We start from the raw sequence: 57,671 nt of genomic DNA, 5'->3' as shown, positions 1-57,671 counted from the left end.
TGATTTCCATATTGCTTATTCTTTTACTTCGTTTAAAATCATTGAATCGTCGCTCAGCAGGTGTTGTACCATCTCGTACGGAAGGGTGATTTGTACCGGTCCCATTACGTATGGTGCAATGTCGTATACATTATAATAAAAGGTGATGCCTTCTTTGCTGAGGTAGAAGTTCTCGGTCGGTGCCAGCTCGCCGGTGGTGGCGTAGCCCATATCTTCCAGTTCCTGGCGGGTGGCTACTTTATTGTCTGCCATCAGTTGGTTCCATAGCAAGTCGGTCAGGGGTTCTTCGTAGTCGCTGACGAACAAATCGTCCAGGCGGAGGGGAGCTAACGTGCGCAAGTCCATGTTGAGGAAGGTGGTCATGTAGATGCCGTGGGCACCACCGGTGAACTCTTCGTAGCGGTAGCGGTACACTAACAGATGCTTGGTATAGAGTTGCACATGGCTCCGGATGTATTTGTAGTACGAGTACCAGGCTCCTATGCTGCTTTCATTTTCCTTGTCCTGCTCATCTTTCTTGTACATCGGTTCGAGGTCGCCCCGATAATCGCTGATATATTTCTCGGTATATTTCTTTACAGCTTCTTCGGGTGTCATCGTCATGTATTTATCGCCGAAGCAAAGGGAGAGGAAGTAGGTATTCAGGCTATCTTTCAATCTGACGTCGGACGACTTGCTGGCGTACGTAAAGTCGATAACGATGTTGCAGGCTGGCTTGGCGGTATCTCCAAAGAGGTGTACCGTTTCATTTATCTGTATGCTGTCGAACTCCAGCGCTCCTGCGTTTTTGTTCACGGTGTTACCGCAAGAAAAGAAAAAGCCGCTTGCCGCAAGCAGAAGGACAAGTAGGCTGACAGTTTGCTTTTTCATATTGAATTTCGTTTATAAATCAACATTTCAATCAAGAATCTTTATCGACAAATATAGAACTTATTAACGAACTGCATGCATAAAAAAGAAAAATTAATTCCGGCAAGCGGTTAAAACTTTCTATCCATTTCCATATATTGAACAAACTGCTCATTCCGGTTGTTGCATAGTTACAAGAACAACTGTTTAAATAAGAATTGAATGAGCAATAATTATCATCACTTCAAGATGCGCGTTGTCGGTACATGGGTACTGACCGCCATCTTGTTGCTGTTTTCTACTGTCTTTACAGATTTTCCTTATTCCAACGAGATACAGATGGTACTGGCACTTCCCGTACTGCTGTTTTTCTGCGCTCCTTTTTATACCGGTGCCTGGAAGCGTACACGGTTGGGACGTAAAAACATAGATGGACTGGTAGCTCTCACTACCTCCGTCGCTTTCCTTTTCAGTGTATTCAATACCTTCTATCCCGATTACATGTACAGTCGCGGCATGGAACCGTATGTCTATTATCCGGTTACCGTTCTCATCATAGCCTTTGTCCTGACCGGGGAACTGATAGAAGGATATCCCAGAGCATCCCGCGTCTTTCCGGAGAAACAACGCATTGACGACCGTGTGGCCGAACTCTTTATCCCCGTTGTCCTTGTGGTGTCTGTCCTTACCTTCTTTATATGGATCTTCTTCGGTGGAGTGGATGTCTTGTCTCATGCCATGCTGTCGGCTGTTTCCGTGTTGATAATAGCTTGCCCGTGTACACTTGGCCTGGCTACTCCCATTGCTTTGATGTCCGGTGTAAACAAGGCTGCCCACAACCATATCCTGATAAAAGATACCTTGGCTTTGGAACAGATGCGCAATGTAGACGTCGTAGTTTTCGACAAGACGGGGACACTGACCGAGGGGCATCCCACCGTTACCGGCTGGCTCTGGGCGCAGGGACAGGAAGAATATTTCAAGAATATATTGCTGGCTGCCGAAAAAGAATCCGACCACCCTTTGGCAGAGGCTATTGTCGCTGCTTTGGAGGAGGAGCACGTGGTTCCCGTTGCTTTGGATGGCTTTGAGAACATCATCGGAAAAGGTATCAGAGTATCTTATCAAGGTGCTGAATACTGGGTGGGCAGTCATAAACTGTTGAAGGACTACCAGGCCTATTTGTCGGATGTACTGGGCGATATGCTGGTGCAATACGAGTCGGAAGGCAACAGCATTGTATACTTTGGACGCGAAAGCAGGTTGCTTGCCGTTATTGCCATCAAGGATCAGTTGAAAGCAACCGCCTCTTGGGCCATCAAGGAACTGCACAAACTGGACGTTGAAATCTGTATGCTCACCGGCGACGGTGAACGCACGGCTTCTTCCGTAGCCTCCAGCCTGGGCATCATGCGGTTTATAGCCGATGCCATGCCCGACGATAAGGAAGACTTTATCCGTGAATTGCAGCTTCAAGGTAGAACGGTTGCTATGGTTGGCGACGGTGTCAATGATTCGCAGGCCTTGGCTTGCGCCGACATCAGTATTGCGATGGGTAAAGGTACTGATATGGATGTGGCTATGGTCACCTTGAAGACTTCGGACTTGCTGTTGCTGCCCCGTGCTTTCCGGTTGTCCGGCCGTACAGTCCGCCTGATGCATCAGAATCTGTTCTGGGCATTCATCTTTAATCTGATAGGTATACCTGTTGCCGCCGGAGTGCTCTATCCCGTTTACGGTATTCTGCTCACTCCCATGTTGGCAGGCGCTGTGATGATACTTTCATACGTATCTGTTGCGCTCAACAGCCTGAAGTAAAGTTAGCTGTTTCTATATTCCAGCGGGCTCATACCCATGTGCCTCTTGAAGTATTTGCCGAAGAACGAGGCGCTGGGGAAGTTCAGTGAGTAAGCAATCTCCTGGATCGTCATATTCGTAGACTTCAGCTTGGCCTTCACATCGACGATGACAACATGGGCGATGATATCCAGCACATTCTTTCCCGTCACAACTTTTACCGTAGTGCTGAGGTGCTGCAAGGAGATACCCAATTTGTCCGCGTAGAACTGTGCGCGGCGTTCGTGGGTATAATTCTCTATGACGAGCTGCACCAGTTCGCGGCATATCTCTTCTTTCCGGTTCTTGGTGTTTTTCAGTGTGTACGGGCGATTGCTGTACATTCGGTCTATGCCTTGAAGAAGCATGCTCAGCGTATTCTGTGCCGTTCTGGTATCAGGAGGATAGGGACCGGTGGTGATACGGGCCAGTAATGCGAAATAATCTTTGAAGTAAGAAGCGACGGTAGGTTCGACAGTCAGCACCGGATACTCTAATATCGTTGAAAAGGAGCGCAGGGTAGATTGGATGAGGTTAACCCCGTTGAGGCAATGGGATGAAAAACCTACGAATCCCAGGCGTACTTTCTCTTTTTGTTCGTAAAACTGGATAATGGTTCCGGGGAGCAGGGTGATGAAGTCACCTTGTTTGATTTCCGAGTCCATCAGGTTGATGGATACTTTGATTGAACCTTCTAAGCAGAGTGCAAATATGCAAGCTTTCAGCCGGCATGACTGCTTATATATATTTAAAACGTCTTCCGTTACTTCTGTCCATGCAATCGTGTCGACGGGCAAGTCTACTTGAGGAAATTCCATACGCTTTGTCGTTTTTAACTGCGTACAAAGGTAATTCTTTTTTCATAAGAAGTAACGGAAAACGTCTGTTTTTTTAGAATGTTACATCCATTTTAACAACGAATGTGCGAGGTGCACCTACTGCCATAGGGCGGTAACTGTATTCCTTGTTCAGCAGATTGTTTATCATGAATTGGAAAGCAACCTCTTTGGTTGCCTTTACACCCAGGCGCATATCCACTGTGGTATAAGCCGTATTATGCTTTTTCCAGTAGGTGGTCAGGGTTTCTCCGTCGGAGTAACCGAAGAGAATGCCACGTACATAGTCCAGCAGGTCGCGTTGGGCTTTGGCACGTTCGTCCAGCATGATGTAGTCCACGGCAAGCATCTTGCTCTTCCAGTTTATGTTGGCGCCTACGTTGATGCGTTTCCATTGGAAGTCCATGGTGGCCTTGAAGCTGTGTTTCGGGCGATACTTCAGGTATTTGCCGTCGTTGCTCTTCTCTTTCATCTGGAGCGGGTCGGTGTAGGTGTCTTCCAGGGCATTGCGTTTCTTGTAGTCGGCATCGCGTGGTTCGGTATATACATATCCCAGATTGTAGAGCAACTTGGTGTTCTTGTTGAAGGTGTACATACCGCTGGTGCTGATTTCCATACCATAAATCTGTGCTTTGGAGACGTTGTGGAACTGTGCCCCGATGCCGAAGCCTTTGCCGTCTTTCAGCATCTGGATGGCATCGTCTATACTGTTAATCATGCTCAGGTCGGAGTTGTTGAACAAGCCGAACTGAAATTCCACCATATCCTTGTATTGCGTATAGAAAGCGGCAAGGTCTGCAAAACCTTGCAGGTTGCCGATCTTGTATCCCTGCTTGAAACCGAGTTCGGCGTTAAAACCTTTTTCGGGCTGTACGTTGTAGTTGGGATATACGCCTACACCTCCGATGTCCTTACGCAGATACTTTTCGGTGATGGACGGGTTGCGGTAACCTTGCCCGAAGCTGGCGCGCAGGAAGCTGTAGTCGGCAAGCTGATAATTCAGTCCGGCGCGGAATACGGGACGGAAAGGGATGTTGGTGCCGAATACCTTTGTGTCGGCTTCCCGGTAGTGCTTGTCTATCCGATAGTATTCGCCGCGTACACCGGCCGATACACTGAGGCGGTCCCAGAAGCGCTGGTCGTATTGGAAGAAGGCGGCTACGTTATCGCTTTGATGCACTTCTTCCGTATCGCCTGAGAAAGTACGGATATGCTCATAAGTAAGTCCGGTGGTGATCTGTGCGCCGCCGTCCCATTTCTTGTTGAACTGGTAGTCGAGGTAGTAATCGTAGTTCTTGTCCGTTCTGGTTGCGGGCTGGTTGCGTTCCGGGTTCAATACATTAGAGAGCCAGGGAATCAGGTCGCTGGGGAGTTTGCCATCCATCAACCCGCCTAAGTCGGAGGGCAGGCCGTTGTTCATCACCCAGGAGATGAGGTCGCAATAATCGGCGGTGGTTGCGGTAGGGAAGATATTGCCGAGGGAGCCGAAAGCGCCGTCGATCAAATCATTCAGATTATTGCTCACCGCCCATTTGAGTGCTCCCGAAATCAAGGGTTGGAGGGCAGTGTAGTCTCCGTTGGCTATGTTCTGTATGACTTGTGCATCGGTACCCATATTGCCCAGGATGTCGGTGATGGAGGCCGATTGTGTAGGACGTGCCAGATTGTCCGCACTGTAATAGAAGCGTCCCTTTACCTTGTGAGAAATTCCTTTTTCCGGATTGGTGAAGTTGAAGAACGGGTCTATGCGGAACGTATTGGATTCGCGTCCCATGTTGGCGAAAGGAGAGGGGCGGTAAGCTTCACTTGGCGAACGCCATATAAAGAAATCCCCATACCTGTTGGACAGGAAATCTACGTTGAAACCGTAATTCATCAGGTTCATTCCCATATCCGGCTGATAATAGGTCAGGTTGCCGTTTATGTGGAAACGCTTGTTATAGCCTTGCTGGCGGTAGCCTTCGTCCGTGAAGAGATTCAGTCCGCCGCTGACGTCGAAGTTGCCGATGCGGCGGGAGTGGGTGAGGTCGAAGCCTTCGTACAGAGGATTGCGCACACCGCTGAAAAGGCTGTTGCGCAACAAAGGCTTCACCGGATATTTGTCTTCTTTCCAGAGGGACTTGTCGCTCCATTGGTAATCACTGTTGGCAGGGTCGCCGTAGATACCTACATAAGCGCTGACGCGGGTCTGCGGGGTCAGTCCCGGCCGGGCGGTACGTATATTGATGATACCGTTCAGTGCAGACGAGCCGTAGAGTACGCTGGATGCTCCCTTTATAACTTCTACTTGCTGCACGTTTTCCAGTGGCACGGCATTCCAGTTGATGACTCCGTTCTGGGGGCTGAGCACGCTCATGCCATCTACCAGCACCAGGCTGCGGGCGCCTACGCTGTATGTCCATCCTCCACCTCCGCGGATGCTGGGTTGTTTGTCTACGATGTCTACCCCCGGAATGGTTTGCAGGGTGGAGGTGATGTCGGTGGGAGCCTGGCGGGCAATGTCACTGGCTTTGATCAAATCCATGGAGACAGTTACATCACTCAGCTTCTGCTCAAAGCGTCCGGCCGAAACCACGACGTCCTCTAGCAGGTTGGTGCTTTCCTTCATGTAGACATCTTTCTGCAGGATGTCTCCCTTGTTGATGACGATGGGCATCTGTACATCATCATATCCTACGTAACTGAAGACCAAGTCTACGCCGCCTACCGGCAGACTTATCTCGTATGCACCGTTTATATCGGTAACCACACCTTGCGTATCCTTCAGCTTGTAAATGACCGATGCGCCTACCAGCGGTTCACTGGTAGCGGCATCATAAACATGCCCTTTCAGCGTTTGGGCAGAAATAGAAAAGCTGAATAGTAACATTGCGAATAGCGTTATCAGAATTCTTTTTTCCATAAGTCTGTATATTTTAGTGAATAGCTATATCAGAATGTTTGCAAAGTACGTGAGATAACACCGGATTATCAAGGTGTATTTTTCGTTTTTAGTATCACAAATTTAATATTTTAATTGGATATATACTTAAAAGCGCTCTTTTTTTGGACTATAATTCATTTTTTTTGCAATGCGCTGATACATTTCCGTTTCTGATTTGTTATTACTGAGAAGTGTTAACCTTGCAAATAAACAGAACCATGAAACTATGTCACAAATTTATCGTCTCGGGATGTTTCATCTCCCTATGGACGGGATTTTGCGCACAGGCACAGGAGGTGCCCGCTGTTGTTCCTGATTCACTGATTACTATCGGATATACCGTGGGACGTGAGAAGAATGTTTCTTCCCTTGTCGAGAAATTCACGGGTAAACAACTGAAAATAGAGCAGATTACCAATCCTTTGGAGGCTATTTATGGTAAAGTGCCCGGTTTAACAATACACCGGGCGGCCAATGGAACGGCAGCACTCGATGCCGTACGTCTTCGCGGAACTACTTCGCTGACCAGTGGAAATGATCCGTTGATTATCGTCGACGGTGTGTTTGGTGATATCTCGATGCTTACCTCTATCTATCCCACGGATATAGAAAGCTTTACCATCTTGAAGGATGCTTCCGAAACGGCGCAATACGGTTCTCGCGGTGCGTCCGGTGTCATTGAGATAACGACCAAAAAAGGAATCAGAGGAAAAACGAGGGTGAGCTATAATGGTAACTTCGGCATTGCCCTTGCCTATAAGAAACTTGAAATGCTGTCGGCAAACGAGTATCGCAATGTGGCACACCAGCAGGGAATATCTATTATCGACTTGGGAAACAATACCGATTTCCAGAAAGAAATACAACAGACCGGATTGCAGCAAGACCATCATGTAGCCTTCTATGGAGGAAGGGATGAATCGAGTTATCGTGTGTCTCTGGGATTTATGAGCAGGGAAGGGGTGATAGTGCATGAGAAACTGACCAATTTTACTTCGAATATGAATATGACTCAGAAGATGTTCGACGGATTTATACAGTGCGATGTCGGCATGTTCGGATCGGTGCAGAATAACCGCAACCTGGTGGATGAACAAAAAACATTCTATTCGGCAGCTGCCTTCAACCCTACCTTCCCTAATCATAAGAATGCCGACGGCGGTTGGGACGGAGTGACCAATGCCAGCCAGATAACCAATCCCCTGGCATGGATGGAGGTGAAGGATAAGGAATCTTCTTCGCATATCAGCACCTATGCCAAACTGAAACTGAACTTCACGCGGGACTTGAAGTTGCAGCTTTTCGGTTCTTATTCCTATAATATGGTAGAGAATTCCCAATACCTGCCTACCAGTGTATGGGCACACGGGCAGGCCTACCGCGGTGTGCGGAAGTCGGAATCGCTGGTAGGAAATGCGATGCTGACCTATCAGAAGCATGTAGGACGCCATTTCATAGATATGTTGGCTTTGGCGGAAGCGCAGCAAGAGAACTTTACCGGCTTTTATACGACGGTGACCAATTTCAGTTCCGACTTATTCGGATATGATAATTTGCAGGCTGGCGCCTTGCGGCCGTGGGAAGGCACGAACTCCTATTACGAACGTACCCGGCTTGCCTCTTTCATGGGACGTATCAATTACACCTATGCCGACCGCTATATCCTGACGGTGAATGCCCGTGGGGATGCTTCTTCCAAGTTCGGAAGCAATCATAAATGGGGATTCTTCCCTTCTGTTTCGGCAGCCTGGAATGTGACGCAGGAAGAGTTTATGAAGCAGTTTCCACAAGTGAATAATCTCAAAATCCGTGTCGGATATGGTTTGGCGGGAAACCAGAGCGGGATCGATTCTTATACCACCCTTCGGCTGGCAAAACCCAACGGAGTGGTGCCGGTGGGGAGTTCGCAAGTGGTTTCTTTGAGTGAGTTGCGCAATACCAATCCCGATCTGAAGTGGGAAGTGAAACACAATCTCAATGCCGGTTTTGACTTGGCGCTGTTCGGCAACCGCCTGCTGTTTTCTGCCAACTATTATCTTTCCAAAACTACCGATATGCTTTATACCTATAACGTAAGCGTACCGCCGTTTACTTATAACACGCTGGTAGCAAATATCGGCTCCATGCGCAACACCGGTGTGGAGATAGCCGTGGGCGTGACGCCTCTGAAAACGGAAGATATGGAACTGAATATCAATGCCAACGTGTCGTTCCAGCAGAATAAGTTGCTTTCCTTGAGCGGATCGTATGACGGTGAGTATATCAGCGCAGCACAATACAAAAGTATTTCCAGCCTGGATGGAGCCGGTTTTCATGGAGGCTACAACCATATCGTCTATCAGATTGTGGGGCAGCCGCTCGGTGTGTTTTATCTGCCGCGTAGCAACGGGATGGTTTCGGATGGAAACGGGGGCTATAAATATGAAGTGGCCGATTTGAATGGCGGCGGCGTAAGCCTGGAAGACGGCGAAGATCGTTACATTGCCGGGCAGGCGATGCCGAAGGCGCTTGTCGGTTCCAATATCAGTTTCCGCTATAAGGACTTTGACCTCTCGGTACAGATAAACGGAGCCTTCGGACATAAAATATACAATGGCACTTCACTGACCTATATGAATATGGGGAGTTTCCCCGATTATAATGTCATGAAAGGTGCTCCGCAGGCTAATATCAAAGACCAGACGGCTACGGACTATTGGCTGGAACGGGGAGATTACCTCAACTTTGACTACGTAACTGCAGGATGGAATGTCCCCTTGCACAGCCGTACAAAGAAGTATATCCAGAACCTGCGCCTGACTTTTACGGTGAACAACCTGGCTACCATCACCGGTTATTCCGGTGTCTCGCCTATGATAAACAGTTCTACGGTAAACAATACCTTGGGGCTGGATGATAAACGGAATTATCCGCTTGCCCGGACTTATACGTTAGGATTGAGTATTAATTTCTAAAGAAGAGCATTATGAAGAAGTTTCGGATGATATATTGGCTGATTGCCGCTTGCTGCTTTCCGTTGCTTGTAGCTTGCAATGGTTTCCTGAAAGAAGATCCTCGCGACGGGATCGACGAGAACGATGCCTATCGGACGCTTTCCGATTTGTATTTGAATGCCGTGGCGTCACTTTATAATTATGTAGGCGGATATGCCGACAGTCAGGGACTGCAAGGAACCGGCCGCGGCGTGTACGATTTGAATACGTTTACCACCGATGAGGCCATCATGCCCACCCGTGGCGGTGACTGGTACGACGGTGGCTTCTGGCAGGGATTGTACCTGCATGAGTGGGGCGTGAACAATGATGCTATTCAGGCTACCTGGGAGTATCTCTATAAAGTAGTGATGCTGAGTAATAAATCGGTAGAGCAGATTCAGAAGTTTCAAGCAACCCACGATTCTCCGGAGTTGCCGGGCTATTTGGCGGAAGTACGCGCCGTGCGTGCCATGTACTATTATTATCTGATGGATTTGTTCGGGCGCGTGCCGTTGGTGCTTTCTTCTTCCGTATCTATGGACGAAGTGGTGCAGAAGGAGAGAAAAGAAATCTTCGATTTTGTGGTGAAGGAATTGCAGGAAGCTGCTCCTCTGCTTGCAGAGAATCATAGCAATCAGTCGGGCGATTATTATGGCCGTCTCACCCGTCCGGTGGTTTACTTCCTGCTTGCCAAGCTGGCACTGAATGCGGAAGTCTATACAGACAATGACTGGACGGATGGAGTGCGTCCCGATGGAAAGAGCATCTACTTTACGGTAGACGGACAGCAGTTGAATGCCTGGCAAACAGTGATTGCCTATTGTGACCGGATTGCCGCTATGGGATATCGGTTGGAACCTCAATATGAAGCGAACTTTGCCGTTTACAATGAATCTTCGGCGGAGAATATCTTCACTATCCCTATGAATAAGACTCTCTATACCAATCAGATGCAATACTTGTTCCGTTCGCGTCATTACAATCATGCCAAGGCTTACGGACTGAGTGGCGAGAATGGTTCCAGTGCTACGATAGATGCATTGCGTGTGTTTGGATATGATACTGCTGAGGTAGATCCTCGTTTTGATAAATGCTACTTTGCCGGTGTGGTGTACGATTTGAAAGGGAATGCAATCAAGCTGGACGATGGAACTGTGTTGGAGTATCATCCGTGGGAGGTGGCGGTGGATATTTCGGATACCCCTTACGAAAAGACGGCGGGTGCCCGGATGAAAAAATATGCCATAGATGTGAATGCAACCAAAGATGGCAAGTTGATGGAGAATGATATTGTACTGTTCCGCTATGCCGATGTGCTGTTGATGAAGAGTGAAGCAAAAGTTCGCAATGGAGAAGACGGGGATGGGGAATTGGCGCAGGTTTGTAGTCGTGTAGGGGCTGCTGCGCGTCCGGCAACTTTGGAGAACTTGCTGGATGAGCGGTTGATGGAATTTGCCTGGGAAGGATGGCGCCGCCAGGATCTTGTCCGTTTCGGGATGTTTACGCGCGAGTACAGCAATCGCCAGCAATTGCCGGGGGAAGAAAACGGATATACTACCGTGTTTCCTATTCCGGGGAATGTGCTGAGGATGAATAAACGCTTGGAGCAGAATAAAGGATATTAAAATGGTGATGAATGATCGCTAAAAAATCATTATCTTTGCTTGCATGAAATTAGAAGTATCAGATTGGGAAGTAATACCCTATGCCGGAGCATGGAACCGGCAGACAGAATGGTTTGATGCACTTGTGCATGCCAAACAGGCGGGAGAGGAGTATGTAAATCATATTGTGCTCTGCGAGCATCCGCATGTATATACGTTGGGGCGCAGTGGTAAGGAAGGCAATATGCTTTTGAGTGAGGAACAACTTCAAAAGATAGGTGCCACGCTCTATCACATAGACCGTGGCGGGGATATCACTTATCATGGTCCGGGGCAATTGGTTTGTTATCCTATCCTGAACCTCGAAGAGTTTTCTTTGGGGTTGAAAGAGTATGTTCATTTGCTGGAAGAGGCTGTAATCCGTGTTTGTGCCTCGTATGGCATCACCGCCGGGCGTTTGGAAAAAGCAACCGGAGTATGGCTGGATGGCAATACGCCCCGTGCCCGTAAAATATGTGCTATCGGTGTACGTAGCAGCCATTATGTCACGATGCACGGACTGGCTCTGAATGTGAATACCGATTTGCGTTATTTCAGCTATATCAATCCTTGCGGATTTATAGATAAAGGAGTCACTTCTCTGCAGAAAGAGTTAGGGCGTGAAGTGCCGATGAAAGAAGTGAAAGAACGCCTTTGCGAAGAACTTAAAAAGTTGCTTCAACGCTGATCGATTCGGTGGGTAAGGAGTTAATTAATAATATAGGGCTTCGTGTGTCTAAAGGATACACGAAGCCCTATATTATTATATTCAGAATGTAAAAATCGCAAAGGTAGTGTAAGGCCATGTGATTAGAGACTAATCTTTTGATAAGGAGTTTTCGATAGCGCTATATTTCTGCTTAATTAAATGATATTCAAATGAATAGTATGTAGTTTTAGAAGTGTCTTTTAAACGTTCGTTTAATGGACGCAAAGATAATGCTGTTTTTTTTATCCGCAAAATGTTTAATAAAAATCTTTTAGATTATATCTCTATTTGTTGCGTAATCTGCTGGTGTCTAGTACAATGGGATTCATTCTCTATAATTTAAAATTCCGTTCTCTTTTATTAAACTCTACTCCTCCTGTTTTTCTAAATCTTGACGTCCAAAAAACGAACGTCTATTGAACGCTTTTTGCTTGTAATCCGTTCGTTTATAGCTTTTTACCTGCAAGGTAATGAACAACTACAGAAAATCTGTTGGCAAGAAGAGTACAAAGCTTGTCGTAATTCATATAAAGTGCTCGCAAGTGATTGAATTTCAAGTGTATGCAAGAAGTTCAAAGCCCCGAAAGAACACCCTTTTCTGAAATAATCATAGGATGGAAACAGAGAAAGAGAGCGAAATATGGTATGCCATGCGTGCCACCTACCGCAGAGAGCCCGATGCCATGCGGTTGCTCGAAAAGGAAAACTTAGGTTGTTTCGTCCCCATGCAATACAAAATTAGCATGAAAAAAGGGAAGAAAGTCCGCGCTTTGGTTCCTGTCGTTCACAATCTGCTCTTTGTCCATGCCCGTCCTTCTGAATTGAAGCGTGTCAAGTCGCAGGTCACTTACCTGCAATATATCACCGATACCCGTAGCGGACAGAAGATCATCGTCCCCGACAAGGATATGCAGCGTTTCATCGCCGTATCCGGTACCTACAACGATCATCTCCTATACTTTCAGCCCGATGAGCTGAACTTGTCGAAAGGCACTAAAGTTCGTGTTATGGGTGGCGAATTCGAAGGTCAGGAAGGTGTTTTCCTAAAAGTGAAAGGTGCCCGCGACCGTCGTGTAGTCATCCAGATACAAGGCGTCATCGCTGTTGCCATGGCCACCATCCACCCGGATCTTATAGAAGTAATCAAATAACATCTGAAATCATAAATCATAAATAATCATGTCTCTTTCCGAAGAAACAATCACTCTTCAGCGTGCCGCGCACGACCTGATGTATTTGGGTATGGACGGGAGTCCCGTCTATAGCGATGACCTGTCCCGCCGCAACGGCGAAGTTTATCGTCTGACCACGGTTTTATATAATTCCGGTGTCAAAGGCTCTACCATTGAAGAGCAGGCTAATGTCTGTCTTGCTCTCCTGATGGGCTATAGCGCATCATTCATCGACCACGGCGAGAAGCAGAAACACGTCCAGGAAGTCTTGGACCGTTGTTGGGACATCCTTGATGCTTTTCCTGCTTCGTTGTTGAAGCTCCGTCTGCTTACCGCTTGCTATGGTGAAGTATTCGACGAGCCTTTGGCCGATGAAGCCCGCGCTATCATCGCCGCCTGGGACGCAGCATCGCTTACTCCCGAGCAGCAGGAAGCTATCGCTGAGTTTCAGAATGTGATTGACAATCCTTATCCTTGGGAATATATTGATGAATGAAAATTGCGAATTTATATTCATTCGTAATTAATAATCTATTATAATGCTTAATAACAAATCCGTATTGATTACCGGAGGAACAGGTTCTTTCGGTAAGAAGTTTGTGGAAACCATTCTCCGTGATTATCCGCAAGTAAAGAAAATTATTATTTATTCGCGTGATGAGCTGAAGCAGTTCGAACTGAAGCAGAAGTATCCTGAGCGGAAGTATCCGCAGATGCGTTATTTTATTGGTGATGTCCGTGACCTGGAACGCCTGACGCGTGCCTGTGAAGGAGTAGATGTGATTATTCATGCTGCCGCCATCAAGCAGGTTGATACTGCTGAATATAATCCTGAAGAGTGTATCAAAACCAATGTGCACGGTGCGCAAAACGTGATAAAAGCAGCGCTCTCTACCGGTGTTCATCATGTGGTGGCTCTCTCTACTGACAAAGCTTGTGCCCCCATCAACCTTTATGGAGCTACCAAACTTACTTCCGATAAACTCTTTACCGCAGCCAACAACATCAGCGGTTCCAAGGATATCAAGTTCTCTGTCGTTCGTTATGGCAATGTGATGGGTTCCCGCGGTTCAGTCATTCCTTTCTTTATCAATAAGCGTGATAATGGTGCTACCGAACTTCCTATAACCGATATGCGCATGACGCGTTTCAATATTTCCCTTGAAGCCGGTGTAGCTCTTGTGATGTATGCTATCGGTCATCACTTGGGTGGTGAAATCTTTATTCCGAAGATTCCTTCCTATCATATTAAGGATGTGGCTACGGCTATAGCTTCCAACTTACCGCAAGTAGAAGTCGGTATTCGTCCGGGAGAGAAGTTGCACGAAGAAATGATTACTGTGACAGATGCCCTTGATACCATTGACTTGGGCAGGTACTATGTCATTCTTCCCTCTGTATCTTTTAAGCACAAACGTGAAGAGTTTCTCAAGCATCATAATGCAGTGCCCGTCCCCAATGGTTTTCACTACAGCAGTGATAGCAATACGGAGTGGGAAACAGTAGAGTCCATGCGCGAGAATATCAAGAAATACGTTGACCCTAATTTCGAGGTGAAATGATAAACAAGCCTATTCCATACGGTCGCCAGCACATCACTGACGAGGATATTCAGGCAGTCATCGAGACTTTGAAAAGCGATTACCTGACGCAAGGTCCTAAGATCAAAGAATTTGAAACGAAGTTTGCCGAATATGTAGGTGCCCGATTTGCCGTAGCAGTGAATAACGCCACTTCCGGTTTGCACCTTGCTGCAACAGCGCTGAATGTGAAACCCGGTGATAAGGTTATTGTTACTCCCATGACTTTCGCAGCCAGTGCCAATTGCATTCGCTACTGTGGTGGTGAAGTCGTGTTCTGTGATATTGATAAGGATACTTATCTTATGGACATCCATAAGCTCGAGGCTATGTTGAAGGCTGCACCCAAAGGCACTTACAAGGGTATTGTCCCGGTTGACTTTGCCGGATATCCTGTTGATTTGGAAGCCTTCCGCAAACTTGCCGATGAATATGGTTTGTGGATCATCGAAGATGCTTGTCATGCTCCCGGTGGTTATTTTACCGACAGTAAAGGTGAGCAGCAATATTGTGGTAATGGGCGTTTTGCTGAATGTGCTGTATTCTCTTTCCATCCGGTGAAGCATATTGCTACGGGTGAGGGAGGAATGGTTACCACCAATAGTAAGGAAATCTACGATAGGCTTTGCCTTTATCGTACACATGGTATTACTAAAGATCCTTCTTTGCTTCATGAGCATCAAGGCGGTTGGTATTACGAGATGCAGGAACTGGGCTTTAACTATCGTCTGACTGATTTTCAGGCCGCTTTGGGGATATCCCAATTAAGTAGAGCAAAGGCCGGTCTTGACCGTCGCCACGAAATCGTGCAACGCTATAATGAGGCGTTTTCCAAAATAGATAGCATCAAGACTCCGTTCAATGCTGCTGATGCTTATCATGCCTACCATCTTTACATTATCCAGGTGGATGATCGCTTGGGGCTTTATAATTATTTGCACGAGAACAATATCTATGCTCAGGTGCATTATGCTCCTCTTCATCTTATGCCTTATTATCAACAGTTTGGTAATAAGAAAGGTGATCTTCCTATAGTGGAGGAGTACTATGATCATTGTTTGAGTTTGCCGATGTATCCCACGTTGACGGATGAGGAGCAGGAATATGTAATTAATAAGGTAATTGACTTTATTAAAAAATGAGGAACTTAGTAGAAAAAATCGTACTTGGTACAGTACAATTCGGATTGGATTATGGAGTAAATAATAGTGCAGGGCAAGTTGAACCATGCGAGATTTTGTCTATTCTTCAACTGGCAGGTGAAAATAATATTTCTATATTGGATACATCTTCAGCCTATGGTAATGCCGAAAAGGTTCTAGGAAAATTGTTACCTGAAATTGATTATAATTTTAAGCTTATTTCTAAATATCCGAAAAATGATTTGTCTGTTAGCTGCACACTTTACAATACATTAGAAAATCTTCGGGTTGATTCGTTATACGGCTATCTCTTACACCATTTCGAAATGTATAGGGAGTATCCTGGTATATGGGAAGAGTTTAAGGCTCTGAAAGAGTCTCAAAAAGTAGAAAAAATAGGATTCTCTATTTATACAAAAGAAGAATTGGAACTTATTTTGTCTAAAGGGGATGAATTTGATATTATTCAGTTTCCATATAATATACTAGATCGCCAGTTTGAACCATATTTGGAGGTGCTACATAGACGTAATGTTGAAATTTATGCAAGAAGTACCTTTCTGCAAGGGCTGTTTTTTATGGATAGAGAGAAATTACCTATCAAGTTACAGGCTTTAAAAAAATATTTGTGTATAATTGATGATTATGCTTCTCTTGAGAATATGTCTGTAACGGAAGTTGCAATTAATTATAATTTGCAAAATAAATACATTGATGGTGTTCTTATCGGTGTCGATAATGCAACACAGTTGGCAGACAATATAAGGTCTGTTCTAAATAAAAGGATAGATCTTTCTATAGATGTAGAAGAAACAGAATTGTTGAACCCTTCAAATTGGTACAAATGAGGAATGACTTACTAAAATTGGGTATCATTGGTCTTAGTGATGGCAATGGACACCCTTATTCTTGGTCTGCTATATTTAATGGCATGAATTATGAGTATATGAAAGATTGTCCTTTTCCGGTTATTCCTGAATATTTATCGAGGCAGAAATTTCCAGAGGACACTATTCCTAATTGTCAGGTAGACTGTATTTGGACTCAAAACCTTAGAATTTCAGAACATGTTGCTTTGGCTTCAAATATACCAAATGTTGTTGCTGATTATACGGATATGATAGGAAGAGTTGATGCGATATTACTTGCCCGAGATGATAGTAAGACCCATTATCAATATGCAAAGCCTTTTATAGAAGCCGGATTGCCTATTTATATAGATAAACCATTAGCAATATCTTTAGAAGAAGCATACAGAATATATGCTCTTGAGAAATTTGAAGGACAGGTTTTCTCTTGTTCTGCTATGTCTTTTGCTCCGGAGTTGATTTTAGCTCAAAATCTAGGTGAGATTAGATATGTTGAGGCTACAGTAGGAAAAGATTGGGAGAAATATTCTATACATATTATTGATCCGGTTCTCCGTCTTTTGAATTTCTCAAAGATAAATAATATAAAAGTGAGTGATGGTTTAAGTAATCGGACTGCGATCTTAAACTGGGACAATGGTATTATCACTTCTTTCAAGACATTGGGAGATTGTAATTCTCCTATAAAAATAGTGATATATGGGACAAAATCAACTCAAGAAATAATATTTCATGATACCTTCAGTGCTTTTAAGAGAGCTCTTTGTGAGTTTGTGAGCATTGTACGGAAGGAGAAAATAAATGATTCAAAAGTGAGGACGTTGAAGGCTGTAGAAATAATAGAGAAGTGTAATGGAAAATAAGACGATATTAATAACGGGAGGAACGGGGAAAGTTGGTACTGTTTTAGTGAATCATTATGCGGATAAAGGTTATAATGTAGTTTTTACTTCAAGAAATATACGAAATATAGAAAAGCTGAAAGCTGGACGCCCCAATGTTTGTGGAGTACAGGTAGATTTTTCTCAGCCGAATGCTGTAGATGAAATGATAAATAATTTGGTTGAAAGCAAATTAGACGTGAATTATCTGGTAAATAATGCAAGAAATATAGAAGCATTAAAAGTAGAAGATGATGGCTTTATTTCTCCTGACAATTGGATGATGGAGTATCAAATTGATGTGGTAACACCTTATTTACTTTCTATCGGATTGTCTCGAACTATGTCATTGGAGAAGATTGTGAATATATCTTCTATGTATGGAGTGAATGCTTATAATCCAATGCTGTATGAGGGAGTTCATCGATTTCCCCTTCAATATGCTTGTGCAAAAGCTTCATTAATCCATTTGACAAAATGCTTGGCTGTGTTCTTTGCAGATAGTGGAATTTCTGTAAATTGTATTTCATTAGGGGGAATTCTAGGCCGTGTTGATATGGCATTTCAAGAGCGTTATGCTAAATTGTGTCCTCAAAAGAGGATGATGGAAGATAAAGAAGTTGTTGGTAGTGTGGATTTTCTAATTTCTGACAAGTCTACCTATATGACTGGTGAAAATATTAAAGTAGATGGAGGATGGGGAATATGGTAAATGAGAATAAGTCAATAGCAATAATACCGGCACGTGGTGGTAGTCAACGGGTCAAGAATAAGAATATAATAGATTTCTTTGGCCGTCCGATGATTGCTTATACGATTGAGGCAGCCATTTCTTCTGGGAAATTCGATAGAGTGATTGTAAGTACGGACAGTAAAGATATAGCTGATATTTCTGTTCAATATGGAGCAGAAGTTCCTTTTCTTAGGGCAGAAGCGGCAGATTCTTACACTCCGGTGTCAACGGCTGTAATCTTTTCTTTGAAACAAGCCGAAGCGTATTTTAAAGAGACTTATGACACGGTTACTTTATTGATGGCGAATTGTCCTATAAGGGGGCGTGAAGATATCATAAAGTCTTTTGATCATTTTATAGATAATGAGACGGCAGCTCAGATTAGTTGTTTTAAGTTTGGGTTTATGAATCCTTGGTGGGCTTTTAAATTGGATGAAAAAGGAAAAGGAGAAGCTTTATTTCCTAAAGCTTTGAAGTCTCGTTCTCAAGATTTATGTGAGTTGTATTGTCCTTCTGGTGCAATATGGATTGCAAAAAGACAGCATCTTATGAAATGGAATAGTTTTTATGGGGAACATATCTATTTTGAAATAGATTGGAAAAGTGCTGTGGATATAGATAATTATGAGGATGTGGATATGGCTAAAGCTGTTTATAAATTATTGAATCCAAATAGTTGATTTGTCATATATACGGTGAATAGGCAAAAGATTTTTTTCCGTGCCGATGCAAGCGCTACTATCGGTTATGGTCACTTTATCCGTACTCTGGCTTTGGCCGATATGTTGAAGGAGGATTTTGATTGTACCTTTTTTACTTGCCATCCTACTGATTATCAGAAAGGTGAAATAGAGGAAGTGTGTCCGTATATTGCCTTGAACGAAGCAACTCATTTTGATGAATTCTTGGCGTGCCTTGCAGGAAACGAGATCGTAGTCCTCGATAACTATTTCTTTACTACCGACTACCAACGCGCCATCAAGAAGAAAGGTTGCCGCTTAGTTTGCATTGATGACATGCACAACAAGCACTATGTGGCTGATGCTGTGATTAACCACGGTCAAACGAACCCTGTACTTTTTGATGTGGAAATCTATACAAAACTGTGTTTGGGATTCGACTGGGCGTTGTTGCGTAAACCATTCTTGGAGGCAACGAAGAAAGAACATGTCTTTTCAGACAAAATAGAGAAAGTGACTATATGTTTTGGAGGAAGTGATATTCACGATATTACCGGCTATTTCGTAAATCAGGTGCTACAACTTAGTACAGTGAATAGGGTTACTGCGGTGGTGGGTGATGCTTATAAACCTCGTAATCCTTTAAAAGAAAATAAGCGTCTCGTTTATCGTTCTCGTCTTACAGCCCAAGAGATGGCTGATCTCTTTTGTGATTCTGATTTGGTGATTTGTTCTGCCAGTTCAGTATGCATGGAAGCTTTGGCATGTGGTGTTAAAGTGGCTGCAGGATGGTATGTGGATAATCAGGCTGATTTCTATAATTTGCTTTCTTTAAATGATTGGATCATAGGATTGGGGTACGTGGAACGACCGTCTATCAATTTACGCAGTGTGAATCTTCTGCAATCAACTAATACTAATATGGACAGTCATATTCAGGAACGATATATCTCATTGTTTCAAGAACTGGAGTGTAGGGATTATGGGTGTAAATAAGATAAATGAAGTTATTTAGTTTAGAATGGAAATAGACAAAAAAAAGGTTTATACTATAGGTGACTATACATTTACTAACTACATTTGCCTCTCTGATAATTTGATACGTCAGGTGCTCGAATGGCGGAATCATGAAGAAGTGAGGCGATGGATGTACAATTCAGACTTTATCCCCTACGAATCGCATATCAAATATATACAGTCGCTTTGCACGAGAGAGGATGCTTACTATTGGTTGGTGAGTTATCAAGGTGAGCCGGTGGGGGCAGTGTCTCTTACGTCAACTGATATTGTAGAAAGTACCGGTGAATTAGGCTACTATATGCGACCGGATTATATTAATACAGGAGACGGCTTGCCCTTTGTTTATCAAATGTTTGCATTTGCTATAGATTGTCTGCATATAAATTCTCTATATGGTGCCGTTAATGAAAATAATCGAATGGCTTATCTTATTGATTGCTTCATTGGCTGTGAAACTATTGGAATGAAAGAGAAGAACGGTTATCGTTATTACGAATTGAACTTAAGTCCGGATATGTTTCACGCAAACCGGGAAGATAAACAGAATGTAATAAAATTTGCTAAATTTATAAAAGCTAATAAATAATGGAATTTCAAGAATTTATTTCTAAGTTCGCAGAGCAGTTCGAAGAAACTGATGCATCTGCATTTGCAGCTGATACCGAGTTTAAACAATTGGATGAGTGGTCGTCCATGATGGCGCTTTCTATCATTGCTATGGTAGATGAAGAGTATGACATACGCATTAAAGGCGATGACCTGCGTGCTTCTGACACTATTGCCGACTTATTTGAAATTGTAAAATCTCGCAAGAATGTATAATCCCTTTTCTTTAGAAGGAAAAAAAATACTTATTACGGGGGCTTCATCAGGGATAGGTCGTTCTATTGCTGTAGAATGCTCGTATATGGGAGCAACTTTAATTATCACTGCTCGCAATAAAGAACGTTTGGACGAAACGCTTTCTTTGATGCGGCCGGGTAATCATATGGCAATTACTTGCAACTTGATGAATGAAGAGGATATTGTTAATTTGGTTGATTCTCTTCCACAATTAAAGGGAGTGGTGCACAATGCCGGCGTGAATAGTAGAACTCTTTGCAAAACTATCAAGAAGAGTGATTTAGAGACTGTGCTTAGCCCCAACTTCTATGGTCCGGTATTACTTCAGAAGCAATTGTTGAAGAAAAAGAAAATAGCAAAAGAGGCTTCTATCGTATTTATAGCGTCACGTGCTCCTTTTGCCCCTTCTGTAGGAAATGCAATTTATTCCGCTTCTAAAGGTGCCATCTTGGGATATGCCCAAGTTTTGGGGTTGGAATTGGCCCCGCAAAAGATACGGGTTAATTCTATTTGCCCTGCTATGGTATGGACTGAATTAGTTGTAAAAGATTCAGTTGATATGGGAGTAAATTACGAGGAGTTGCAAGCTAAATATCCATTAAAACGTTATGGTAAGCCTGAAGATGTGGCTTATCTTACTATTTATCTTTTGTCTGACGCTTCTTCCTGGATGACCGGTAGCAGTATCGATTTAACAGGAGGGGGCGAGGGAACTCTAGCATAATGATATGATGAAAGCATATATAAAATCTATTGGCTATTATTTGCCGGAAAGTGTTGTGACCAATGAGGATATTGTGCGCGATTTCCCGGAGTGGAGTGTTGAAAAGATAGCGTTGAAGGTCGGTGTGAACAAGCGCCATGTGGCTGCGGTCGGTGAAACAGCTACGGATTTGGCTATTGATGCGGCAGAAATCTTATTTGCCCGTGGTGAAGTAAATAGAGAAGATATTGACTTTGTACTACTTTGCACGCAAAGCCCTGATTATATATTGCCTACATCCGCCTGTATCGTACAGGATCGTTTAGGATTGCGTACTACAATCGGTGCTTTAGATTTTAATTTAGGATGCTCCGGGTATGTTTATGGATTGTCGTTGGCCAAAGGATTAATTTATGGAGGAATAGCCCATAATGTTCTGTTCTTGACAGCTGAAACGTATAACAAGCATCTACATCCACACGATAAAGGAAACCGCACTATTTTTGGAGATGCTGCTACGGCTACAGTGATAAGCACTGAAGGTATTGTCGAGATTGGAAACTTCAGTTTAGGTACTGATGGTAGTGGATGTGAAAATTTGATAATCAAATCCGGAGGTGCTCGTTTCCCTGAAAAACAAAACGATTTGGTATTCGATGAGAATGGTAATCCCCATTCATCGGATTATCTTTTTATGAATGGAAGCGAGATATTTACTTTTACGTTGGATAATGTTCCTCCTTTGGTCAAAGACACGTTGAGGCAAAATAGAATGGAAAAGGAAGATATTGATCTTTTTGTTTTTCATCAGGCTAACAAGTATATGCTTGATTTCCTCCGTAAGAAGATAAAAATTGCTCCGGAAAAATTCTATAACTGTTTGGCTAACTACGGAAATACAGTATCCAATACTATTCCCATTGCACTTCGCGAGGCTTTAGATGATGGAAGTATCCGGATCAATTCAAAAGTAATGATAGCAGGATTTGGTGTAGGATATTCATGGGGAGGGACGATTTTGCAGTTTTAATTAATTCCTGTCAATCATGAGTTTGGAGAGTGTTTTAATCGTTTCAGAAAAGACTTGGAATAAGAAATTACTTTGTTGTCTTCAATCAACAATGCCTCAATATTCTTTTTACTTAATATCCAAGAAAGAGGATTTTACAATTGAACGGATTGATTCAATATCACCGGTTAAAATATTTATTCCGCACTGGTCTTATATTATTCCTCCTTCTATTTTTAAACAATATGAGTGTATATTATTTCATATGACAGATTTGCCTTATGGACGTGGGGAAAGTCCGTTGCAAAACCTTATAGTTAGAGGATTAACAGCGACAAAACTCTCGGCGCTTCGTGTAGAGGCGGGTTTGGATACAGGACCGGTTTATCTGAAAATGGATTTATCTTTATTGGGAACTGCCGAAGAAATCTTTATTAGAGCTAATGATCAGATTGAAAAAATGATATTTGATATCCTTCAAAATGATTTGCAGCCAATGCCACAAGTTGGTGAGCCTGTTATATTTAAGAGACGTAAGCCAGAACAAAGTGACATGAATGAGTTAGAAAAAATTGAGGATGTTTTAATTATATCCGTATGTTGGATGCGGAAGGATACCCCCCATGCCTATATTGAAAAGGGTGCTTTCAAATATGAATTTACATGTGCTTCCATCAAAGCGGATGGCAGCATTATAGCTGACGTAAAAATCACAAAGAATAATTATGGATAAAACATTTATTATAGCTGAACTCTCGGCAAATCATAATCATAATAAGAAAGTTGCTCTTGATACTGTTCGTGCTGCAAAGAAATGTGGTGCAGATGCTGTAAAGATACAGACTTATACTGCAGATACTATGACTATTGACAGTAATAAAGAATGGTTTAAGATTCATGGTACTATTTGGAATGGAGAAAATCTGTATCATTTGTATCAGAAGGCATACACTCCATGGGAATGGCATGAGGAAATTTTTCATGTAGCTAAGGAAGAAGGACTAATTTGTTTTTCTACTCCTTTTGACAGGAGTGCGGTTGATTTTTTGGAGACATTAAATAATCCGATCTATAAAATTGCTTCTTTTGAGATAACCGATATAGAGTTGATAAAATATGCAGCCTCTAAAGGTAAACCTATGATTATTTCTACCGGTATTGCTACAGTGGATGACATAAATCTGGCTCTGCAAGCATGTACGAGTGTAGGAAATGAGCAGGTAACTCTTTTGAAATGTACATCCGCTTATCCGGCTCAGGTTTCCGATGCCAACTTGTCTGTAATTACAGATATGCAAAAGCGTTTTCAAGTTCCGGTGGGATTGTCGGATCATACAATAGGAACTACCGTTTCCATAGCTTCGGTTGCTATGGGAGCCACTGTGATAGAGAAACATTTTATCATGGATCGCAAAATAGGAGGGCCTGATGCTTCGTTCTCAATGGAACCTGATGAATTTGCTTTAATGGTGAAGCAGGTAAGAGAGGTTGAAGCTGCCATAGGGCAGGTTTCTTATCCTGTAGATGTTACAAAGATAAAAGGACGTGAATTCTGTCGTTCCTTATTTGTTGTGAACAATATGAAGGCCGGTGATCTTTTTGATAAAAATAACATCCGTTCGATACGTCCGGGAAATGGATTGGAACCTAAATACTTAAATGATGTCTTAGGAAAAAGGGCTGCTCGTAACATTGAAAGAGGTACTCCTTTGAGCTTTAATGATATATTAGAATAATTTTTTATATGATATTTTCCAATAAACGCATTGTGGACTAGGACATTCAATATCTTTTTATTAATTTAGTATTAGCATAAACTCTAAAACATAGTTTTATGAATCGCAAAGAATTGCTAGATCGTCTAAAATATATGATAAAGAGTGTTGCCCCGGGTTCTCAAGCTATTTTTTATGGTTCTGAGGCGCGTGGAGAGGCAAAACAGAATAGTGACATTGATATCCTGATTTTGGTTGATAAAGATGCATTGTCTCCTGTAGAGGAGGATGTCATTACTGCTCCGATCTATGATTTAGAAATAGAGACAGGCACTATTATTAGTCCGATTGTGATGACTCGTAAAGCCTGGGATGCAGCAAAGAGAAAGACAATGTTTTATTATAATGTAATGAAAAACGGTGTGCTGCTGTGATAGGGAGCCTTTTACAGCCCCCTATACTCTCTTTCCGCATTGAAGCAAGGACAAGGTTTCATTGGATTCAAATCATGATGCCCTACAATCAGTGCACGTGGAAAGATGCGTTTCAACTCGCGGAGAAGAGCCAGCAGTGAAGCTTTTTGCTCTAAGGTGCGGGTGTCGGCCGGCCGGCCTTCGGCATCCAGCCCTCCTTCGTAACAGATGCCGATGGAGTGGCGGTTGTGATTGAGGCAATGCGCGCCTATCTTTTCCGGTGGACGGCCGCGGTGGATCTCACCGTCGCGAGTCAGGTAGAAATGGTAGCCGATGTCGCTGAAGCCGCGGTGACGGATGTGGTCACGGCGACAATCCTCAAAGCTCAGGCGCACGCCCTGAGGCGTGGCCGAGCAATGAATAATGATGAGAGTAACCGTGCGCATGGCTACTTACAGGCGCCTAACCCTAAAGCTCCCGCCAGGGCGGTGGCTAGGGTGATGATTACTTTGAGGACAATGCCCCATACGGATTTTGACTTCTTTTCTTCATTCATGATGACAGAGAATTTTAGATTTATGATTTAAGATTTATGATTTTTAATTGACGGTTATCCCAGTGGGTTTTCTCCCTGATCACCGTCGCTTCCGCCGTCACTGCTACCTCCTGAACCACTTCCGGGAGTTTTTTCTCTTACGGTGTACGTGGAGGACTCTTTCAACTGGCCTTCCAGATTAATCTGGGCATTGCTCAGTTCACCCGTGGCACGGGCCCGGAGCTTCAACCCCTTTACGTTGTTGGCCAGTGAAAACTCGGCAGCCGATGCTGCACCTTTCTTGCTAACGATGCCTACGGAGAAAATGGCAAGATCATCCAGCTTCACATTCTTGCTGTCCAGGATCAGTTCCTTGATGCAGGAAATCATGTCCGCCAACACTCCCTTGATGACACCGGCCGAGTAGGGCGTGTTGTGGTTGGACATGTGTTTGGCCAGTTTCGCGGTGTCGTAAGTGTCTTCAATCACGGGACGTGCATACCAGAGTCCTTTCAGCGGGCTGTTGTCGCCCGTCACTTGATACTTTTTGTAACGAATCATAGCTTTAATAAATTAAATAATTAAACAATTAAAAATTAAACATTCACGGAGTTGAGCTCAACAATGCAAAGATAACACCGCGTCTACAGACGTTTGTCACTTCCGGACGGTTCCGGTAGATTATGGTCAGTTTCTGTCTGTTATTTATGTGTATATATTTGATAATGTTGTGATTTATAGCTACATTTGATAAGAAATAAATCATAATCCATAAATCATAAATATCACTCATGAACTCTTTTGTAATCCGTATTTATGGGCGTACCGAACTGGCCCAACTCTATTGCCCCAATCTCTGTCCGGAGGCTGCTTTCCGCAAGCTGAAACAGTGGATTGATCTTTATCCCGGCCTGCGTGACGACTTGTCTGCCGTGGGGACGTCTTCCCACTCCCGTACCTATACGTCCGCCCAGGTGCGGCTGATAGTCGCTGCACTTGGTGAACCTTAAAGGTCAGGTCGGGCGGCGTAAAGGTGAGGTTGGTACACTTGGTACAGAGGTTCACGGTTCACATTTTTCTCACACACACGTGCGCGTATATTAGGTGGGCTTATGGTAAGTGCCATTTCCATTCATGTTCTCTACCAGTCCGTGCTTCTGCAATCGCTTGAGCCAGGTGGAGATGGTATCGGCCTCGCTTTCGCATATCAGGCCGGTGCCTTCAGAGTCTATCAGGTTTTGCAGGATGCCCGTTCCGGTATTGTTGCCCGAGATGAGGAACATTTTGTTGGGCGGCATCACGGGAGCTTCGGTCTTTCCGCGTTCTTTGCCCAGTGCATCGTACTTTGCTTTTTCACGACGGTAGCATGCCATGCGCTCGGCCACTTGCTGGCGGATTTCGTCGTGGATGGGTTCGGCGAGCAGGCGTACCAGCGAGAGTACACCTTTTCCTGCTGCGGGTAGTGCCACGACAAAAGTTTGCAGGCAGGGTGATATCATTTTCCCACCGTATGCACACCGGACATTTTTTCCCATGCAGGCGTCCAGTGTGGTGATGGCGCCCAGCAGCAGTATGTCGTATTGGGCGGGAGAAGTTCCGCAGCTGACGATGCGTTCCAGTGGATATGCTGGTCGAAAGTGGGCAGGGGAGAGCGCGGTGCGCTGTCCGGTATATTGTCTTCCTCGCGTGCGCGTGTGTGTGAGGCGGAAGAACCGGGTGAACCTTGTGTACCAAGTGTACCAACTGCGGGTGAGTTTTCGGGTCCGGATGATTCTGCGAGGCAGTCACTTCGTCGACGGGTGAAAACTCCGCAGGGTGTCACGTAGGGGAGTGTCTGCTGCTTCAGGCGGCGGTAGGTTTCTACGTCGCCTTGTAGTGAGGCGTTTCGTACTTCGAGGGTTAGTGCGGCGAGCTTTTCATTGGAAGTGATCAGTTTGTATACTTCGCCCAGTTCCACCGTTCGCAGTGGAGTCATTGTGGCGCTTTTCAGGGTTCTTCCGGTGGTTTTGTCCTTTATCGGTGAGATAGGGGGCATAAATAGCGACATTTTGATGATGTTTTTCATTATGTTATTTCTTAAATTTTCGCCGAAGGTAGGGTGATTTTTACATTGAATCTTTTCCGTATACGGAAAAGATTTTAAGAGTGCGAAAGGTTGGGGAACATATTATAACGTAAGAAGTTGCTGTTTTTACATAAATTAAATAATAAATAATAACAATGAATGAAAATTGTATGCATCCTTTGTTGAGTGCTTTCATCGAAGGTTTGCGCAGAAAAAATCAGATTACTATCGAAGACCTTACTTCTGAGGCTCATATTAGTACAAAAACGTATGCTAATATAAAAAAAGGCGTGATGCTAGACTTAGTGCTTACGAATCGCTGTTTTATCGGTTTTTAGAGGATCTGGATGATGAAGAAATCAGGCGGGTGGTTAATGAGTGGCTGGAGGAATGGTTTAGGGTTAGAAAAAGAAAGTAGTTTGAAGTTTTATCAATAACTTACAGCTATTATCCATGATTATATTTCAATAATTAAAGAAAAAATCAAGAAAGTGTGAATTCTTAGATGGACTCCATGGTTCAAAGAAAACATATCTCCGTATGGTACTGCAGATGATTCAGGAAAAGGTTGGATTATCTCAATATTTTAGAGAACAAGTTGAGTTGCGGAAGGTGTTGGTAAGTTATACAGATGTGAATGGGATTAACTAAAATTGGAATTTAAAAAGCTAACAGAAAAAATGAAGAAATTTGTTTATAGTACCTGCTCGTATGCCAATCCTCATATAGGAGTTATTTTGAATGAAATATTAGCTTCTGTGGATAATGGTGATAAACTCTATTGGGGGCAGTGCCGGGGTGTTTTCTCTTCGTGTATGATGAATCCTAATGGGAATTCAATACCTTGCAGTTTGTGCAAACTTCAATACAAGACCCTCATAAAAGAATTTGGGAAAAGTGTAGAAGTTGTGCCATTTACACATAATGAAAATGTGAAATGCAAAGAAATCATATTCAAATCCATAGAAGAAATTAAGAAACTTGAGTATAGGGGAGTACATGTTGGTTTATCCATTCTATCATACTATTTTTCAATAACGAGAAATATCAATCCTGACATCACTTCTGGCTTTAGTAAATATGTAAATGGTATCGCTTCGGATATGTTTGGTCAGATAGATGCCATATATGATTTTATAGACAAAGAAAAACCCGATGTGATAAGCATATATAATGGTAGATTATATGAATCGAGAGCTTTATATGATATTGCCAGAATAATGGGAATTAAATTTGAATCATTAGAGATTGTTGGAGGGATGGATGGACCAGCTAAGATGGTAAAGTATGAGAATGCGTTGCCGCATGATATCGATTATTTTGGAAGGAAAGCCAATTGGGTATGGGAAGTGTCCAAAGATACGGATGAAGAAAAAGAACGGATTGCTTCGGATTTTTTTATCAGAAGAAGAAACGGTGTCCAAGCTGGCGATAAAGTTTATGTAGCAGGTCAAGTAAAGGGAAAGCTTCCCGAAGATTTAGATTTTGGTAAAATAAATATTATGATATTTAATTCATCGGCAGATGAATTGGCGGCTTTAGGTGGTGAATGGGATAAAGACATACTTTTCAAGAGCCAATATGAGGCAATAGATTATATGTTGTCCAATTCATCTCCAACTATCCATTACTATTTACGTATTCATCCCAATTTGAAGAACGTCCACTATAAATTTGTTACTGAATTATATAATTTATGTAAGAATTATGCTAATATAACTGTTATAGAGCCATCGAGTGATATTAGTTCTTATGCGTTGCTTGATGTTGCAGATAAAGTTGTGGTGTTTGGTTCTACTATGGGGGTAGAAGCCAACTTCTGGGGTAAATCGGTGATATTGATTGGTCGCTCTTTCTACTATAATATGGATGTGGCATATCATGCCAATACGAAAGGAGAGTTGATACAACTGCTTCATTCGGAGTTGCCGCCAAAATCTAAATTGGATTCAATGAAGTATGGGTACTATATTCTTGATACAACTTATAGAACTGTACAGAAATATTATATTAATATTAATCCTGTTGATATTACTTTCTGCGGCAAACATATACGATTTATCCCTTACTTAAAGCAGTGGAATTCTGTTTTGTTATTTAAGCTGATGCATCTGTTTAGTATTAGAGTATCACTTTTGTTTGGAAAGAAAGCAAATCCTTTTCCGGGATAAAATGTCAGTAAAAAGAGTTTTGATTAATTCTATTTGGTTTGGTGTGATTCCCAAACTATCGACAGTCATCAATGTATTGATGCTACCTTTTATTACACCTTATCTTTCACCAGAAGATTATGGTGTGTGGGGATTGATATCTAGCTATGTAGGCATAGCACTGTCGGTGGCTTCGTTGGGCTTGTTTGTACATCTTACTAATTTCTATTATGAGTATAAGTCTCACTATAACTTAGCGTGGAGTCGATTGCTTTATCTGATATTGGTTGCTTCAGCAGTAGTGGCCGCCGTGACATTTATACTCTTATTTTTTTCATTTGACAATTTTTCAGTAGGTGAGAGAACGCTGCTTTGTATGCTTGCTGTGGTCCCCATACTATTTGATGCCAATGGCTTGTTGGCTAAGCATATTTTCCCGCTTAGGAACAAGCCTAAACCGTTAGTGTTACGAAATCTTGTTGCAAGTCTCGCGGGAATATGCAGCTCATTTATTAGTATATATTTCTTTAGAATCGGGTTCTATGGTTTTGTCATAGGTCTAGCAGTAGCATCACTGATGAATTTTATCTTATTTATAGATCCCATTTGGATAAAAGAGAAGATAGTGCCCAAGCGCGACCATTCAATGCATCGTATTAAGGAATGGATAAGTATCTCTTTGCCAGCAATCCCCCATGCCTTGGGCTTTCTCTTTTTGACTTCTTCATCACGCATTGTGATGAATTTCTATGGAGTGTCAATCAATGATATTGGTATATATACCAATGGCTATACTATAGGTGATTATGTGAATGTTGGTGCAGCTGCGGTTGTTACAGCTTTTCTACCTCAGCTGCAGTTGGCTTACCGTCAAAATAGGTTCAATGATTTTAGAAAGTTGTACTTTTTCAGCCAAGGAATTTCGATCTTTGCTATCGTGTTTGCAGTGATTTGGATGCCTGATCTTTATCGCTTGCTTATACGTAATCCGCAGTTTCACGAAGGTATTAGAGTTGCTCAGTATGCTTGCTTTGCTAACGCTGTGTTTCCTCTTTATGTCTTTCTCTCAAGTGTATGCTTTATTGAAAAGAACACAAAGCAATTGCTGTGGTTAGTTTTTGTGCCTGGTATACTTAACGTGATGTTGTGTATTATTTGTATTCCCATTTGGGGATATCGTGCGGCGCTCTTCACTACTATCTTCTCATATTGGACACAAGTATTGATACCTTTTTTTGTGAAGTTTTACAATCATACCGTAAAGTTGTGGATGCCTCAAAAATATCAATTATTACTGTTGTTACTGACATTATCTGCACTGTTAGTTCTTTCGAATATGCTTTCTCAGATAAATACGACTTATAAATTCATCGTTTCAATAGCTTTATTGGGACTACTGTGTAATTTTTTAAAGAATTTTGCGAAATATAAGGTGTTATGATGCTACTATGGAGGGGGATTTGTATGTTGTAACATATATCTTTCCAATATATTATCTGATATGGACTGGATACCTATTATGTAAAAGGTATATATACAATTATAGTTGGAAAAACTTTAAATTATTATTTCTTGCTTTTACTCTGTTAGTTCTGATATTTTTTTGTTCCTATATTAAACATGATTTACCATTGTAGACGTCTGGTTATCTTTATTATATCTCTTTATTGCTGTTAATGTTTTATTATTATTTATTTTTTTAAGAAAGACTTTCTATAGTGTGAAATGAAAATGTTACGTACCCATCTTGTTATTTTGTTTCTTATATTGACATTCCCAATTTTGGCAATACCATTTATTTTAAGAGAAGTCTATTTTAAGAGATATTATGCTTTAAATTATTTGGCTGTCTTTATGGGGCTTTTAGCATATTTATGGATTCCCTCTGGAGATTTGTATCGGTATTATAATGATTTTATTGGGATGGAGTCTCTTTCATGGTCTTCTTTATCTGATATTTTTAGATTTGACTTTATTCATCCGTGTATAATGTTCTTGATTTCTCATTTGGGGCTTGATTTTGGGTTTGTAAGATTGTCATTAAGTATCGTTTGCTATTTATTACTATTCTCTATTTTTAAAGATGTAATAAGGCATAGTAATTGGTTACAAACGAATAAAGATTGTTTTATAGCTTTTCTAACTTTATTTTTTCTAATCAGATTCTCAGGCTTCTTAACAGGAGTTCGTTTTACATTAGCTATGGCTTTGAGTTTTTATGGTGCATACTGGACATTGCATGGAATGTCAAAGAAGGGATGGGTATGTTTGTTTTTATCGGGATTTACTCATTTCTCTCTTTGGGCTATTACATTTATGGTGATATTTATAAAGCTTGTAAAACCTTCATTTTATAAGAATACAACGCTTTTTCTTCTATTTTTTCTATTCTTATTTTCTCCTTTTTTTTTAGTAAATATTATTGAGGTGATTCCTGTAAATCCGATGTTGAAATTACATCTTGAGAATTATACGATAGGATATTATGCAGGTGAGGAATTACAGAATCATTCTATCTTATTTAAGATAGCTCAGATTTGCTCTATTTTTGCATTATATCCATCTGTTATGTTACTTTTTTATCGTATGAATAAATTTAAGAATTTTGAATTATTCGTTTGTTTGGCTATCTTTCTTGTGTTATTATGGAATATGAATTCTGCATATAATAGATATGCCTTTCTTGCAACTATTTTTTTTATTCTTCCTTTCTTTAGATACGGTGCAGATTCTTTTAAAAAGAGTGATTTGTATTTCATGTTCCTTGTAAGTTTGTTTGTGTATTCAACTTCGATTTTGACTACTAAAAGAGAATTGATAAATGGACGCCAAGTAAGTATTATATATATGCCCTTACCTGCTATTTTGTCTAATACTTATTCCAGTATTTGGATAAATACCAATATAATGCCTGATGGCGATATGCGATATAATTAAATGCTAATATCTAATTTGTTAAAATGGAGTTGTGTAAATCTTTTCCTTTAGTCTCTGTTGTAGTTCCTTGCTTCAATCAGTCGCGTTATTTGACTGAGGCTTTGGATAGTATCTTGCATCAGACTTATTCTTTTTGGGAATGTATTATTGTGAATGATGGTTCAACTGATGATACAGAAAAAATAGCTAAAGCTTATTGTAGCATGGATGAACGTTTTGTTTATTTATTTCAGAAGAATGCAGGTTTATGTGCCGCACGAAATGTTGGAATAAGGAAAAGTCATGGAAAATATATATTGCCATTGGATTCGGATGATTATATAGGTGAAAAATATCTGGAATTAGCTATTGCTGCTTTAGAAAACGACGAGGATATAAAGGTCGTTTATTGTAGAGCATACTTTTTTGGATTAAAGCAGGGAGAATGGAAACTTCCGGATTATTCATTAGAAAGATTATTAGGTAGAAATTGTATCTTTTGTTCTGCTTTTTATCGAAAAGTAGATTTTGATAAGATTGGTGGCTATAATATCAATATGAAATATGGTTTTGAAGATTGGGATTTTTGGTTGTCTCTACTTCAAGAAGGTGGAAAAGTATATCGTATAGATGATTTCTTATTTTATTATAGAATTCGGAAAGGTTCTATGTCTCGTTCCTTTAATATAGATAAATTAAGGTATTTAAGACGGAAAATATGGGAGAACCATATAAATTTATATAGTCGCCATTATTTGGATCCTATGGAATGCTTTGAATACGTGAAAGTTAGCGATTCGTTAGAATATAAATTAGGAAAAATACTATTATCTCCTTTTCGTAAGATACTAACAAGGTGATTTTGATGCTTTTTCTTGAAATAATAGAATGTTTTTTATAATGAAATTTTCGGTATGTATTGCGACTTTTAATGGAGAAAAATTCATAAAAGAACAATTGGACTCTATTTTGTGTCAATTAGGTGTAGATGACGAAATAATTATTTCAGATGATTCTTCTGTAGATCAGACTATTAGTATTATAGAGTCATATAAAGATAAAAGAATTAAAATATTTGTCAATCAAAAATTTAGTTCTCCTATATATAATTTTGAAAATGCTATAATGAAATCAACAGGTGATTTCATATTCTTGTCTGATCAAGATGATATTTGGCAATCTGATAAGGTGGAAAAAATGCTACCATTATTAGAGCGATATGACTTAGTAATGTCTAATGCTAGAGTTGTAGATGCTTCTACCGAAATCATAAAGGAAAAATTGTATATGAAATATCCCATAAAATCATTTTTGTATAATCTAATAAGAAATCCTTATACAGGATGTTTGATTGCTTTCAATAGAAAGGCTTTAGATTATATTTTACCATTTCCTCAAAAGTTGCCCATGCATGATAGCTGGATTGGTTTGTGCTGTCAATCTTTTTCTCGTGTTTATTTTCTGGATGAGAATTTGATATTGTATAGACGTCACGGAATGAATGCGAGCTCTACTTCTGAAAGAAGTTCTTTATCATATTTGTATCGTTTACAATACCGCATATATATGTTATGGCAAATTGCCAAAAGGAGAATGACATATTCTTATTGTTCTTATTTTAAAAGATAATGTATTAGAACAATGTGATTTGTATTAATAGACAGCTTTATAAATATTTGGTATCTATGTATATTTCTGCATCTTTAGTGTTGTATAATAATAATAAGCAAGAAATTCTCACTGTTGTAGATTGCGTTATAAATTCTATGATAGAAAGGCTTGTTGTTGTTGATCAGTCTCCAAATGATTATTATCGTTTTTTGGAAAAGTGTTCCGATAAAATTTTATATGTACATAATGAAAACAAAGGATATGGAGCAGGGCATAATCTAGCTGTAAGAATTGTTTGTAGTGAGAGACAGTCGGAATATCACGTAGTGTTGAATCCTGATATTTATTTCTCAAACCATTGTATATCAATACTAGCTAACTATATGTTTTTGGATGCAAAAATAGGTTTGCTCATGCCTAAAGTTTATTATCCTGATGGTAGATTACAATATTTATGTAAATTGTTGCCGACCCCGTTAGATATAATATCTCGTTTATTTTTTAACGGAAAAAAATTCGTTAGGCGATATAAACGTATGATCTTGTATTCTTCAAATTATGATAAAATAATGAATATACCTTATTTGTCGGGATGTTTTATGTTCTTTAGGACTGAAGCTTTTATTGAAATAGGAGGATTTGATGAACGTTTTTTTATGCATTTTGAAGATCTTGATCTATCAAGAAGAATGCATGAACGTTATAAAACATTATTTATTCCTGATGAAAAAATAGTGCATAATCATGCGGCTTCTCAACGTAAAAGTTGCAAGATGATGTTTGTGGCATTAATGAGCGCAATTAAGTATTTTAATAAGTGGGGGTGGTTTTGGGATTCTCGTCGGAGGGTTATAAATAGAAAGACTATTGCATTTTATACATTAAATTCAACTATTTGATTTACTGTGCTTATAGCTTTTTATTAAGTGTGAATATCTAATAGACTATCTTGTTAATATTGGATATGGGTGTTTGTTATTAGGGATAAAAGTTAATATCTATATTTTCTATAAAATGAGTGTATGCTTTTGGATTATATTGGCTGTAATAGGTATTGCAGCCTTCTTGTTTACTTGTATTCAAGTTTGGTTTTATTGGATAAATAGAAACGAATGATGTATTATTTGATTGTAATAGTTCTGCTGTTTTTAGCAGAACTTTTTTATTTTAAGGTGGCTGATAGATGTAATATCATCGATAAACCTAATGAGCGTAGTTCGCATACACGAATAACTCTTCGGGGTGGGGGAATTATCTTCTATTTTGGAGCATTGGCTTATTTTCTGACGAGTGGTTTTGAATATCCTTGGTTCATGCTGGCGTTAACTTTGGTAACGTTCATCAGTTTTGTGGATGACATCCGATCTACTTCTCAGAAGTTACGGTTGCTGTTTCATTTCTCGGCAATGGTTTTGATGTTCTATCAGTGGGGACTTTTTTCTTTATCCTGGTGGTGGATAATCGTTGCATTAATAGTTTGTACGGGTATCATCAATGCTTATAATTTCATGGATGGGATTAATGGCATAACAGGTGGTTATTCTTTGGTTATCCTTGTTGCGCTGGCTTATATCAATAGAGAAATAGTTCCTTTTGTAGAAGAGGGCTTTATCTATACGGTTCTTTGTTCTGTCTTGGTGTTTTGTTTCTTCAACTTCCGTAAGAAAGCGAAATGTTTTGCGGGTGATGTTGGTTCTGTTAGTATCGCTTTCATTCTTCTTTTCCTGATTGGTAAATTGATCATTCAGACTGAGGATTTCAGCTGGATTGTCCTATTAGCAGTTTATGGTGTTGACAGTGTTCTTACTATTATTCATCGGCTGCTGCTTCATGAGAATATCGGTTTACCGCATCGTAAACACATGTATCAGTTAATGGCAAATGAACTGAAAATGCCCCATATAGGAGTATCCCTAATTTATATGATGGTACAGAGCTTAGTGATAATTGGATATTTGAGGTATTTGGCGTATGGGTATCTCTACTTGTTTGGTTGTATTGTATTGCTTTGTTGTATCTATATCCTTTTTATGAAGAAGTGTTTCTATTTGCATTTACAGCATTGATAGCATATACTAAAGTAAGAAAAGGCTGGGGCTACTTAATGATTATAGTGGCTCCAGCCTTTTTTAGTTCCGTATTTCTCATTTTCATTTTTTATTTCTACCTTTGTCAACAAAAGGAATAGTATGTCTGCGAATGAATATATACAGCAATTCTCTCCGCATCTGTTTTGGGATGTACGTAAAGAAGAACTCGACTTTGATGCACATGCACAATATGTGATCAAAAGAGTCTTAGAATACGGTTTGTTGAATGATTGGAATCTTATCAAGACATATTATGGTTTGCCTCGAATCGTAAAAATCGTAAAGGAATTAAGAGATTTGGAACCTCGTGCATTGGCATACATCTCTGCTATTTCAAAAACTCCTAAGGAACAATTTAGATGTTACACTTGGAAACAGTTGAATCCTCAACTTTGGAACTTCTAAAGAAGTTGCAGAAATTACCGGTACTTAGTAATACAAGGTTAGTTGGGGGAACTGCGCTTGCCTTGCAATTGGGGCATCGTAAGTCTATTGATTTAGATTTCTTTGGTAAGATAGATTGTGAGGTAGAGGTACCAAAAAAGACTTCATTGATATTGCATTTTTGTTGCGCCGTTTTTCGTTGGATGAGATTCTAAGCTTTTATTCTGCAAAATATTACGATGGATCTGTTTTTATGGCAATGAAAAGCCTTGCTTATTTTGATGATGCAGAAGAGGAATCGATGCCTGACATGTTTGCTAATCAATCGTGGGAGCAAACCAAAGAATATATCCTATCAAAGATTTCTTGATTCTTTTTTCCTATCAACCCAAAAAAAATTAATACCTTTGCGGGTCACTTTTGGAAACAATAAAAATATAATGATATGAATATCTCTTATAACTGGCTGAAAGAGTATGTCGAGTTCGATTTGACACCCGATGAAGTCGCAGCTGCGCTAACGTCTATCGGACTGGAAACGGGAAGCGTAGATGAAGTGCAAACCATTAAAGGCGGACTGGAAGGACTGGTCATCGGCGAAGTGTTGACATGCGAACCTCATCCGAATTCAGACCACATGCACGTCACTACCGTAAACTTGGGACAAGGTGAACCTGTGCAGATTGTATGCGGCGCTCCGAACGTTGCTGCAGGACAAAAAGTGGTAGTTGCCACACTGGGTACAAAACTGTATGACGGTGATGAGTGCTTTACCATCAAGAAATCAAAACTCCGTGGTGTGGAATCTATCGGTATGATTTGCGCCGAAGATGAAATCGGTATCGGTACAGATCATGCAGGCATCATCGTATTGCCTGAAACGGCTATCCCGGGTACACTTGCCAAGGATTATTATAACATCAAGAGCGACTACGTACTGGAAGTGGATATCACTCCGAACCGTGCCGATGCTTGTTCACACTACGGTGTGGCCCGTGACTTGTACGCCTACCTGGTGCAAAACGGAAAGCAGGCTACTTTGAAGAAGCCGTCTGTTGATGCTTTCGCCGTTGAGAATCATGATTTGGATATCAAAGTCTCGGTAGAAAACAGTGAGGCTTGTCCCCGATATGCCGGTGTAACAGTGAAAGGCGTTACGGTAAAGGAAAGCCCGGAATGGTTGCAGAACAAACTCCGTGTGATCGGTCTGCGCCCTATTAATAATGTAGTAGACATTACGAATTATATCGTTCATGCATTCGGTCAGCCGCTGCATTGCTTCGATGCCGATAAGATTAAAGGCGGTGAAGTGATTGTGAAGACGATGCCCGAAGGTACTCCGTTCGTTACTCTCGACGGAGTGGAACGTAAGCTGAGCGAACGTGACCTGATGATTTGTAACAAGGAAGAGGCGATGTGTATTGCCGGTGTATTCGGCGGATTGGATTCCGGTTCTACGGAAGCTACTAAAGACGTGTTCCTTGAAAGTGCTTATTTTCACCCGACATGGGTGCGCAAGACGGCCCGTCGTCATGGACTGAATACGGATGCTTCTTTCCGTTTTGAAAGAGGTATCGATCCCAATGCCACCATTTACTGCCTGAAACTGGCTGCTTTGCTGGTGAAAGAACTTGCCGGAGGTACCATTTCTTCTGAAATAAAAGATGTATGTGCTGCTCCTGCCAAGGACTTCAGAGTAGAGCTTTCGTATGAGAAAGTACATGCTTTGATTGGTAAAGTGATTCCGGTTGATACCATCAAGAGTATCGTAACAAGCTTGGAAATGAAGATTGTGGACGAGACTGCGGAAGGCTTGACCTTGGATGTTCCTCCTTATCGCGTAGACGTGCAGCGTGACTGCGACGTGATAGAAGATATCCTTCGTATCTACGGATATAATAATGTGGAAATTCCAAGCACCTTAAAGTCCAGTCTGACAACGAAAGGTGAATGTGATAAATCCAATAAACTACAGAACCTGATTGCTGAGCAGTTGGTAGGTTGCGGTTTCAATGAGATATTGAATAATTCGTTGACTCGTGCTGCTTACTACGACGGTATGGAGACATATCCTACCCAGAACCTCGTTATGCTGATGAACCCGCTGAGTGCAGACTTGAATGCTATGCGCCAGACCTTGCTCTTCGGCGGACTGGAAAGCATTTCTCACAATGCTAACCGTAAAAATGCCGACTTGAAGTTCTTTGAATTCGGCAACTGCTATCACTTCAACGAAGAGAAGAAGAACCCGGAAAAAGCGCTTGCTCCTTATTCGGAAGATTATCACCTCGGTTTATGGGTAACCGGTAAGAAGGTTTCCAACTCATGGGCACATCCGGATGAAAACAGCTCTGTATATGAACTGAAAGCATACGTCGAAAATATCTTTGCCCGCTTGGGACTGTGTATGCATGACTTGGTAATCGGCAATCTGACGGATGATATTTATGCCGCCGCCCTTTCCGTGCAGACAAGAGGGGGAAAGAGACTGGCTACCTTCGGTGTTGTCACCAAGAAGTTGCTGAAAGCATTCGACATCGACAATGAGGTCTATTATGCCGACCTGAATTGGAAAGAACTGATGAAAGCCATCAAGAATGTGAAGGTGAGCTATTCGGAAATTTCCAAGTTCCCGGCAGTGAAGCGCGACTTGGCGTTGCTGCTCGATAAAAAGGTTCAGTTTGCCGAAATCGAAAAGATAGCTTATGAAACAGAGAAGAAGTTGCTGAAAGAAGTTTCTCTCTTCGACGTTTACGAAGGCAAGAACCTGGAAGCCGGTAAGAAGAGCTATGCGGTCAGCTTCTTGTTGCAAGACGAGACTCAGACTATGAATGACAAGCTGATCGACAAGATCATGTCTAAACTGGTGAAGAACCTGGAAGACAAGTTGGGCGCCAAACTGAGATAAATCATAAATAATAAATCATAAATATTAAGTTCCAATGGGAAGAGCATTTGAATATAGAAAAGCTGCCAAATTGAAGAGATGGGGTCACATGGCAAAGACCTTTACAAGACTGGGTAAACAAATTGCTATTGCGGTAAAGGCCGGTGGACCTGAACCGGAGAACAACCCGACTTTACGTTCGGTTATCGCTACTTGTAAGCGTGAAAACATGCCGAAGGATAATATTGATCGTGCCATCAAAAATGCTATGGGTAAAGACCAGAGCGACTACAAAGGCATGACTTATGAAGGATACGGCCCTCATGGTGTAGCCGTTTTCGTTGATACTTTGACTGATAATACGACTCGTACGGTAGCTGATGTACGTTCCGTATTCAATAAGTTCGGTGGAAACCTGGGTACTATGGGCTCGCTTGCTTTCCTGTTCGACCATAAGTGTGTGTTCACCTTCAAGAAGAAGGAGGGCATCGATATGGAAGAGCTTATCCTTGACTTGATAGACTACGACGTGGAAGAAGATTATGAAGAGGATGAAGAAGAAGGCACAATCACTATCTATGGTGATCCGAAGAGCTATGCAGCCATCCAGAAACATTTGGAAGAATGCGGTTTCGAGGATGTCGGCGGTGAGTTTACTTATATCCCTAATGACCAGAAAGATGTTACTCCCGAACAGCGTGAGACTATCGACAAGATGGTAGAACGTTTGGAAGAGTTTGATGACGTACAGACGGTTTATACTAACATGAAACCGGAAGAAAGTGAAGAGTAATGACATATACTTATAAGACTAAAGGCACATGTAGCTCAAACATCGAGCTCGATGTAGAAGAAGGTATTGTGAAAGAGGTCGCTTTTTGGGGAGGATGTAATGGGAATCTGCAAGCTGTTTCCCGCTTGGTGCAAGGGATGCCGGTAGAAGCGGTGATTGGCCGTTTGGAAGGAATCCGTTGCGGAGGGCGTCCCACCTCTTGTCCCGACCAGCTATGCAAGGCGCTGCATGAAATGGGATATTAAGTCTCTTGCCTGAAGAAACAGATGAAAGCCCTTGGCATTGAAAGATGTCAGGGGCTTTTTTTGAACTTAACATGGATGTTTTTGTTATTAATTGAGTATTTTTACGCTCTTAAATAAACGAACACAATGAAAAATATTCTGAAAGACTTGAAGCGGAGAGACCACAAGCGTTATTTGGGTGGTCTGGATGTCTTCAAATATATAGGGCCGGGACTGTTGGTGACAGTGGGCTTTATCGACCCGGGTAACTGGGCTTCTAATTTTGCCGCAGGTTCTGAATTCGGTTACTCCTTGCTGTGGGTGGTAACATTGTCGACTATCATGCTGATTGTGTTGCAACATAATGTAGCGCACTTGGGTATTGTGACCGGTTTGTGCCTGTCCGAGGCTGCTACGAAATATACTCCTTCGTGGGTGGCACGTCCCATACTCGGCACGGCAGTGCTGGCGTCTATATCTACTTCGCTGGCAGAGATATTGGGAGGAGCCATTGCTCTGCAGATGCTGTTTGATATCCCGATTATCTGGGGTTCCGTGTTGACTACGGTATTTGTGCTGGTCATGCTTTTTACCAACTCTTATAAAAAGATAGAGCGTTCTATTATCGCATTTGTATCAGTTATCGGACTATCTTTTATTTATGAGTTGTTCCTGGTGAAGATAGACTGGCCGGTGGCAGCGCAAGGGTGGGTGACACCTTCGTTTCCGGAAGGCAGTATGCTGATCATTATGAGTGTGCTTGGCGCAGTAGTGATGCCGCATAACTTGTTTCTCCATTCGGAGGTGATACAGAGTCACGAATACAATAAGCAAGATGATGCGTCTATTCGTAAGGTACTGAAATATGAGCTGTTCGATACGCTGTTTTCCATGATTGTGGGATGGGCTATTAATAGTGCCATGATATTGCTGGCTGCGGCAACTTTCTTTAAAGGAGGCATTCAGGTCGAAGAACTGCAGCAAGCCAAGTCTTTGCTGGAACCGTTGTTGGGAAATAGTGCTGCTGTGGTTTTTTCGTTGGCATTGCTGATGGCAGGTATCTCTTCGACCATAACGAGCGGCATGGCGGCAGGTTCTATCTTTGCCGGTATCTTCGGTGAGTCTTATCATATTAAGGATAGTCACTCGCAGGTGGGAGTCATTCTTTCGCTGGGCATTGCATTGCTGCTGATTTTCTTTATCGGCGATCCGTTCAAAGGACTGCTGATTTCGCAGATGATATTGAGTATACAGTTGCCTTTTACGGTTTTCCTGCAAGTTAGTCTGACTTCTTCGCGCAAGGTAATGGGGCAATATGTCAACAGCCGATGGAGCACATTCGTTCTTTATACCATTGCTGTTATTGTGACGGTGCTGAATATCATGCTGTTGATTTCGGAAATATTGTGAGAATAATAACCTTTAAGAATTCCTATCAATATGAAAATTATAACTTATAATGTAAATGGTCTACGGGCTGCTGTAACAAAGGGTTTTCCCGAATGGCTGGCGCAAGAGCAGCCTGACGTACTCTGCCTGCAAGAAACAAAGTTGCAACCGGAGCAATATCCGGCAGAAGCATTGGAGGCTTTGGGATATAAACATTATCTCTATTCCGCACAGAAGAAAGGATATAGCGGGGTAGCTATTCTGACCAAACGCGAACCGGACCATGTAGAATATGGTATGGGCATAGAAGAGTATGATAACGAAGGGCGTTTTATCCGTGCCGACTACGGTGATATTTCCGTAGTCAGCGTCTATCATCCTTCGGGAACCAGCGGAGACGAACGCCAGGCTTTTAAGATGGTTTGGTTGGAGAAGTTCCAGGAGTATGTATTAGAGCTGGAGCGTACCCGTCCCAAGCTGATTCTCTGTGGCGACTACAATATTTGCCACGAAGCCATTGATATCCACGACCCTATTCGTAATGCCACCAACAGTGGTTTCCTGCCCGAAGAAAGGGAATGGATGACGCGTTTTCTTCATGCAGGCTTCATCGATTCTTTCCGCTTTCTTCATCCGGACAAGCAGGAATATACGTGGTGGAGCTACCGTTTTAATTCGCGTGCCAAGAACAAAGGTTGGCGTATAGACTATTGTATGGTAAGTGAGCCGGTACGTCCGATGCTGAAAGAAGCACGGATATTGAACGATGCAGTTCATTCCGATCACTGCCCGATGTTGTTAGAAATTACAGACTGATTATGGAAACAGAAGATAGAGTAGGAAAAGCCGTAGAACTTTTCAAGAGCGGGTATAACTGTTCGCAGTCGGTTGTGGCTGCTTTTGCCGATATGTACGGATTCACAGACGAGCAGGCATTTCGTATGTCGGCTTCGTTTGGCGGTGGTATTGGGCGCATGAGGCAGACGTGTGGTGCTGCATGTGGCATGTTTCTGTTGGCAGGACTGGAAAAAAGTGCTGTCGAAGGTAAGGATCGTGAAGGCAAGGCGGCCAACTATGCATTGGTACAGGAATTGGCTGCTGAATTCGAAAAACGCAACGGCTCGCTGATTTGTGCCGAGCTGTTGGGGTTGAAGAAACCGGAAGGTTCGGCTGTTCCCGAAGCACGAACTGAACAGTATTATGCTAAACGTCCGTGTGCCAGGATGGTAGAGGAGGCAGCCCGAATTTGGGCGGAATATCTGGAAAAAACGCACAAAAAGTAAGAAAACGGTACTTTTTAGCCTTTCAGATGAAAAAAAGTCTCTAATAATGTGTTATATAACATAATTTTATCTATCTTTGCAGCGATATAAAAAACACCGACATCCTTGCAGAGGATGAGGATAACGTTTAACTAAAAGCAAATAAAAATGTTGAAAGAAAAAGCTGGAATCGTTGCAGGACAGATTTGGACTGCACTGAATGGCACAGAAGGTTTGACTCACAAGCAAATCAAAAAGGCAACTAAACTTGTTGATAAGGACTTTTTCCTTGGATTGGGTTGGTTGTTGAGAGAAGACAAAGTATCTACTTCAGAAGTTGAAGGAGAACTGTTTGTAAAGCTGAACTAAGCGAGAGATTGATTAGAATGTTATAAAAAGATGCGTTGATACATGAATATGTTATCAACGCATCTTTTTTATATCCCCTATTTTCACTATCTTTGCGCACCCTAATGAAGTAGTAAGTCGTTAGTAGATAAGTAGTAACCAGAATAGATAATAATTTATCAATGAAGAATATACGTAATTTTTGTATCATTGCCCATATAGACCACGGTAAATCAACTTTGGCAGACCGATTGTTGGAATTTACCAATACCATACAAGTGACTGAAGGACAGATGCTGGATGACATGGACTTGGAGAAGGAGAGAGGTATCACTATCAAGAGCCATGCCATACAGATGGAGTATACGTATAAAGGCGAAAAGTATATCTTAAACTTGATTGATACTCCGGGACACGTGGACTTTTCTTATGAAGTTTCCCGTTCCATTGCTGCTTGTGAGGGAGCTTTGCTCATTGTGGATGCCTCTCAGGGGGTACAGGCACAGACTATTTCAAATCTTTATATGGCCCTTGAGCATGATTTGGAGATTATTCCGGTAATCAACAAGTGCGATATGGCAAGTGCCCAGCCCGAAGAAGTGGAAGATGAAATCGTAGAACTGCTTGGATGCAAGCGTGAGGAGATTATCCGCGCCTCCGGCAAGACGGGAATGGGTGTGGAAGAGATTCTGGCAGCGGTCATCGAGCGCATCCCTCATCCGGTAGGTGATGAGGAGGCTCCGTTGCAGGCATTGATATTCGATTCTGTATTCAACTCTTTCCGCGGCATTATCGCTTACTTCAAGATTGTGAATGGCGTCATCCGCAAGGGAGATAAAGTGAAGTTCTTCAATACTGGTAAGGAGTATGATGCAGACGAAATCGGCGTATTGAAGATGGACATGGTGTCACGTCCCGAACTGCGTACGGGAGATGTAGGCTATATCATTTCCGGTATTAAAACTTCTAAAGAAGTAAAGGTGGGCGATACGATTACCCACATTGCACGTCCGTGTAAGGAAGCTATTGCCGGTTTTGAAGAAGTGAAGCCGATGGTTTTTGCCGGTGTATATCCTATTGAAGCCGAGGATTTTGAGGATTTACGCTCTTCTTTGGAGAAGCTTCAGTTGAACGATGCTTCATTGACTTTCCAACCGGAGTCTTCTCTGGCGTTGGGCTTTGGTTTCCGTTGCGGTTTCTTGGGCTTGCTCCACATGGAAATTGTACAGGAACGTCTCGATCGCGAGTTCGATATGAATGTCATCACGACAGTGCCCAATGTTTCTTACAATATCTACGATAAGCAAGGCCACATGACCGAGGTGCACAACCCCGGCAGTATGCCCGATCCTACGATGATAGACCGCATCGAAGAACCTTATATTCGTGCTTCCGTAATCACCACCACCGACTATATCGGCCCTATTATGACCCTCTGTCTGGGTAAACGTGGCGAATTAGTGAAACAGGAATATATTTCGGGCAACCGTGTGGAGATATACTACGATATGCCTTTGGGAGAAATCGTTATCGACTTTTACGATAAACTGAAGAGCATTTCCAAGGGATATGCTTCCTTCGACTACCATTCCAATGGCTTCCGCCCGTCCAAGTTGGTGAAGCTGGATATTTTGCTGAACGGTGAGCCGGTGGATGCTCTTTCTACTCTGACGCACTTCGACAATGCCTACGAACTGGGGCGCCGCATGTGCGAGAAGCTGAAAGATCTGATACCGAGACAGCAGTTTGACATTGCTATTCAGGCAGCTATCGGAGCAAAGATTATTTCCCGTGAAACAATTAAAGCGGTGCGCAAGGATGTAACTGCCAAGTGTTATGGTGGTGACGTGAGCCGTAAACGCAAGCTGCTCGAGAAGCAGAAGAAGGGTAAAAAACGTATGAAGCAAATTGGTAATGTAGAAGTGCCGCAGAAAGCGTTCCTTGCAGTACTGAAATTAGATTAATTTTAAACAAATTCACTTTAGGGGTTGTTCTCTTTCCATAGGGCTATCTTGACAACCCCTTTTAATTTAAACTAAATGAGAAAAGTTCTATCTTTTTCGGTCTTCCTTATGGTAGGCCTTGTGTTTTCCCAGTATCTCCCGGTATGGGCTGGTGGAAACTATGATGCAGTGAAGGCTGTATCGAATGTGTTGCTTTATATCTGCCTGGGTTTCATTATGATTAATGTGGGGCGCGAGTTCGAAGTTGATAAATCCCGCTGGCGCGGATATGCCGAGGATTACTTCATCGCGATGGCTACTGCCGCCATGCCCTGGTTCCTGATTGCCATTTACTATATCTTTGTATTGCTTCCGCCCGAATATTGGGATAGTTGGGAGGCATGGAAAGAGAATCTGTTGTTGAGCCGTTTTGCTGCTCCCACTTCCGCAGGTATCTTGTTTACGATGCTGGCCGCTATCGGGTTGAAGTCCAGTTGGATGTATAAGAAGATTCAAGTACTGGCCATATTCGACGATCTGGATACTATTCTTCTGATGATTCCACTTCAGATTATGATGATCGGCTTGCGTTGGCAACTTCTGGTTATAGTGCTGATTGTGTTTCTGCTGCTTTCGTGGGGCTGGAAACAGTTGGGCAAGTTTAACTGGAGGCAGGACTGGAAAGCGATCCTGCTGTACTCGGTCATTGTATTTGTATGTACCCAGTCCTTGTATCTTATCAGCAAGCATCTTTACGGAGAAGACGGTAGCATACACATCGAAGTGCTGCTTCCGGCATTTGTGCTGGGCATGGTCATGAAGCATAAGGAACACGATACTCCGATGGAACAGAAGGTCTCGACGGGTATCTCTTTCCTGTTCATGTTCCTGGTCGGTGTAAGCATGCCCCGCTTCCTGGGCATTGACTTTGCGGATGCTGCCGTAGGGCAAAGCTCGGTGACCGGTTCGCAAGAGATGATGTCGTGGGGGATGATTGCTGTACACGTGCTGATCGTATCGTTCTTGTCCAATCTTGGCAAGCTGTTCCCCGTGTTTTTCTATCGCGATCGTAAGCTTAGTGAGCGTCTGGCACTCTCCATCGGTATGTTTACCCGTGGTGAAGTAGGGGCGGGTGTTATCTTTATAGCTTTGGGATATAATTTAGGTGGTCCGGCTCTGATAATTTCTGTGCTTACTATAGTGCTTAATTTAATTTTAACGGGTATCTTTGTAATGTGGGTGAAAAAGTTGGCGTTGATGAGTTATAAAGAATAGTACCTTAATCGTATAAACCTTATGATAATTCTACGTACTGTGAAAAACATCTCGTCGCTGAATCTTGTGGCGAGCGTCTTATTGTTCGTGACGGCGATCCTGGCTGCCGTTATAGCCAATTCTCCGTTTGCTCCGATGTATCAGGAGTTTTTGATGCACGAGTTGCACTTGCGCATCGGTAGTTTCAATTTGTTTTCTCATGCAGGTCATCCGTTGCGGATGATAGAATTCATCAATGATTGTCTGATGACCGTATTCTTTTTTGCGGTAGGGCTGGAGATAAAGCGTGAGTTGCTGGTTGGTGAGCTGTCTTCTTTTCGTAAGGCAGCTTTGCCTTTTGTGGCAGCGTGTGGTGGTATGCTGGTACCTGTCATCATTTACTCTCTTTTGGTGGTTTCGGGTACTCCCGAGACGCGTGGAATGGCTATACCGATGGCAACGGATATTGCCTTTTCGCTGGGCGTGCTTAGCTTGCTGGGTAGCCGTGTACCGTTGAGTCTGAAAATATTCCTGACAGCATTTGCGGTAGTCGATGATATTGGTGGTATTTTGGTCATTGCTATATTCTACAGTTCCGAGGTGTCTTACGGATATCTTGTTGTGGCTGCCATTCTTTATTGCTTCCTCTATTATATGGGGCGATTAGGGGTGACGCAGAAGATCTTTTTCTTGTTCTTTGGGGTGATAATATGGTATCTGTTCCTTCAGTCGGGCATACATAGCACTATTTCCGGTGTGATACTGGCATTTGTTATTCCGGCTCGTCCGCGGCTTGATGCGGGTAAATACATCAAGCGTATTCGCGATATCATGAGTACATTTCCAGTTACCAAGTCCGATAATATAGTGCTGAGCAATGAACAGATTGCTATATTGAAGCAGGTGGAACGTGCTTCCGACCGGGTGATCAGTCCGCTGCAATCTTTGGAAGACAATCTGCATGGAATGGTGAACTTTGTCATTCTGCCGCTGTTTGCTTTTGCTAATGCCGGTGTCGTATTTAGCGGCGGGGGTAGCATTGTAGGCGATGTAAGTATAGCGGTGGCTGTAGGCTTGCTCCTTGGCAAGTTCATTGGGATCTTCTCGTTTACATGGCTGTCGATAAAGAGTGGTTTGACTTCGATGCCTGCGGGGATGAACTGGAAAAACATTGCAGGTGTTTCTTTGTTGGGTGGCATCGGCTTTACGGTTTCCCTGTTCATAGCCAATCTTTCTTTTGCGGGAGATTATCCGGAACTACTGAATCAGGCCAAGTTCGGTGTACTCTTCGGTACGATTGTTGCCGGTATATTGGGGTATATCGTGCTGAGTATAGTGTTGCCGAAAGTTCAAAAGAAGTAATTAACTTTTAGATATAAGTGAAGGAGCGTAGCAAATACTGTTACGCTCCTTTTGTTGTATTTGTGTCTGTCCACATATAATAAGGTGAGTATTGATACTACTAATAATATTAGTTAAACTACTAATGAAGTTAGTTGAATAACTGCATGTTTTAGTTGTTTGTTAGAAACTAATTATTATATTTGCATAGTTCAACTGATAAATAGAAATATACCATGAAAAGACTGACTGCAAAAGAGGAAGAGATAATGAGGATGTTTTGGGAACAAGGCCCGATGTTTGTTCGCGAACTGTTGGCTTTCTATGAGGAGCCTAAACCTCATTATAATACTGTATCTACGCTGGTGCGTGGATTGGAGGAGAAAGGCTTTGTTGGCTATAAGGCTTATGGAAATACCTATCAATATTATGCTGTTGTGTCCGAGAAAGACTATAAACGTTCGGCGCTGAATGAAGTGGTAGCTCAGTATTACAATAATTCATTTACCAATGTCGTGTCTGCGTTTATTGAAGAAGAGGGCATGCCTCTGGATGACCTGAAGGCATTGATCGCAAAGATAGAAAGTAAAAAGGCTGATAAATCGGAGTAGCCATGGGAAGCTTATTGTTCTATATCTTCGAGTCGACGCTCTGCCTGGCAATCCTATACTTTTTATTCAGGATGTTCTTCAAGGCAGATACCTTGTTCCGCACAAACAGGTTCATTTTGTTGGGCGGTACGTTATGCTGCATGATACTGCCGTTTATGCAATTCGGTATAGCGGAAAACCGTTTATGGCAACAGCCTGTCTCTGTAGTGAGGAATGCGCTGATAGTAGAAAACGGGCTTGATGCAGCGATAAACAGATCAGGAGAAGGTGCATCCAAAGACATTATTGCTGTAGAGACTTCTGGAGACAAGGAGCTGAATGTTACGGATGCTTATTCTGCCCAGTCTGTTTCGCCTTTTTCATGGAGTGTTGCGCTGGGCGTTCTTTATATAATAGGAGCGGGGAGTACACTTCTCTTTTTCCTGCTGTCTACATGGCGTATGTGGCGGCTTATTTGTCACCATCCAAAGTATAGCTGTGGCAAATATAAATTGTTGATTTATCCTGAGAAGATACTTTCTTTCAGTTGGGGAAATACCATTGTACTGTCGCAAGAAGATTATGATAAGTATGCCGATGAAATCTTGCTGCATGAGCAGATGCATCTGCATTATCGGCATACGCTCGATCTATTATGGATGGAGATTCTGCTCGTACTGCATTGGTTTAACCCGGCAGCTTGGCTGTTGATGCGCGATTTGCGCGAACTGCATGAATTCGAGGCAGACAACGGCGTACTTACTCATGGCATCGATGCAACTCAATATCAACTCTTACTCGTGAAAAAATCCGTGGGTACAAGGCTCTACTCTATGGCCAACGGATTCAATCACAGTAAACTTAAAAATCGTATCAATATGATGTTAAAGAAAAGAACAAACAGCTGGGCACGGCTGAAGCTATTGCTGTTCGTGCCCGTAGCTGCCGGAACGCTGATTGCGTTTGCGCAGCCGGAAGTGAAGAAGACGGTGGAACAAGTGGTGAAGCCGGAGCGTGTGAAACAAGACTCCATTCCTCAGGATGGATTAGAATCATTGAAGCAATACTTCGGGCAGAAGTATGAAGCAGCTTTGAAAGATGAGGATACTGCCAAGAAAGTATTGATTACGCAGCATGTTTTCTTTGTAAATATGAGAAATGCAATGATGCTGGACGATAATCATATACAGAATGTGGAAGACTTGCGTGCCGCATTTGCAAAACAGCTTAAAGCTGATTATCAGATGGCTAAAAAAGAGGGAAAGGTACCATGGACTATATTGACTGTACGCTATGATAGCGGTGCAACACCTCAGACTCTTCAAACTTATCTGACAACTATAAAAGAAGTATATCATCGACTTCACCAAGAAATCTCTGCTGAATTGGGGGGAGTTGACGAAGTAAGGCTTGATAAGACACTGCCGGTTATGGTTTATTTCGCAGAGCCCGTTAAGTACATTCCAAGACCTTCTTCAAAAGACCCGTTGCCTATGAGGTTCTTTCTTAGCTATGGCGACGGTAGTCATGCCAAAGTACTGTCGGATATTACTCTTGAGAACTTAGAAAAAGAGCTGGTAGCTTATAAAGCATCGGCAGGCGATGAACCTATTGTGGCTTCTTGGGGGGTTACCGGTGGAGGAGTACGGGTAAAGACCCTCGACGAAGTGAAGCAATTGTTCCATAAAACACTGGGTACTGACTTAGGTATGTGATGAATCTTCTTCTGTTTCTTCTTCTTTTGGCAGCAGCCTTGCCGATATGCGTTTCTTGGGCGTCAGGCTCATGTCTTTCAACATTTCGGCTTGACGCACTACGCTACCGTTGCCGTCCGATAGCTGGTTGAATGCCCGGTCGTAATCTCTTTGCAAGCTGGTAAGTTTGTCACCGATGCCGAGGAAGGTATCGGTGAAGCCGGCTATCTTCTCGTAGAGGGATGTGCCGCGCTTGATGATGGCTTGCACGTTCTTCACCTGATTCTCCCGCTTCCAAAGGTCGAGAGAGAGGCGCAGGGCACTGATAAGATTGGTAGGGCTCATCAGTACGACTTTCTTGTTGTAAGCATACTCCCACAGGTTGGCATCACTCTGGATGGCAAGCAGGTAAGCACCTTCGGTAGGGATGAACATCATCACAAAGTCCGGCGACTTGATGTCGTAGCGGGAATAATCCTTCTGGCTGAGTTCGTCGATATGTGTACGGACAGATTGCAGATGCGCTTTCAGTAAGCGCGTCTGCTCTTCCTTGTTCTCGGCGGAGGTGTAGGCGGTATAGGCAGTGAGCGAAACTTTGGAGTCTATAATCATTTCCCGGTCATCGGGGTATTTGATAAGGATATCAGGCTGCATCTTTTGCCCGTTCTCCTCGTTGGTGACTACTTCGCCACGTTCGTCTTTCAAGAATTCCTGGCGCGTATAGTGTTCTCCTTCTATCAAACCGGAAGCTTGCAGCAGGCGTTCCAAAATCATTTCCCCCCAATTGCCTTGCATCTTAGAGTCGCCTTTCAGGGCACGGGTCAGGTTATTGGCATCTTCGCTAAGGCGGTTGTTGAGCTCAACCAACTCTTTGATGCGCTCCCCGAGTGAGAAGCGCTCTTTGGATTCTGTGCTGTATACCTGCTCCACCTTTTCGCGGAAGTCTTTCAAGTTATCGCCCAGCGGACGGAGCAGGTTGTTCAGGTGTTCGGCATTCAACTTCGTAAAGTCTTCGGCCTTGCTCTTGAAGATGCGGTTGGAAAGGTTCTCGAACTCGATGTTCATCCGTTTGTGCAAGGCTTCGGCTTCTTCCATGCTTCGTTTCAGCAGTTCCACCTCTTTCTCGCGCCCCATCAATTCTGCTTTCAGGGCACTATTCTTGCGTTCGGCTACGAGATAGCCGACAGCAATACCTATCACCAGTCCTACCAGTAAGAAAAGAATCTCCATAGCAAAGCGTTATTCGGTCAATATCTCGTTTCCGTCTTCGGTAATCAGCAGCATACTTTCCCATTGAGCGGATGGCAGCCCGTCGTCTGTGCATACAGTCCACCCGTCGGCTTCGTCGATGAAGACCTCGTAGGTTCCCATGTTAATCATCGGCTCGATGGTGAACGTCATGCCCGGTACCAGCACCATGCCCGTACCGCGCTTGCCGAAGTGCTCTACATCCGGTTCTTCATGGAACTTGACTCCTACGCCGTGTCCGCAAAGGTCGCGTACTACGCTGTAACCATTCTTCTCGGCATGTTCTTGGATGACGGCGCCTATATCGCCGAGGCGCGCCCAAGGTTGGGCAGCCTGCACGCCGAGGTCGCGGCACTCTTTGGTTACTTGTACCAGGCGTTGCATTTCGGGACTGACTTCTCCAATCATATACATGCGTGATGCATCGGAGAAATAACCTTTATAAATGGTAGATACATCCACGTTCACAATGTCTCCGCTCCGCAGAAACTCTTTGGTGCTGGGGATGCCGTGGCACACAACGTCGTTGATGCTGGTACACACGCTTTTGGGGAATCCTTCGTAGAGGAAGGGAGCGGGGATTGCATCATGATCCGTGGTAAAGCAGTACACCATGTGGTCTATTTCTGCGGTGGACATGCCTTCGCGGATGTTTGCCGAGATGTAATCCAGCAATGCAGTATTGATTTTGGCACTTTCGCGGATGCCTGCCAGTTGCTCTTCTGTGCGCAGCATGTGACGCAATGGCAATTTGTACCCCTCTTTTTTATAATGTTGAATCTTGGCTTCTACTTCGTCGGAATAGTTTTTAGGAGTAAACCGGACTCCTTTCGTAAACTTTTTCATTATCTTATTCTTTATATGGTGTTGCAAAAATACACAATAATGCAGGTGCTTGTACTCTTAAAGAGCAAAAATTGTCCGTTTCTTCGCTCAAATACCTACTTATAGGGTGTTCACCACCTCTATCTCGCTTCTCGAATTATCCACCCTTTTCACCTGTATCTGCGTTTTGATTCTCTCTTTCAGCCCTTCCACGTGGCTGATGATTCCCACTTTCTTGCCACCCATCTGGTGTAGTTTCTCCAATGTATCCATTACCGTATTCAGGTAATCGCCGCTCAGGGTGCCGAAGCCTTCATCAATAAACAGCGTATCTACCGACAGGCTTTGCCGGCTGAGGGAGGAGAGACCGAGGGCGAGCGAGAGAGAAACCAGAAAGCTTTCGCCACCGGAGAGGGTACAAGCCGGGCGGGCGGAACCTCCTTGGTAGAAGTCACGCAGCAGGATGGTGAGCGAACCTGCCTGGCACTCTAATTCGTAGCGGTCGGTGAGCCGCTGCAGGTAGGAGTTGGCGCCGTTGAGCAGTTCCTTCAGTACAAAACTTTGGGCGATGTTGCGGAAGTTCTTTCCTTTCTCGTCGCCGAAGTGATGGCAGAGGCGGTCCCACTTCAGATAGACTTCGCGGAGTTCATCGGCACGCTTTTTCTCGTCTTTTATCAGGGCGATGTTTTGCTCATGCTGTTTTAGTTTGGCTTGCAGTTGGCCGATGGTCTGGTTGCTTTCGGTGATTCGCTGCTCCCATGCGGTGATTTCTGTTCCAAGCGATTCGGAGGTGTCTTCCTCGTTCATCTCCGGTTGTTGCTTGAGGTGTGCTTCCAGCTGTTCCGCGGTCAGTTGGCAGGCGGTTTGGCGGGCTACGACTTCTTCTTTGAGTTGTTGCAGCTTGATGCGCAGTTGCTCTATTTGCTCGTTGGAGCAGGCGGAGAGGTGGGTAAGGCGTGATTCGTCAAAGCCGGGATGCAGGTTGCGGAATGCAGCAAGTTTCTCTTGCTGCTCTTTAATGGCACTACGGGCAGAAAGTATGTTTTGTTTCAGCCTGATGGTTTGGGCGCTTAGCGAATTCCATGCAATTTCCAGATTCCTGACCTCCTTCGCTTCTCCGATAACTGTCTCTTTCCAGTCAGGGAAAGCGGAGCAGATGGTTTCTTTGGTTGCCGATATGCTGTCCAGCTCTTTGTTGCTGAAGGTAATGGCAGTAGTTAATCCCGCTTGCTTGTTTTGCGCCAGTTTGTAATTGGCTGCGGCTTGTTTCAATCGTTCGACGAACGAAGTGGGATGAGTGTCCCATTCCGTTTGCCAGTTTTGCCAAAGAATCAGCGGACTGACACGTTCCAGGGTTGCCCGGGCGGTATCTTTCTCGTTTTTAATCAGTGAGAATTTGTTGGTGATGCTGTTTCGGAGTTCGCTCAGAGCCTTGTCGGCAGCATTGAACTCTCGTTGGGCGGCTTCTACTGATTTCTGTAATTCATCTTTCTGATGTTGGAGGCGGGAGATGGTATTGGCAAGCCTTTGGACTTCATTCAGTTTTCGGTTATTATCGTCGAGGTGCTGCTGGTTGCTTTGTACCAATGCGTTCAGTGCATCTTCCGTAGAATTGGAGATGCTTTGAACGCCGCATCGAAGGCATTTCTCTTCGGCATCTTTCAGTGCATTGTTATAGCCTTCTTGAGCTTTTCTGGTAGCCGATTGGCTGCTTGCGATCAGTTTTTCATAAGTCTTGAACTCGGTCCTGTTGTTGTTCAAGGCTTGTTCGGCTTCTTTGTATTCTTTCTCTTTGGCAGTCAGAGAAGTCTGGAGGGGGGCAAGGACAGACTGGAAATCCTCATCCCGGAGGAGTGATTTTATCTCTTGTCCGCATACGGGGCAGGTATCACCTACTTCCAGGCGGGCACGGGCTTCTTTTGCCCAATCTTCCACAGCTTCTTTTTGCTTGTCGTATAGTTTGTGCAGGTCGTTGTAGACCGCTTGCTTGTTATTATAGTCAGTTTGTAGATTACTGTATTGGCTTTGGCACACTGCAACCTTTTCATTGAGAGACTGTTCGTACTCTTTGGCGGCATTCAGGCCCGACTGCTTCTCTTTTAGTAATGCAAGGGCGGTTTTGGCTTTCAGCAGTTTCTCTTTGTCCGCTTCAAGAGAAGTCCTTTGGCTTTGCAGGGCATCCTGATTCATGGCTTCGAGCAACGCTTTTTGCTTGTCTATCTCTTCCTGCTTGCTCTGATTCTCTTTGCTTCTCAGTAGGGCGGCTTCTTCTTTTGTTGCACGTTCTTGTTCGCGGGCCGGTTGTTGGTTGTTCAGGACGATTATCTCTTTTTCGTATTTATTGCTCCGGGCTTGCGAGGAAAGTACGGCCTGCAAGTCGGTGATGATGGACTGGCTTTGCTCGAACATGGGGAGTAGCGGAGCATACTCTTGCAGATATGCTTCGACACGGAGCAACTCTTGTTGCTGCTTTTCAGTATTTGCCTTCAGCCAAGCGTGCCCTTCACTAAGGCGGGCAAAGTCTGTTCTTAGTTCACGGGCTTTCTCTTCCTCCGTCTGAAGTGCTGAGCGATTCTTGTTTAAAGAAGAAAACCAGTTGCGGGCATCGGCTGTGGTATGCCAATCGTTTATCAGCAGCTCTTTTTGCCGGAAATCATCCGATAGCAGCAGTGCTTTTTTTTCTTCCCATGCTTCCTTTTGCTTCTCCGAAGTGAGGATTAATTCTGTTTTCCTTTTCAGCCAGTCGCGCTTTTGGAGGGCGATGCTCTTTTGAAGGTTGAAGCGCTCGATCTCAGCATGTTGTGCAGCAGTGAACTCTTTTGCTTCCGCTATTTCTTCTTCCGTGAGGAGACGGATCCCTTCCAGTTTCCGGTTTTGCTCTTCATATTCCATGCGCTTTTCTTTGGTGATGGCATAGATACGCGAGCCTATTTCGGTGTAGATGCCGGTTCCGGTCAACTTCTCCAGGATATCCGATTTCTCGCTTTCCTTACTTTGCAGAAACTTGGTGAAGTCTCCTTGTGCCAGCAAGGTGGTGCGGCAGAATTGCTCGAAGGTCAGGCCGATGGCAGCTTGTATTTCGACAGGTATCTCTGTTTTCTTGGTGAGTTGGAGGTGGGTCTTTCTGTTTTCCAGGGTCCACTTCACGTCTTGCAGGGCACCGTCTGCCTTTTTGCGGGCGCGGGCCACGTACCAGCGGGCGGTATAGGGCGTATCGTTTGTGCCGATGAAGTCCAGTTCGGCCCAGGCTTCACAGGTATTGCGGCGCATCAGTTGCCGATTGTCGTTTATCAGCACGTCTTCCTTTTTGGCAGAGAAAGATTGTGTGATGTCCTTGTATCTCTCGCCTGCCGTGCGGTCCATGCGCGGGGTTTCGTTGTAGAGTGCCAGGCAGATGGCATCGAGTATCGTAGTCTTGCCTGCCCCCGTCTCACCGCAAATCAGGAACAAGGATTCTTCGCCCAGCGGACCGTTCTCAAAGTCAATGACGGCATCTTCTATGGACGCCAGGTTCTTTATTGTCAGTTTTTGAAGTTTCATCTTTTCTCTTTTACTTGTCGCAATACGTCGTTCATCAGTCCGCAAAGTTCTTCGTCCATATCTTCTCCTTCCGCTTCGCGGTAGTAGAGTTTGGCTATGTCCAGCGGAGACATTTCTTGAATCTCCTGGATGGAGAGATGCTGTGTTCCGTTATCTGCCGTTTGCTTTTTCCGGTTGGACTTGATGTAGCAGTATTTGCAGGCTTTATCCTTGGCAGCATTGGCGGCACGCTCGTTGCAGTCGGGGGCCAGATAGGTGTCTATCAACACATTCAGCCGGATGTATGCCTGCTTCTCGGCAGGATATTCTTCGAGCAGCTGCAGGGCTTCTTCAAAGGGAAGCGGTTCACGGGGCAGCGTCACGAGGGGCATCGGATTCTCTATGCCGACGGTTCTTATCTGCGGTTCATGGTGACTGTCCAGTTCGACGATGGAGACGGAGTGCGGATAGGTTTCATCGAAGCTTACGGGTAGGGGAGTGCCGCAATAACGGGCGCGGTGGTTGCTTCCCTTGATGTCCTGCGGGCAATGGATGTGCCCGAGTGCCAGATAATCGTAACCCTGTCCCATGTCGCGGAGGCTGACGGTTTCTATTCCGCCTATGCTTTCGTCGTGCCCCGTCCGGTCACTGCCTTCCACGGTGAGGTGCGCCATTAGTACAACGGGCAGTTCTTCGCGGTTCAGCTTTTCCGTTTCGTCCAGCAGTGCCTGGAAGAAGCGGGATTGGCGTTCTTCTCTCGGCGTATCGGCATCCAGCATCGGGAAGTTCTGCGGATAGACGTGGGGGACGGCAACGATATAACCTTTCGGTCGGCCTTCTGCGTCCTTTACCTCGATGATATGCTTTTCCAGGTTTACTTCTTCTCCGTTGCGCTCGATGTTTCCCACGACTTTTACTCCGAAGTGCTGCCACAGGCTGCTGTCTATTTCCAGTTTCGAACTGCTGTCATGGTTTCCGGCAGCCACAACGATGGTCATTTTGGGACAAGCTTTGTGTACTTCCAGCATGCCTTCCGTGTACATTTTCTGGGTAGCGGCCGAAGGGGTGGAGTAGTGATAAATGTCTCCACTCACTACCATGACGTCGGGTTTCTCTTCTGCCACAATGCGGGTAAGCTGTTGGAGGAATGATTGTTGCTCCGGGCTGCGGTCGTAATTATACAGGCTGTGTCCCAGGTGCCAGTCGCTGGTATGTAGTACTTTCATGGCTTCATCGTTTTTTAGACTGCAACCGAGCGTAGTATATACATTTTGTGCGTACCCCTTCCTTTGTAATCGATGCCCGTTTCGGGTTGTGCAGCCCATGCTTTCAATTCATTGGCGGCGGCGGTCTTCAGCAGGCCGGTCAGCCGACAGTAGTCCGCTACGCTCATGAAGGTGTTCTTTCTTATGAATTCTTTGGCACGTTCCAGCCGTTCCTGCGGGGCAAACAACTGTGAGGAACGTTGGCACTTTTTGTACTGTGCCCGTTGCAACGTACAACGGGCGGCGGTTTCGTAAACAAGCTCTTTATCTACCCTGAAGTTGATGTCTTTCAGGCAAATGCTTGCCGCATTGCGCCGGGGAGTGTTCTCTTCGCCGCTTTCCCGCTCCTTGCCTTTACGCAACCCCAGTGAAGGGGTGAATACTCCCAAGCCTTCTATCTTCACAGAATAACCTTCGGCCATGTTGTAGGCCATCTCTTCGACAATGGCTTGCACCAGTCCTTTGATTTCTCCTCGTGTGAAAGTGCTTGCATAAGCCACTTTGTCGGCAATGTATTGTAAGTCCCTCTGTCCGTAGAGTTGCATACGCGGATAGAGGATACGCTTTCCGTCTTCGTTGGGCAGGGTAAGTTCCTGCATGTCATATTCTGCCATAAGTCAGTTGATGTTAGTATATAAATTCTCCGATGTCTAAAGAAAAAGTTCCCGGCACTAAGAGAAAAGTATCTTTCTTTAGTACAGGGCTGACGCATTAAAAATTCACGTCTAATAACTTCTCAAGAAAAGAGTCGTCCCATCCGGCTCTTTTTCTTTTTCCCTTCAAACTTCCCTTTGATTCATCTTTCTT

Annotated in this window: 55 protein-coding genes and 1 pseudogene (1 of these 56 running past the window's edge); 42 read left to right on the top strand and 14 right to left on the bottom strand. The window is 43.3% G+C overall.

Annotated elements, in window-relative coordinates; genetic code table 11:
* Together rsmG and AAE250_RS11060 are read right to left on the bottom strand one after the other, a co-directional pair.
* Positions 1 to 10 carry the 5' end (the start) of a 16S rRNA (guanine(527)-N(7))-methyltransferase RsmG gene (rsmG, locus tag AAE250_RS11065; protein ID WP_294600969.1) on the bottom strand. Its footprint begins 611 nt before the window's first position, so only the first 10 of its 621 coding nucleotides appear in the window; its start codon is at positions 8 to 10; its stop codon lies beyond the left edge, outside the window.
* Between the two features lie 5 nt (positions 11 to 15).
* Positions 16 to 870 carry an RsiV family protein gene (locus AAE250_RS11060; RefSeq protein WP_294600967.1) on the bottom strand — a complete coding sequence of 285 codons (855 nt, stop codon included), beginning with the start codon at positions 868 to 870 and terminating at the stop codon, positions 16 to 18.
* Positions 871 to 1,071: 201 nt separating this feature from the next.
* Between AAE250_RS11060 and AAE250_RS11055 the strand changes: the two genes are divergently transcribed.
* A complete protein-coding gene (locus tag AAE250_RS11055) occupies positions 1,072 to 2,667 on the top strand; it encodes a heavy metal translocating P-type ATPase (RefSeq protein WP_294600965.1) in 1,596 nt (531 codons plus the stop codon).
* A 2-nt stretch (positions 2,668 to 2,669) separates the two neighbouring features.
* On the opposite strand, the gene AAE250_RS11050 is transcribed toward AAE250_RS11055, so the two are convergent.
* Positions 2,670 to 3,503, bottom strand: coding sequence for a helix-turn-helix domain-containing protein (locus tag AAE250_RS11050; RefSeq protein WP_294600963.1), 834 nt, complete (start codon positions 3,501 to 3,503; stop codon positions 2,670 to 2,672).
* A gap of 73 nt (positions 3,504 to 3,576) precedes the next feature.
* Positions 3,577 to 6,423 carry a TonB-dependent receptor gene (locus tag AAE250_RS11045; protein WP_294600960.1) on the bottom strand — a complete coding sequence of 949 codons (2,847 nt, stop codon included), beginning with the start codon at positions 6,421 to 6,423 and terminating at the stop codon, positions 3,577 to 3,579.
* Positions 6,424 to 6,662: 239 nt separating this feature from the next.
* Here AAE250_RS11045 and AAE250_RS11040 point away from each other — a divergent pair, with 239 nt between their 5' ends.
* From AAE250_RS11040 to AAE250_RS10950, 19 genes are all read left to right on the top strand, one after another.
* Positions 6,663 to 9,398, top strand: a complete 2,736-nt coding sequence (locus AAE250_RS11040) for a SusC/RagA family TonB-linked outer membrane protein (protein ID WP_294600958.1) — start codon at positions 6,663 to 6,665, stop codon at positions 9,396 to 9,398.
* A 26-nt stretch (positions 9,399 to 9,424) separates the two neighbouring features.
* Positions 9,425 to 11,044: a RagB/SusD family nutrient uptake outer membrane protein gene (locus AAE250_RS11035; protein ID WP_446715753.1), complete on the top strand. Its 1,620-nt coding sequence runs from the start codon at positions 9,425 to 9,427 to the stop codon at positions 11,042 to 11,044.
* A gap of 43 nt (positions 11,045 to 11,087) precedes the next feature.
* Positions 11,088 to 11,750: a lipoyl(octanoyl) transferase LipB gene (gene lipB / locus AAE250_RS11030; RefSeq protein ID WP_294600954.1), complete on the top strand. Its 663-nt coding sequence runs from the start codon at positions 11,088 to 11,090 to the stop codon at positions 11,748 to 11,750.
* 635 nt (positions 11,751 to 12,385) lie between these two features.
* Positions 12,386 to 12,922, top strand: coding sequence for a UpxY family transcription antiterminator (locus tag AAE250_RS11025; RefSeq protein ID WP_342288902.1), 537 nt, complete (start codon positions 12,386 to 12,388; stop codon positions 12,920 to 12,922).
* Positions 12,923 to 12,950: 28 nt separating this feature from the next.
* Entirely contained in the window at positions 12,951 to 13,439 is a 489-nt protein-coding gene (locus tag AAE250_RS11020; RefSeq protein WP_342288901.1) for a UpxZ family transcription anti-terminator antagonist, read from the top strand.
* A 43-nt stretch (positions 13,440 to 13,482) separates the two neighbouring features.
* The gene (gene pseB / locus AAE250_RS11015; RefSeq protein ID WP_294600948.1) at positions 13,483 to 14,505 is read left to right on the top strand and encodes a UDP-N-acetylglucosamine 4,6-dehydratase (inverting); all 1,023 of its coding nucleotides are present in this window, start codon (positions 13,483 to 13,485) and stop codon (positions 14,503 to 14,505) included.
* Positions 14,502 to 15,665: a UDP-4-amino-4,6-dideoxy-N-acetyl-beta-L-altrosamine transaminase gene (gene pseC / locus AAE250_RS11010; protein WP_294600946.1), complete on the top strand. Its 1,164-nt coding sequence runs from the start codon at positions 14,502 to 14,504 to the stop codon at positions 15,663 to 15,665. The genes pseB and pseC overlap by 4 nt, the downstream gene beginning before the upstream one ends.
* Complete coding sequence (locus AAE250_RS11005; protein WP_294600944.1) at positions 15,662 to 16,513, top strand: aldo/keto reductase; 852 nt, start codon at positions 15,662 to 15,664, stop codon at positions 16,511 to 16,513. The genes pseC and AAE250_RS11005 overlap by 4 nt, the downstream gene beginning before the upstream one ends.
* Positions 16,510 to 17,397 carry a Gfo/Idh/MocA family protein gene (locus tag AAE250_RS11000; RefSeq protein ID WP_294600943.1) on the top strand — a complete coding sequence of 296 codons (888 nt, stop codon included), beginning with the start codon at positions 16,510 to 16,512 and terminating at the stop codon, positions 17,395 to 17,397. The genes AAE250_RS11005 and AAE250_RS11000 overlap by 4 nt, the downstream gene beginning before the upstream one ends.
* Positions 17,387 to 18,127, top strand: coding sequence for an SDR family oxidoreductase (locus tag AAE250_RS10995; protein ID WP_294600941.1), 741 nt, complete (start codon positions 17,387 to 17,389; stop codon positions 18,125 to 18,127). The genes AAE250_RS11000 and AAE250_RS10995 overlap by 11 nt, the downstream gene beginning before the upstream one ends.
* Positions 18,112 to 18,828 carry an acylneuraminate cytidylyltransferase family protein gene (locus AAE250_RS10990; protein ID WP_294600940.1) on the top strand — a complete coding sequence of 239 codons (717 nt, stop codon included), beginning with the start codon at positions 18,112 to 18,114 and terminating at the stop codon, positions 18,826 to 18,828. The genes AAE250_RS10995 and AAE250_RS10990 overlap by 16 nt, the downstream gene beginning before the upstream one ends.
* A 15-nt stretch (positions 18,829 to 18,843) precedes the next feature.
* Positions 18,844 to 19,824 carry a UDP-2,4-diacetamido-2,4,6-trideoxy-beta-L-altropyranose hydrolase gene (gene pseG / locus AAE250_RS10985; protein WP_294600938.1) on the top strand — a complete coding sequence of 327 codons (981 nt, stop codon included), beginning with the start codon at positions 18,844 to 18,846 and terminating at the stop codon, positions 19,822 to 19,824.
* 25 nt (positions 19,825 to 19,849) lie between these two features.
* The gene (locus AAE250_RS10980) at positions 19,850 to 20,434 is read left to right on the top strand and encodes a GNAT family N-acetyltransferase (RefSeq protein WP_294600936.1); all 585 of its coding nucleotides are present in this window, start codon (positions 19,850 to 19,852) and stop codon (positions 20,432 to 20,434) included.
* Positions 20,434 to 20,670 (top strand): acyl carrier protein, encoded by a 237-nt coding sequence (locus AAE250_RS10975; RefSeq protein WP_294600934.1) that lies wholly within the window; start codon positions 20,434 to 20,436, stop codon positions 20,668 to 20,670. The genes AAE250_RS10980 and AAE250_RS10975 overlap by 1 nt, the downstream gene beginning before the upstream one ends.
* Positions 20,663 to 21,415 carry an SDR family NAD(P)-dependent oxidoreductase gene (locus AAE250_RS10970; RefSeq protein WP_294600933.1) on the top strand — a complete coding sequence of 251 codons (753 nt, stop codon included), beginning with the start codon at positions 20,663 to 20,665 and terminating at the stop codon, positions 21,413 to 21,415. Before AAE250_RS10975 ends, AAE250_RS10970 begins: the two co-directional genes overlap by 8 nt.
* 7 nt (positions 21,416 to 21,422) lie before the next feature.
* Positions 21,423 to 22,424 (top strand): ketoacyl-ACP synthase III, encoded by a 1,002-nt coding sequence (locus tag AAE250_RS10965; RefSeq protein ID WP_294601077.1) that lies wholly within the window; start codon positions 21,423 to 21,425, stop codon positions 22,422 to 22,424.
* 16 nt (positions 22,425 to 22,440) lie between these two features.
* Entirely contained in the window at positions 22,441 to 23,136 is a 696-nt protein-coding gene (locus tag AAE250_RS10960) for a hypothetical protein (RefSeq protein ID WP_294600931.1), read from the top strand.
* Positions 23,129 to 24,139, top strand: coding sequence for a pseudaminic acid synthase (pseI, locus tag AAE250_RS10955; RefSeq protein WP_294600929.1), 1,011 nt, complete (start codon positions 23,129 to 23,131; stop codon positions 24,137 to 24,139). The genes AAE250_RS10960 and pseI overlap by 8 nt, the downstream gene beginning before the upstream one ends.
* 98 nt (positions 24,140 to 24,237) lie before the next feature.
* On the top strand, positions 24,238 to 24,552 hold the full coding sequence (locus tag AAE250_RS10950; RefSeq protein WP_294600927.1) for a nucleotidyltransferase domain-containing protein: 315 nt from the start codon (positions 24,238 to 24,240) through the stop codon (positions 24,550 to 24,552).
* Between the two features lie 11 nt (positions 24,553 to 24,563).
* Here the strand turns inward: AAE250_RS10950 and AAE250_RS10945 are convergent, their stop codons facing one another.
* The 3 genes from AAE250_RS10945 to AAE250_RS10935 are packed head-to-tail and all read right to left on the bottom strand — an operon-like array spanning position 24,564 to position 25,627.
* The gene (locus AAE250_RS10945) at positions 24,564 to 24,977 is read right to left on the bottom strand and encodes an N-acetylmuramoyl-L-alanine amidase (RefSeq protein ID WP_342288900.1); all 414 of its coding nucleotides are present in this window, start codon (positions 24,975 to 24,977) and stop codon (positions 24,564 to 24,566) included.
* Positions 24,978 to 24,979: 2 nt separating this feature from the next.
* Positions 24,980 to 25,087, bottom strand: coding sequence for a smalltalk protein (locus AAE250_RS10940; protein ID WP_342288899.1), 108 nt, complete (start codon positions 25,085 to 25,087; stop codon positions 24,980 to 24,982).
* A 54-nt stretch (positions 25,088 to 25,141) separates the two neighbouring features.
* Positions 25,142 to 25,627, bottom strand: a complete 486-nt coding sequence (locus tag AAE250_RS10935) for an HU family DNA-binding protein (protein WP_342288898.1) — start codon at positions 25,625 to 25,627, stop codon at positions 25,142 to 25,144.
* Positions 25,628 to 25,857: 230 nt separating this feature from the next.
* Here AAE250_RS10935 and AAE250_RS10930 point away from each other — a divergent pair, with 230 nt between their 5' ends.
* Entirely contained in the window at positions 25,858 to 26,076 is a 219-nt protein-coding gene (locus AAE250_RS10930) for a DUF4248 domain-containing protein (protein WP_342288897.1), read from the top strand.
* Positions 26,077 to 26,166: 90 nt separating this feature from the next.
* Here AAE250_RS10930 and AAE250_RS10925 read toward each other — a convergent pair whose 3' ends face one another.
* Both AAE250_RS10925 and AAE250_RS10920 read right to left on the bottom strand, forming a co-directional pair.
* The gene (locus tag AAE250_RS10925; protein WP_342288896.1) at positions 26,167 to 26,601 is read right to left on the bottom strand and encodes a DUF3987 domain-containing protein; all 435 of its coding nucleotides are present in this window, start codon (positions 26,599 to 26,601) and stop codon (positions 26,167 to 26,169) included.
* Positions 26,562 to 27,131, bottom strand: a complete 570-nt coding sequence (locus tag AAE250_RS10920; protein ID WP_342288895.1) for a hypothetical protein — start codon at positions 27,129 to 27,131, stop codon at positions 26,562 to 26,564. Before AAE250_RS10920 ends, AAE250_RS10925 begins: the two co-directional genes overlap by 40 nt.
* Positions 27,132 to 27,811: 680 nt before the next feature.
* On the opposite strand from AAE250_RS10920, the gene AAE250_RS10915 reads away from it, so the two are divergent.
* The 21 genes and pseudogenes from AAE250_RS10915 (at position 27,812) to AAE250_RS10815 (ending at position 50,028) form a co-directional block, all read left to right on the top strand.
* Positions 27,812 to 29,302: a capsular polysaccharide export protein, LipB/KpsS family gene (locus AAE250_RS10915; RefSeq protein ID WP_342288894.1), complete on the top strand. Its 1,491-nt coding sequence runs from the start codon at positions 27,812 to 27,814 to the stop codon at positions 29,300 to 29,302.
* A complete protein-coding gene (locus tag AAE250_RS10910; protein ID WP_342288893.1) occupies positions 29,271 to 30,722 on the top strand; it encodes a lipopolysaccharide biosynthesis protein in 1,452 nt (483 codons plus the stop codon). The genes AAE250_RS10915 and AAE250_RS10910 overlap by 32 nt, the downstream gene beginning before the upstream one ends.
* A gap of 290 nt (positions 30,723 to 31,012) precedes the next feature.
* Complete coding sequence (locus AAE250_RS10905; protein WP_342288892.1) at positions 31,013 to 32,218, top strand: EpsG family protein; 1,206 nt, start codon at positions 31,013 to 31,015, stop codon at positions 32,216 to 32,218.
* A gap of 23 nt (positions 32,219 to 32,241) precedes the next feature.
* A complete protein-coding gene (locus AAE250_RS10900) occupies positions 32,242 to 33,057 on the top strand; it encodes a glycosyltransferase family 2 protein (protein WP_342288891.1) in 816 nt (271 codons plus the stop codon).
* Between the two features lie 40 nt (positions 33,058 to 33,097).
* Positions 33,098 to 33,826, top strand: coding sequence for a glycosyltransferase family 2 protein (locus tag AAE250_RS10895; protein ID WP_342288890.1), 729 nt, complete (start codon positions 33,098 to 33,100; stop codon positions 33,824 to 33,826).
* 56 nt (positions 33,827 to 33,882) lie between these two features.
* Positions 33,883 to 34,707 (top strand): glycosyltransferase, encoded by an 825-nt coding sequence (locus tag AAE250_RS10890; RefSeq protein WP_342288889.1) that lies wholly within the window; start codon positions 33,883 to 33,885, stop codon positions 34,705 to 34,707.
* A gap of 216 nt (positions 34,708 to 34,923) precedes the next feature.
* Positions 34,924 to 35,874, top strand: a complete 951-nt coding sequence (locus AAE250_RS10885) for an MraY family glycosyltransferase (protein WP_342289020.1) — start codon at positions 34,924 to 34,926, stop codon at positions 35,872 to 35,874.
* A gap of 123 nt (positions 35,875 to 35,997) precedes the next feature.
* On the top strand, positions 35,998 to 36,303 hold the full coding sequence (locus AAE250_RS10880; protein WP_294603006.1) for a DUF6922 domain-containing protein: 306 nt from the start codon (positions 35,998 to 36,000) through the stop codon (positions 36,301 to 36,303).
* Positions 36,258 to 36,652, top strand: a pseudogene (locus AAE250_RS10875) (nucleotidyl transferase AbiEii/AbiGii toxin family protein). The gene AAE250_RS10880 and the pseudogene AAE250_RS10875 overlap by 46 nt, the downstream one beginning before the upstream one ends.
* 75 nt (positions 36,653 to 36,727) lie before the next feature.
* Positions 36,728 to 39,190, top strand: a complete 2,463-nt coding sequence (gene pheT / locus AAE250_RS10870; RefSeq protein ID WP_294603007.1) for a phenylalanine--tRNA ligase subunit beta — start codon at positions 36,728 to 36,730, stop codon at positions 39,188 to 39,190.
* Between the two features lie 34 nt (positions 39,191 to 39,224).
* Positions 39,225 to 39,962, top strand: coding sequence for a YebC/PmpR family DNA-binding transcriptional regulator (locus tag AAE250_RS10865; protein WP_294603009.1), 738 nt, complete (start codon positions 39,225 to 39,227; stop codon positions 39,960 to 39,962).
* Complete coding sequence (locus AAE250_RS10860) at positions 39,962 to 40,207, top strand: TIGR03905 family TSCPD domain-containing protein (protein WP_294603011.1); 246 nt, start codon at positions 39,962 to 39,964, stop codon at positions 40,205 to 40,207. Before AAE250_RS10865 ends, AAE250_RS10860 begins: the two co-directional genes overlap by 1 nt.
* A gap of 126 nt (positions 40,208 to 40,333) precedes the next feature.
* Positions 40,334 to 41,596, top strand: coding sequence for an Nramp family divalent metal transporter (locus tag AAE250_RS10855; protein ID WP_294603014.1), 1,263 nt, complete (start codon positions 40,334 to 40,336; stop codon positions 41,594 to 41,596).
* 30 nt (positions 41,597 to 41,626) lie between these two features.
* On the top strand, positions 41,627 to 42,391 hold the full coding sequence (locus tag AAE250_RS10850; protein WP_294603016.1) for an exodeoxyribonuclease III: 765 nt from the start codon (positions 41,627 to 41,629) through the stop codon (positions 42,389 to 42,391).
* Between the two features lie 2 nt (positions 42,392 to 42,393).
* On the top strand, positions 42,394 to 42,858 hold the full coding sequence (locus AAE250_RS10845; protein WP_294603018.1) for a C-GCAxxG-C-C family protein: 465 nt from the start codon (positions 42,394 to 42,396) through the stop codon (positions 42,856 to 42,858).
* A 147-nt stretch (positions 42,859 to 43,005) separates the two neighbouring features.
* A complete protein-coding gene (locus AAE250_RS10840) occupies positions 43,006 to 43,206 on the top strand; it encodes a winged helix-turn-helix domain-containing protein (protein WP_294603021.1) in 201 nt (66 codons plus the stop codon).
* A 161-nt stretch (positions 43,207 to 43,367) separates the two neighbouring features.
* A complete protein-coding gene (gene lepA / locus AAE250_RS10835; RefSeq protein ID WP_294603023.1) occupies positions 43,368 to 45,149 on the top strand; it encodes a translation elongation factor 4 in 1,782 nt (593 codons plus the stop codon).
* Positions 45,150 to 45,224: 75 nt separating this feature from the next.
* Positions 45,225 to 46,403 carry a sodium:proton antiporter gene (locus tag AAE250_RS10830; protein WP_294603025.1) on the top strand — a complete coding sequence of 393 codons (1,179 nt, stop codon included), beginning with the start codon at positions 45,225 to 45,227 and terminating at the stop codon, positions 46,401 to 46,403.
* Positions 46,404 to 46,424: 21 nt separating this feature from the next.
* Positions 46,425 to 47,744 carry a Na+/H+ antiporter NhaA gene (gene nhaA, locus AAE250_RS10825; protein ID WP_294603027.1) on the top strand — a complete coding sequence of 440 codons (1,320 nt, stop codon included), beginning with the start codon at positions 46,425 to 46,427 and terminating at the stop codon, positions 47,742 to 47,744.
* 215 nt (positions 47,745 to 47,959) lie between these two features.
* Positions 47,960 to 48,334, top strand: coding sequence for a BlaI/MecI/CopY family transcriptional regulator (locus AAE250_RS10820; RefSeq protein ID WP_294603029.1), 375 nt, complete (start codon positions 47,960 to 47,962; stop codon positions 48,332 to 48,334).
* A gap of 2 nt (positions 48,335 to 48,336) precedes the next feature.
* Positions 48,337 to 50,028 carry a M56 family metallopeptidase gene (locus AAE250_RS10815; RefSeq protein ID WP_294603031.1) on the top strand — a complete coding sequence of 564 codons (1,692 nt, stop codon included), beginning with the start codon at positions 48,337 to 48,339 and terminating at the stop codon, positions 50,026 to 50,028.
* Here the strand turns inward: AAE250_RS10815 and AAE250_RS10810 are convergent.
* The 5 genes from AAE250_RS10810 to AAE250_RS10790 form a co-directional block, all read right to left on the bottom strand.
* Entirely contained in the window at positions 50,017 to 51,237 is a 1,221-nt protein-coding gene (locus tag AAE250_RS10810; protein ID WP_294603034.1) for a DNA recombination protein RmuC, read from the bottom strand. The two genes, AAE250_RS10815 and AAE250_RS10810, sit on opposite strands and share 12 nt — an antisense overlap.
* 9 nt (positions 51,238 to 51,246) lie before the next feature.
* The gene (gene map, locus AAE250_RS10805; RefSeq protein ID WP_294603037.1) at positions 51,247 to 52,101 is read right to left on the bottom strand and encodes a type I methionyl aminopeptidase; all 855 of its coding nucleotides are present in this window, start codon (positions 52,099 to 52,101) and stop codon (positions 51,247 to 51,249) included.
* A 99-nt stretch (positions 52,102 to 52,200) separates the two neighbouring features.
* Complete coding sequence (locus AAE250_RS10800) at positions 52,201 to 55,620, bottom strand: AAA family ATPase (protein ID WP_294603040.1); 3,420 nt, start codon at positions 55,618 to 55,620, stop codon at positions 52,201 to 52,203.
* Positions 55,617 to 56,825: an exonuclease SbcCD subunit D gene (locus tag AAE250_RS10795; RefSeq protein WP_294603042.1), complete on the bottom strand. Its 1,209-nt coding sequence runs from the start codon at positions 56,823 to 56,825 to the stop codon at positions 55,617 to 55,619. The genes AAE250_RS10800 and AAE250_RS10795 overlap by 4 nt, the downstream gene beginning before the upstream one ends.
* Before the next feature lie 14 nt (positions 56,826 to 56,839).
* Positions 56,840 to 57,478 (bottom strand): HU family DNA-binding protein, encoded by a 639-nt coding sequence (locus AAE250_RS10790; RefSeq protein ID WP_294603044.1) that lies wholly within the window; start codon positions 57,476 to 57,478, stop codon positions 56,840 to 56,842.
* Positions 57,479 to 57,671: the final 193 nt, after the last annotated feature.

This window comes from Bacteroides sp. GD17, from assembly GCF_038448625.1.
Taxonomy (GTDB): Bacteria; Bacteroidota; Bacteroidia; order Bacteroidales; family Bacteroidaceae; genus Bacteroides.
Note: the sequence above shows the minus strand (reverse complement) of the source record. Positions and strands in the feature narration are given on the sequence as shown.

What these genes read in the sequence shown, in the direction of transcription:
- AAE250_RS11060 (WP_294600967.1), bottom strand. Translation starts at nt 870, where the DNA reads ATGAAAAAGCAAACTGTCAGCCTACTTGTCCTTCTGCTTGCGGCAAGC.
- AAE250_RS11055 (WP_294600965.1), top strand. Translation starts at nt 1,072, where the DNA reads ATGAGCAATAATTATCATCACTTCAAGATGCGCGTTGTCGGTACATGG.
- AAE250_RS11050 (WP_294600963.1), bottom strand. Translation starts at nt 3,503, where the DNA reads ATGGAATTTCCTCAAGTAGACTTGCCCGTCGACACGATTGCATGGACA.
- AAE250_RS11045 (WP_294600960.1), bottom strand. Translation starts at nt 6,423, where the DNA reads ATGGAAAAAAGAATTCTGATAACGCTATTCGCAATGTTACTATTCAGC.
- AAE250_RS11040 (WP_294600958.1), top strand. Translation starts at nt 6,663, where the DNA reads ATGAAACTATGTCACAAATTTATCGTCTCGGGATGTTTCATCTCCCTA.
- AAE250_RS11035 (WP_446715753.1), top strand. Translation starts at nt 9,425, where the DNA reads ATGATATATTGGCTGATTGCCGCTTGCTGCTTTCCGTTGCTTGTAGCT.
- lipB (WP_294600954.1), top strand. Translation starts at nt 11,088, where the DNA reads ATGAAATTAGAAGTATCAGATTGGGAAGTAATACCCTATGCCGGAGCA.
- AAE250_RS11025 (WP_342288902.1), top strand. Translation starts at nt 12,386, where the DNA reads ATGGAAACAGAGAAAGAGAGCGAAATATGGTATGCCATGCGTGCCACC.
- AAE250_RS11020 (WP_342288901.1), top strand. Translation starts at nt 12,951, where the DNA reads ATGTCTCTTTCCGAAGAAACAATCACTCTTCAGCGTGCCGCGCACGAC.
- pseB (WP_294600948.1), top strand. Translation starts at nt 13,483, where the DNA reads ATGCTTAATAACAAATCCGTATTGATTACCGGAGGAACAGGTTCTTTC.
- pseC (WP_294600946.1), top strand. Translation starts at nt 14,502, where the DNA reads ATGATAAACAAGCCTATTCCATACGGTCGCCAGCACATCACTGACGAG.
- AAE250_RS11005 (WP_294600944.1), top strand. Translation starts at nt 15,662, where the DNA reads ATGAGGAACTTAGTAGAAAAAATCGTACTTGGTACAGTACAATTCGGA.
- AAE250_RS11000 (WP_294600943.1), top strand. Translation starts at nt 16,510, where the DNA reads ATGAGGAATGACTTACTAAAATTGGGTATCATTGGTCTTAGTGATGGC.
- AAE250_RS10995 (WP_294600941.1), top strand. Translation starts at nt 17,387, where the DNA reads ATGGAAAATAAGACGATATTAATAACGGGAGGAACGGGGAAAGTTGGT.
- AAE250_RS10990 (WP_294600940.1), top strand. Translation starts at nt 18,112, where the DNA reads ATGGGGAATATGGTAAATGAGAATAAGTCAATAGCAATAATACCGGCA.
- AAE250_RS10980 (WP_294600936.1), top strand. Translation starts at nt 19,850, where the DNA reads ATGGAAATAGACAAAAAAAAGGTTTATACTATAGGTGACTATACATTT.
- AAE250_RS10975 (WP_294600934.1), top strand. Translation starts at nt 20,434, where the DNA reads ATGGAATTTCAAGAATTTATTTCTAAGTTCGCAGAGCAGTTCGAAGAA.
- AAE250_RS10970 (WP_294600933.1), top strand. Translation starts at nt 20,663, where the DNA reads ATGTATAATCCCTTTTCTTTAGAAGGAAAAAAAATACTTATTACGGGG.
- AAE250_RS10965 (WP_294601077.1), top strand. Translation starts at nt 21,423, where the DNA reads ATGAAAGCATATATAAAATCTATTGGCTATTATTTGCCGGAAAGTGTT.
- AAE250_RS10960 (WP_294600931.1), top strand. Translation starts at nt 22,441, where the DNA reads ATGAGTTTGGAGAGTGTTTTAATCGTTTCAGAAAAGACTTGGAATAAG.
- pseI (WP_294600929.1), top strand. Translation starts at nt 23,129, where the DNA reads ATGGATAAAACATTTATTATAGCTGAACTCTCGGCAAATCATAATCAT.
- AAE250_RS10950 (WP_294600927.1), top strand. Translation starts at nt 24,238, where the DNA reads ATGAATCGCAAAGAATTGCTAGATCGTCTAAAATATATGATAAAGAGT.
- AAE250_RS10945 (WP_342288900.1), bottom strand. Translation starts at nt 24,977, where the DNA reads ATGCGCACGGTTACTCTCATCATTATTCATTGCTCGGCCACGCCTCAG.
- AAE250_RS10940 (WP_342288899.1), bottom strand. Translation starts at nt 25,087, where the DNA reads ATGAATGAAGAAAAGAAGTCAAAATCCGTATGGGGCATTGTCCTCAAA.
- AAE250_RS10935 (WP_342288898.1), bottom strand. Translation starts at nt 25,627, where the DNA reads ATGATTCGTTACAAAAAGTATCAAGTGACGGGCGACAACAGCCCGCTG.
- AAE250_RS10930 (WP_342288897.1), top strand. Translation starts at nt 25,858, where the DNA reads ATGAACTCTTTTGTAATCCGTATTTATGGGCGTACCGAACTGGCCCAA.
- AAE250_RS10925 (WP_342288896.1), bottom strand. Translation starts at nt 26,601, where the DNA reads ATGGGAAAAAATGTCCGGTGTGCATACGGTGGGAAAATGATATCACCC.
- AAE250_RS10920 (WP_342288895.1), bottom strand. Translation starts at nt 27,131, where the DNA reads ATGAAAAACATCATCAAAATGTCGCTATTTATGCCCCCTATCTCACCG.
- AAE250_RS10915 (WP_342288894.1), top strand. Translation starts at nt 27,812, where the DNA reads ATGAAGAAATTTGTTTATAGTACCTGCTCGTATGCCAATCCTCATATA.
- AAE250_RS10905 (WP_342288892.1), top strand. Translation starts at nt 31,013, where the DNA reads ATGTTACGTACCCATCTTGTTATTTTGTTTCTTATATTGACATTCCCA.
- AAE250_RS10900 (WP_342288891.1), top strand. Translation starts at nt 32,242, where the DNA reads ATGGAGTTGTGTAAATCTTTTCCTTTAGTCTCTGTTGTAGTTCCTTGC.
- AAE250_RS10895 (WP_342288890.1), top strand. Translation starts at nt 33,098, where the DNA reads ATGAAATTTTCGGTATGTATTGCGACTTTTAATGGAGAAAAATTCATA.
- AAE250_RS10890 (WP_342288889.1), top strand. Translation starts at nt 33,883, where the DNA reads ATGTATATTTCTGCATCTTTAGTGTTGTATAATAATAATAAGCAAGAA.
- AAE250_RS10885 (WP_342289020.1), top strand. Translation starts at nt 34,924, where the DNA reads ATGTATTATTTGATTGTAATAGTTCTGCTGTTTTTAGCAGAACTTTTT.
- AAE250_RS10880 (WP_294603006.1), top strand. Translation starts at nt 35,998, where the DNA reads ATGTCTGCGAATGAATATATACAGCAATTCTCTCCGCATCTGTTTTGG.
- pheT (WP_294603007.1), top strand. Translation starts at nt 36,728, where the DNA reads ATGAATATCTCTTATAACTGGCTGAAAGAGTATGTCGAGTTCGATTTG.
- AAE250_RS10865 (WP_294603009.1), top strand. Translation starts at nt 39,225, where the DNA reads ATGGGAAGAGCATTTGAATATAGAAAAGCTGCCAAATTGAAGAGATGG.
- AAE250_RS10860 (WP_294603011.1), top strand. Translation starts at nt 39,962, where the DNA reads ATGACATATACTTATAAGACTAAAGGCACATGTAGCTCAAACATCGAG.
- AAE250_RS10855 (WP_294603014.1), top strand. Translation starts at nt 40,334, where the DNA reads ATGAAAAATATTCTGAAAGACTTGAAGCGGAGAGACCACAAGCGTTAT.
- AAE250_RS10850 (WP_294603016.1), top strand. Translation starts at nt 41,627, where the DNA reads ATGAAAATTATAACTTATAATGTAAATGGTCTACGGGCTGCTGTAACA.
- AAE250_RS10845 (WP_294603018.1), top strand. Translation starts at nt 42,394, where the DNA reads ATGGAAACAGAAGATAGAGTAGGAAAAGCCGTAGAACTTTTCAAGAGC.
- AAE250_RS10840 (WP_294603021.1), top strand. Translation starts at nt 43,006, where the DNA reads ATGTTGAAAGAAAAAGCTGGAATCGTTGCAGGACAGATTTGGACTGCA.
- lepA (WP_294603023.1), top strand. Translation starts at nt 43,368, where the DNA reads ATGAAGAATATACGTAATTTTTGTATCATTGCCCATATAGACCACGGT.
- AAE250_RS10830 (WP_294603025.1), top strand. Translation starts at nt 45,225, where the DNA reads ATGAGAAAAGTTCTATCTTTTTCGGTCTTCCTTATGGTAGGCCTTGTG.
- nhaA (WP_294603027.1), top strand. Translation starts at nt 46,425, where the DNA reads ATGATAATTCTACGTACTGTGAAAAACATCTCGTCGCTGAATCTTGTG.
- AAE250_RS10820 (WP_294603029.1), top strand. Translation starts at nt 47,960, where the DNA reads ATGAAAAGACTGACTGCAAAAGAGGAAGAGATAATGAGGATGTTTTGG.
- AAE250_RS10815 (WP_294603031.1), top strand. Translation starts at nt 48,337, where the DNA reads ATGGGAAGCTTATTGTTCTATATCTTCGAGTCGACGCTCTGCCTGGCA.
- AAE250_RS10810 (WP_294603034.1), bottom strand. Translation starts at nt 51,237, where the DNA reads ATGGAGATTCTTTTCTTACTGGTAGGACTGGTGATAGGTATTGCTGTC.
- map (WP_294603037.1), bottom strand. Translation starts at nt 52,101, where the DNA reads ATGAAAAAGTTTACGAAAGGAGTCCGGTTTACTCCTAAAAACTATTCC.
- AAE250_RS10800 (WP_294603040.1), bottom strand. Translation starts at nt 55,620, where the DNA reads ATGAAACTTCAAAAACTGACAATAAAGAACCTGGCGTCCATAGAAGAT.
- AAE250_RS10795 (WP_294603042.1), bottom strand. Translation starts at nt 56,825, where the DNA reads ATGAAAGTACTACATACCAGCGACTGGCACCTGGGACACAGCCTGTAT.
- AAE250_RS10790 (WP_294603044.1), bottom strand. Translation starts at nt 57,478, where the DNA reads ATGGCAGAATATGACATGCAGGAACTTACCCTGCCCAACGAAGACGGA.